The 57,671-nt window shown below is 35.9% G+C and carries 48 protein-coding genes (2 of these 48 only partly in view); 33 read left to right on the top strand and 15 right to left on the bottom strand.

The features are described 5' to 3' along the window. Positions 1-596, bottom strand: partial view of a magnesium transporter CorA family protein gene (locus ACS8MM_RS12530; RefSeq protein WP_379717432.1) — the 5' portion only. The gene continues 334 nt to the left of window position 1, outside the view; only the first 596 of its 930 coding nucleotides appear in the window; the start codon lies at positions 594-596; its stop codon lies off the left edge, out of view. Positions 597-904: 308 nt separating this feature from the next. Between ACS8MM_RS12530 and ACS8MM_RS12525 the strand changes: the two genes are divergently transcribed. From ACS8MM_RS12525 to ACS8MM_RS12490, 8 genes are all read left to right on the top strand, one after another. Continuing rightward, complete coding sequence (locus tag ACS8MM_RS12525; protein ID WP_379717430.1) at positions 905-1,090, top strand: hypothetical protein; 186 nt, start codon at positions 905-907, stop codon at positions 1,088-1,090. A 596-nt stretch (positions 1,091-1,686) separates the two neighbouring features. After that, positions 1,687-1,989, top strand: coding sequence for a hypothetical protein (locus ACS8MM_RS12520; RefSeq protein ID WP_379717428.1), 303 nt, complete (start codon positions 1,687-1,689; stop codon positions 1,987-1,989). Positions 1,990-2,089: 100 nt separating this feature from the next. After that, positions 2,090-2,764 carry a hypothetical protein gene (locus ACS8MM_RS12515; protein WP_379717426.1) on the top strand — a complete coding sequence of 225 codons (675 nt, stop codon included), beginning with the start codon at positions 2,090-2,092 and terminating at the stop codon, positions 2,762-2,764. 80 nt (positions 2,765-2,844) lie between these two features. Continuing rightward, positions 2,845-3,795, top strand: coding sequence for a 2-hydroxyacid dehydrogenase (locus ACS8MM_RS12510; protein ID WP_379717424.1), 951 nt, complete (start codon positions 2,845-2,847; stop codon positions 3,793-3,795). Between the two features lie 69 nt (positions 3,796-3,864). Then, the gene (locus ACS8MM_RS12505; RefSeq protein WP_379717422.1) at positions 3,865-4,287 is read left to right on the top strand and encodes a hypothetical protein; all 423 of its coding nucleotides are present in this window, start codon (positions 3,865-3,867) and stop codon (positions 4,285-4,287) included. 91 nt (positions 4,288-4,378) lie between these two features. Next, complete coding sequence (locus ACS8MM_RS12500) at positions 4,379-4,792, top strand: DUF805 domain-containing protein (RefSeq protein ID WP_379717420.1); 414 nt, start codon at positions 4,379-4,381, stop codon at positions 4,790-4,792. Between the two features lie 70 nt (positions 4,793-4,862). Further along, positions 4,863-5,252 (top strand): DUF805 domain-containing protein, encoded by a 390-nt coding sequence (locus tag ACS8MM_RS12495; protein WP_379717418.1) that lies wholly within the window; start codon positions 4,863-4,865, stop codon positions 5,250-5,252. A 32-nt stretch (positions 5,253-5,284) separates the two neighbouring features. After that, entirely contained in the window at positions 5,285-5,569 is a 285-nt protein-coding gene (locus ACS8MM_RS12490) for a TM2 domain-containing protein (RefSeq protein WP_379717416.1), read from the top strand. Positions 5,570-5,597: 28 nt separating this feature from the next. Here the strand turns inward: ACS8MM_RS12490 and ACS8MM_RS12485 are convergent, their stop codons facing one another. After that, a complete protein-coding gene (locus ACS8MM_RS12485) occupies positions 5,598-7,433 on the bottom strand; it encodes a GNAT family N-acyltransferase (protein ID WP_379717414.1) in 1,836 nt (611 codons plus the stop codon). A gap of 200 nt (positions 7,434-7,633) precedes the next feature. Here ACS8MM_RS12485 and ACS8MM_RS12480 point away from each other — a divergent pair, with 200 nt between their 5' ends. After that, positions 7,634-8,395 carry an exodeoxyribonuclease III gene (locus ACS8MM_RS12480; protein WP_379717412.1) on the top strand — a complete coding sequence of 254 codons (762 nt, stop codon included), beginning with the start codon at positions 7,634-7,636 and terminating at the stop codon, positions 8,393-8,395. Between the two features lie 16 nt (positions 8,396-8,411). Next, positions 8,412-9,377 (top strand): OmpA family protein, encoded by a 966-nt coding sequence (locus ACS8MM_RS12475; protein ID WP_379717410.1) that lies wholly within the window; start codon positions 8,412-8,414, stop codon positions 9,375-9,377. A gap of 57 nt (positions 9,378-9,434) precedes the next feature. Here ACS8MM_RS12475 and ACS8MM_RS12470 read toward each other — a convergent pair whose 3' ends face one another. Further along, on the bottom strand, positions 9,435-10,043 hold the full coding sequence (locus tag ACS8MM_RS12470) for an LURP-one-related/scramblase family protein (RefSeq protein ID WP_379717408.1): 609 nt from the start codon (positions 10,041-10,043) through the stop codon (positions 9,435-9,437). Positions 10,044-10,185: 142 nt separating this feature from the next. Here ACS8MM_RS12470 and ACS8MM_RS12465 point away from each other — a divergent pair, with 142 nt between their 5' ends. Beyond that, positions 10,186-11,220 (top strand): aldo/keto reductase, encoded by a 1,035-nt coding sequence (locus ACS8MM_RS12465; protein ID WP_379717406.1) that lies wholly within the window; start codon positions 10,186-10,188, stop codon positions 11,218-11,220. On the opposite strand, the gene ACS8MM_RS12460 is transcribed toward ACS8MM_RS12465, so the two are convergent. The 3 genes from ACS8MM_RS12460 to ACS8MM_RS12450 form a co-directional block, all read right to left on the bottom strand. After that, a complete protein-coding gene (locus ACS8MM_RS12460) occupies positions 11,221-12,600 on the bottom strand; it encodes a PQQ-dependent sugar dehydrogenase (protein WP_379717404.1) in 1,380 nt (459 codons plus the stop codon). A 64-nt stretch (positions 12,601-12,664) separates the two neighbouring features. Next, positions 12,665-14,287, bottom strand: a complete 1,623-nt coding sequence (locus ACS8MM_RS12455; RefSeq protein WP_379717402.1) for a DUF4139 domain-containing protein — start codon at positions 14,285-14,287, stop codon at positions 12,665-12,667. Between the two features lie 120 nt (positions 14,288-14,407). Continuing rightward, positions 14,408-15,565, bottom strand: coding sequence for a vWA domain-containing protein (locus ACS8MM_RS12450; protein WP_379717400.1), 1,158 nt, complete (start codon positions 15,563-15,565; stop codon positions 14,408-14,410). A gap of 149 nt (positions 15,566-15,714) precedes the next feature. Here ACS8MM_RS12450 and ACS8MM_RS12445 point away from each other — a divergent pair, with 149 nt between their 5' ends. Then, positions 15,715-17,541: a tetratricopeptide repeat-containing sensor histidine kinase gene (locus ACS8MM_RS12445; protein ID WP_379717398.1), complete on the top strand. Its 1,827-nt coding sequence runs from the start codon at positions 15,715-15,717 to the stop codon at positions 17,539-17,541. Positions 17,542-17,543: 2 nt separating this feature from the next. Further along, a complete protein-coding gene (locus ACS8MM_RS12440) occupies positions 17,544-18,293 on the top strand; it encodes a LytR/AlgR family response regulator transcription factor (protein ID WP_379717396.1) in 750 nt (249 codons plus the stop codon). On the opposite strand, the gene ACS8MM_RS12435 is transcribed toward ACS8MM_RS12440, so the two are convergent. Genes ACS8MM_RS12435 through panC form a run of 7 tightly spaced genes read right to left on the bottom strand, consistent with a single transcriptional unit; the run spans position 18,294 to position 25,685 of the window. Then, the gene (locus ACS8MM_RS12435; protein ID WP_379717394.1) at positions 18,294-20,261 is read right to left on the bottom strand and encodes a transglycosylase domain-containing protein; all 1,968 of its coding nucleotides are present in this window, start codon (positions 20,259-20,261) and stop codon (positions 18,294-18,296) included. A gap of 21 nt (positions 20,262-20,282) precedes the next feature. Continuing rightward, on the bottom strand, positions 20,283-20,795 hold the full coding sequence (locus ACS8MM_RS12430) for a hypothetical protein (RefSeq protein WP_379717392.1): 513 nt from the start codon (positions 20,793-20,795) through the stop codon (positions 20,283-20,285). A gap of 2 nt (positions 20,796-20,797) precedes the next feature. Beyond that, positions 20,798-22,159 carry a DNA repair protein RadA gene (radA, locus tag ACS8MM_RS12425; protein WP_379717390.1) on the bottom strand — a complete coding sequence of 454 codons (1,362 nt, stop codon included), beginning with the start codon at positions 22,157-22,159 and terminating at the stop codon, positions 20,798-20,800. Between the two features lie 20 nt (positions 22,160-22,179). Then, complete coding sequence (locus tag ACS8MM_RS12420; RefSeq protein ID WP_379717388.1) at positions 22,180-23,463, bottom strand: alpha/beta hydrolase; 1,284 nt, start codon at positions 23,461-23,463, stop codon at positions 22,180-22,182. A 43-nt stretch (positions 23,464-23,506) separates the two neighbouring features. Further along, positions 23,507-24,469, bottom strand: a complete 963-nt coding sequence (locus ACS8MM_RS12415) for a lysylphosphatidylglycerol synthase transmembrane domain-containing protein (RefSeq protein ID WP_379717386.1) — start codon at positions 24,467-24,469, stop codon at positions 23,507-23,509. Positions 24,470-24,471: 2 nt separating this feature from the next. Then, complete coding sequence (panD, locus tag ACS8MM_RS12410) at positions 24,472-24,822, bottom strand: aspartate 1-decarboxylase (RefSeq protein ID WP_379717384.1); 351 nt, start codon at positions 24,820-24,822, stop codon at positions 24,472-24,474. A gap of 14 nt (positions 24,823-24,836) precedes the next feature. After that, on the bottom strand, positions 24,837-25,685 hold the full coding sequence (panC, locus tag ACS8MM_RS12405) for a pantoate--beta-alanine ligase (RefSeq protein ID WP_379717382.1): 849 nt from the start codon (positions 25,683-25,685) through the stop codon (positions 24,837-24,839). A 108-nt stretch (positions 25,686-25,793) separates the two neighbouring features. Here panC and ACS8MM_RS12400 point away from each other — a divergent pair, with 108 nt between their 5' ends. From ACS8MM_RS12400 to ACS8MM_RS12340, 13 genes are all read left to right on the top strand, one after another. Further along, entirely contained in the window at positions 25,794-26,603 is an 810-nt protein-coding gene (locus ACS8MM_RS12400) for a glycogen/starch synthase (protein ID WP_379717380.1), read from the top strand. A gap of 4 nt (positions 26,604-26,607) precedes the next feature. Then, positions 26,608-28,278 carry a DUF4270 domain-containing protein gene (locus ACS8MM_RS12395; RefSeq protein ID WP_379717378.1) on the top strand — a complete coding sequence of 557 codons (1,671 nt, stop codon included), beginning with the start codon at positions 26,608-26,610 and terminating at the stop codon, positions 28,276-28,278. A 10-nt stretch (positions 28,279-28,288) separates the two neighbouring features. Beyond that, positions 28,289-30,136, top strand: a complete 1,848-nt coding sequence (glmS, locus tag ACS8MM_RS12390) for a glutamine--fructose-6-phosphate transaminase (isomerizing) (protein WP_379717376.1) — start codon at positions 28,289-28,291, stop codon at positions 30,134-30,136. A 285-nt stretch (positions 30,137-30,421) separates the two neighbouring features. Next, positions 30,422-33,217 carry a TonB-dependent receptor domain-containing protein gene (locus ACS8MM_RS12385; protein ID WP_379717374.1) on the top strand — a complete coding sequence of 932 codons (2,796 nt, stop codon included), beginning with the start codon at positions 30,422-30,424 and terminating at the stop codon, positions 33,215-33,217. A gap of 30 nt (positions 33,218-33,247) precedes the next feature. After that, a complete protein-coding gene (locus ACS8MM_RS12380; RefSeq protein ID WP_379717372.1) occupies positions 33,248-34,675 on the top strand; it encodes an SGNH/GDSL hydrolase family protein in 1,428 nt (475 codons plus the stop codon). Positions 34,676-34,867: 192 nt separating this feature from the next. Next, entirely contained in the window at positions 34,868-36,379 is a 1,512-nt protein-coding gene (gene atpD / locus ACS8MM_RS12375) for a F0F1 ATP synthase subunit beta (protein ID WP_379717370.1), read from the top strand. Positions 36,380-36,464: 85 nt separating this feature from the next. Beyond that, positions 36,465-36,746: a F0F1 ATP synthase subunit epsilon gene (locus ACS8MM_RS12370; RefSeq protein WP_379717368.1), complete on the top strand. Its 282-nt coding sequence runs from the start codon at positions 36,465-36,467 to the stop codon at positions 36,744-36,746. A gap of 108 nt (positions 36,747-36,854) precedes the next feature. Then, on the top strand, positions 36,855-37,328 hold the full coding sequence (locus ACS8MM_RS12365; RefSeq protein ID WP_379717366.1) for a hypothetical protein: 474 nt from the start codon (positions 36,855-36,857) through the stop codon (positions 37,326-37,328). After that, a complete protein-coding gene (locus ACS8MM_RS12360; protein ID WP_379717364.1) occupies positions 37,328-37,855 on the top strand; it encodes a hypothetical protein in 528 nt (175 codons plus the stop codon). Before ACS8MM_RS12365 ends, ACS8MM_RS12360 begins: the two co-directional genes overlap by 1 nt. Further along, positions 37,852-38,994: an aminotransferase class I/II-fold pyridoxal phosphate-dependent enzyme gene (locus ACS8MM_RS12355; protein WP_379717362.1), complete on the top strand. Its 1,143-nt coding sequence runs from the start codon at positions 37,852-37,854 to the stop codon at positions 38,992-38,994. The genes ACS8MM_RS12360 and ACS8MM_RS12355 overlap by 4 nt, the downstream gene beginning before the upstream one ends. A gap of 40 nt (positions 38,995-39,034) precedes the next feature. Next, a complete protein-coding gene (gene bioD / locus ACS8MM_RS12350; protein WP_379717360.1) occupies positions 39,035-39,652 on the top strand; it encodes a dethiobiotin synthase in 618 nt (205 codons plus the stop codon). A gap of 91 nt (positions 39,653-39,743) precedes the next feature. Then, positions 39,744-41,015: an adenosylmethionine--8-amino-7-oxononanoate transaminase gene (bioA, locus tag ACS8MM_RS12345; RefSeq protein WP_379717358.1), complete on the top strand. Its 1,272-nt coding sequence runs from the start codon at positions 39,744-39,746 to the stop codon at positions 41,013-41,015. A 94-nt stretch (positions 41,016-41,109) separates the two neighbouring features. After that, positions 41,110-42,255 (top strand): beta-ketoacyl synthase N-terminal-like domain-containing protein, encoded by a 1,146-nt coding sequence (locus ACS8MM_RS12340; protein WP_379717356.1) that lies wholly within the window; start codon positions 41,110-41,112, stop codon positions 42,253-42,255. Between the two features lie 7 nt (positions 42,256-42,262). Here the strand turns inward: ACS8MM_RS12340 and ACS8MM_RS12335 are convergent, their stop codons facing one another. After that, positions 42,263-42,727 carry a regulatory protein RecX gene (locus ACS8MM_RS12335; protein WP_379717354.1) on the bottom strand — a complete coding sequence of 155 codons (465 nt, stop codon included), beginning with the start codon at positions 42,725-42,727 and terminating at the stop codon, positions 42,263-42,265. Positions 42,728-42,953: 226 nt separating this feature from the next. On the opposite strand from ACS8MM_RS12335, the gene ACS8MM_RS12330 reads away from it, so the two are divergent. The 6 genes from ACS8MM_RS12330 to ACS8MM_RS12305 all read left to right on the top strand — a co-directional run bounded on the left by ACS8MM_RS12330 (position 42,954) and on the right by ACS8MM_RS12305 (position 55,813). Further along, positions 42,954-46,718: a hypothetical protein gene (locus tag ACS8MM_RS12330; RefSeq protein ID WP_379717352.1), complete on the top strand. Its 3,765-nt coding sequence runs from the start codon at positions 42,954-42,956 to the stop codon at positions 46,716-46,718. A 596-nt stretch (positions 46,719-47,314) separates the two neighbouring features. Next, complete coding sequence (locus tag ACS8MM_RS12325; RefSeq protein ID WP_379717350.1) at positions 47,315-51,646, top strand: choice-of-anchor D domain-containing protein; 4,332 nt, start codon at positions 47,315-47,317, stop codon at positions 51,644-51,646. A 141-nt stretch (positions 51,647-51,787) separates the two neighbouring features. After that, a complete protein-coding gene (gene recA, locus ACS8MM_RS12320) occupies positions 51,788-52,792 on the top strand; it encodes a recombinase RecA (protein ID WP_379717348.1) in 1,005 nt (334 codons plus the stop codon). A gap of 152 nt (positions 52,793-52,944) precedes the next feature. Continuing rightward, positions 52,945-53,361, top strand: a complete 417-nt coding sequence (locus tag ACS8MM_RS12315) for a hypothetical protein (protein WP_379717346.1) — start codon at positions 52,945-52,947, stop codon at positions 53,359-53,361. A gap of 14 nt (positions 53,362-53,375) precedes the next feature. Next, positions 53,376-53,915 (top strand): RNA polymerase sigma factor, encoded by a 540-nt coding sequence (locus tag ACS8MM_RS12310; RefSeq protein ID WP_379717344.1) that lies wholly within the window; start codon positions 53,376-53,378, stop codon positions 53,913-53,915. After that, on the top strand, positions 53,912-55,813 hold the full coding sequence (locus ACS8MM_RS12305; RefSeq protein WP_379717342.1) for an outer membrane beta-barrel protein: 1,902 nt from the start codon (positions 53,912-53,914) through the stop codon (positions 55,811-55,813). Before ACS8MM_RS12310 ends, ACS8MM_RS12305 begins: the two co-directional genes overlap by 4 nt. A 63-nt stretch (positions 55,814-55,876) precedes the next feature. Here the strand turns inward: ACS8MM_RS12305 and ACS8MM_RS12300 are convergent, their stop codons facing one another. Beyond that, positions 55,877-56,623, bottom strand: coding sequence for a lysophospholipid acyltransferase family protein (locus ACS8MM_RS12300; RefSeq protein WP_379717340.1), 747 nt, complete (start codon positions 56,621-56,623; stop codon positions 55,877-55,879). A 75-nt stretch (positions 56,624-56,698) separates the two neighbouring features. On the opposite strand from ACS8MM_RS12300, the gene trpS reads away from it, so the two are divergent. Next, positions 56,699-57,671 carry the 5' portion of a tryptophan--tRNA ligase gene (gene trpS / locus ACS8MM_RS12295; RefSeq protein ID WP_379717338.1) on the top strand. Its footprint extends 2 nt past the window's final position, so 973 of the gene's 975 nt are visible here — the first part of the coding sequence; its start codon is at positions 56,699-56,701; its stop codon straddles the right edge of the window (only 1 of its three bases is visible, at position 57,671).

Below are 57,671 nucleotides of genomic sequence, written 5' to 3'. Positions count from 1 at the left end.
TTGACGTTTTTGATCTTATGAAATAAAATGTCGTTGCCTTTGATTGAAGTGATAAAATACACCAAACATTTCTCCAACTCCAACAAGGCTTGTAGCTCCTCGTTTTTAATCGATTTCTCTAAGTTGTCTTCCGCTAATTTGATGCGCTGATTGATTTGCTTTAAGTATTTCAAATACCAAATACTCGATGATAACAATAGTTTCAATACCAAATCATAATGGTTGCGTACCACCAAATGTTTGCGTTGGGTATACACTACAAAATCATCCAAGACTTCGGTTTTGTAAAAACAAACCGACACAAAACAGTTGTCTTTGAAAATAAGTCCTAATGGAACGGTGGTAAAGGGTAATTTCGAATCGGTATTCTTATACGGAATGCGCATAATAATCAAATGCCATCCGTTTTCTTCTTCAATACGGGGTCTTTCATCAACGTCTTCAATATCATTGTAAAACGCTTCAGGAATTCCTAAAGTGTCCAATAAAAAGGCTTTGTCGTTCTCGGTAGGGTTTTCTACGGCAATCCAGCAGTTGTCGTTAAGGTTCTCAGTACTGTCTAATCCTGAAACACCATTGCGGTAAAAGTTTCTCATGCTTAGGGCTGTTGTTTGACGAACAAAGCACTGGCATGGCTTTGCTCTAAATTAATTGTATTTCCTCTGGGAGTCGTCCATTGTAAATTATGAATAGCAAAATTTGGCGCAAATGTAGGTTTTCTTAAACGGTGAAAACTTAAAATTGACTTAATTTTTTGTTTTGGAAGAAATAAATACAGATTGAGATAGAGTTATTAAAGGAGGATTTTATTTTTTTAAAATTTTAGGTTTGGACTCATCTTGTAAAATGTGTAACAGTTTAAATATTATTTCGTTTTATTAATAGAAACGCTAAATATATAATAATGGGAAAAATTAGAGCAATTAAAATTGAGACTGAGTTTGAGAAAGAATTAAATCGTCGAAGAAAAGAAAATTATGACTTTTTAGTTGCTCAAAGTACTTATGAAAAAAACAAGTTAGAAATGAAAACTATCAAATGGATTCTAATTTTATCAATGCTTTCTAATATAATTCAAATATTTAAGTAGAAAGTCGATTCATTAGTAAATGTTTCAGTAGATTCGATTCTTGTTTATGATTAAGAGGAGGTAGTTTCAAAAACTCCTCTTAATTCTTTTATTTATCTTAATAAGCTTTTTTATTATAGGATTATACATTTCACTTTGCAGCATTACAATACACTTAAAAACAAATAGCCTGTAAAGTTGGTTTTGGGAGTAGTACAAATTAATGCGTCATAGTAAAATAGGCCTTTCCCAAAGCATGTCCTAAATGGTATAATGAAAATAAAACGAATGTAACTGCAATAGCAATTTTAGCAAACTGTTTAGTTGTAATCATGAAATAACTGTATTTAAATGTTAAAATTACTTCGCTAATAGCCTTCCGTAATGTTCTCCTATCTCAAAAGAAACTATACAAAGTAGGAATAATACAGCCAAGGGATATAACACAAAACGAAACTTAGAAATTGGAGAATTGAAAATTGTCATCATCGTGGATAGTTCAAATTATAAAGTATAAAAATATTAAATTTTTGTAAGAAAAGTAGTAGTTATGAAATTTTTTTAGAAAGAAGTGCTACTACTTAGTGTATTGGCTACACTTTAGGAGTATTCAATTATTGCATTTTGCTTTAAAAGAAGCGAAAAATAGCTTAGGTCAACTGCAAAATGGCTTAGGTCAAGTGCAAAACGATTTAGGTCAAGTGCAAAATGGCTTAGGTCAAGTGAAAAATAGCTTAGGTCAAGTGCAAAATGGCTTAGGTCAAGTGAAAAATAGCTTAGGTCGAGTGCAAAATGGCTTAGGTCAAGTGCAAAATGCCTTAGGTCAAGTGAAGAATAGCTTAGGTCGAGTGCAAAATGGCTTGGGTCTAATAAAAGAATGTTTAGGTGAAGTGATACTTGTTTTAAAGTATTGTTTATGAGTTTTTTAGCATTGAAATTAATTTTTGGCACAAACATTGTGTAGGAAAATTCATCAATATTTAAAACAAAATAGACTATCAATCATTTAAACGAAAAGCTATGACTATTAAACAAGAAGAATTTGTACCAGTGGCCGATATGTTAATCGCCAGTTTTGAAAGAGATCAGATACAATTAGAAGCCGAAAACGAATTGTTTTCCCAAGTTTTTTTGAATGCTTTCAAAGCACAAACGGAAAAAGTAAGACAACTCGAAAGAGCGGATACCTTACTTATCCAACAAAAAACAATTACAAGAGAATTGTATCAACTGGCCGATGATTTAAGAAAACCACTCAAATTATTTGGGATTGTAATTGAAAAAGCGGGTTTACCTACCAATCTAGTTCAGGATACTCTTTCTAATTTGAGAGTCAGGAATATGGAGGGTGTATTGGTCAATCTAAAATCGATTAATCAAGTGGTAAACAGCAATCTAGATCTGTTAACCGGTAAAGCAATGAAATCCAATTTTCCCGATTTGCTGGAAACCAAATTCGAAGAAATTACCATTAAAAGTAATCTGCAAAGTAAAATTATGCAGCAACGACAGTTACTAACCCATAATAATCTAGAAATTTACAATACGCTGTACAACGATTATATTGTGGATGTATGTAAAATTGGAAAGGTAGTGTTCGATGGTCAGGCAAAAGTAAAAGAGTATACCATTAGCAATCTGGTAAAAAAACTTCGAGTTGCACCTGTCGCCAATAAAAGAAGTGCTATAGCCTAAAAGTAAACTCCCGAATTGTCGGGAGTTTTTTTATTACGCCATTCAAATTTGTAACTTTGGAAAGATCAAAATCAATCACTTTGAAACCACAAGACGTTACAATACTACACATCGACAGCAATCATCCTTTGCTTTGGAACCAATTACAGGAAGCCGGATTCAACAACGAAGAAGATTTTTCTTCTTCTAAAGAAGAGGTGGAAGCTAAAATAGCCCACTACCACGGTATCGTAATTCGAAGCCGCTTTAAAATAGACCAAACGTTTTTGGATAAAGCAACCAATCTGCAATTCATCGCAAGGGTAGGGGCCGGACTCGAAAGTATCGATTGCGACTACGCCGAAAGTAAAGGGATTCACCTGATCGCCGCGCCGGAAGGCAACCGAAACGCGGTGGGAGAACATGCTCTTGGAATGCTACTGTCCTTACTCAATAAACTTAATAAAGCGGATAAGGAAGTCCGCTCCGGACAATGGAACCGCGAAAGCAATCGCGGTCATGAACTCGACGGGAAAACGGTGGGTATCATCGGCTACGGGAACATGGGAAAATCTTTCGCCAAAAAACTACGCGGATTCGATGTCGATGTCTTGTGCTACGATATTCTAGACAATGTAGGCGATGAAAATGCCAAACAAGTCACTTTACAGGAATTCCAACAAAAAGTGGAAGTACTCAGCTTGCACACGCCTTGGACTCCCGAAACGGATAAAATGATCAATTCGACATTTATTGATGCGTTTGCCAAACCGTTCTGGTTCATCAATACGGCTCGAGGCAATAGCGTGGTTACTGCCGATTTGGTTCAAGCACTACAATCAGGAAAAATACTAGGCGCCGGACTCGATGTACTGGAATACGAAAAACTTTCTTTCGAAACCTTATTCGATGAAACAAAACCCGAAGCATTTGATTATTTACTAAAGGCAACCAATGTGCTGCTTACGCCTCATATCGCTGGTTGGACATTCGAAAGCAAGGAAAAACTCGCACAGACTATTGTTGATAAAATAGTTAAAATCTATTCCTGACGGAAGGGTTTGATATACAGTGTTGTAAGGAATATTTTACTACATTTAGCACTACTAAAAAACTAAACAATGAATAAAGCTTCGTATTATTTGGTGCTGGCCATAGGCGTATTGTCGGTACTGAGTTTCTTTCCACACGCTTTCATGGGGATGAAAGACGTGATGGAATACATTGAAAAAGGGGTAATACAGGAACCTGCTGCCAACGGCATGCGAATGATTTGGTTGTATTCGTCGATTATGATGCTACTCTCCGGATTGAATTTACTTATTCTCGCAAGTCATATTCTCATCGGAAGCCACAAAGCAAGAGTGCAAGTATTAATTTTAGGCATCGGATTGGTTATCTTCGGATTAGGTTGTACCTACATCTCCGGAAAAATAGACGCCATGTCGGTTTTTACCTTCGAAGGAATAGTATTAATAATGGCGACTACTATATTGTACAAAAAGGCACACCACCTTCATGATGTAGAACCTCACCAGGTGTAAAAATAAAAGTGAAAATTTTCGTATAAATTTTTATATTGCACACCCATAAAAAAGGAATAAAATTAAATCAAAAAAGGAAGTAGTTGTTGAAATGAATGTGTTCGATTGGTATAAGGAAGTAGTGTTTAATAACTATGTAAATTTTAATGGTAGAGCCAGAAGAAAAGAGTATTGGTACTTTACCTTGGTTCATGTTTCAATCATGATTCTAGTGGTTCTTATTGGTGGAGTTTTGTCTGGTGGAAAGGAACCTAATGGTTTTTTTGTCGCACTACTTGGTGTATATTTATTACTAACTTTTATACCTAGTGTAGCGGTGACTATCCGTCGCCTTCATGATGTAAACGTGAGTGGATGGTTTTATTTGATAAATATAATCCCATATGTAGGAGCCTTTATTCTGTTCGTCTTTGCCTGTACCAATGGTATAACTGGAACGAATAGGTATGGTCCTGATCCCAAAAAACCGATAGATGAAATCGACGAAATAGGACAAGAACAATAATACATAATGAATAATGGAGGTACCGAAAATCCAAAACAGAGTAGGAATTAACTAACTAAAACAAAATGTTATGATTCAATGGTTTAAAAAAGTAGTTTTTGAAAACTATGCTAATTTCAAAGGAAGAGCAAGAAGAAGTGAGTATTGGTATTTCTTTTTGACTCAATTTCTTATCACAATAGTATGTTATATTTTGTTCGGTGTATTTGCTGCAATGGATAACTTAGGAGTGGGAATGATTTTTTATGCAATTGCAATGTTATTCTCTTTGGCAACAATGATTCCTGGATTAGCTGTTGGTGTAAGAAGAATGCACGATGTAGGTAAAAGCGGTTGGTTCTTGTTAGTGCCAATTTACAGCTTGATTTTAGCGCTTACTGAAGGTGAAAAAGGAGCGAATGCTTGGGGAGAAGATCCAAAAGCGGTTCTAAATGAAGTAAACGAAATCGGAAACGAATAATCAAATAAATAATAAACAATAATTAATAACTAATGGAAACATCAAGACCAACAGAAGAGTGGAATAACCCAACGCCACAAGCACCACAAGAAAACAAAAAAGTATTAGCGGGTGTAATGGGGATTTTATTCGGAGGATTCGGAGTGCATAAATTTATTTTAGGATACACAAACGAAGGATTAATTCAAATCGGAATTACAGTTGTAACGTGTGGAGCAGGTAGTATTTTAGGATTCATCGAAGGAATCATCTACTTGACCAAATCAGACGATGAATTTTACCAAACGTACCAAGCCAACAAAAAAGCATGGTTCTAATAGAAAAGGTATTAAAAAAAGCCGGGGATTATTCCTCGGCTTTTTTAGTTGTATTTTGTTGTTCTTTTTGCTCTTCTAGTTTGCGTTCCAATTCAGCTTGAAACTCTTCCATAACCGGCTTCACTGTGCTTTCTGGTAAATCCGCAATTCGGATGTACATCAAACCGTCTACCGCATTATTAAACAAAGGATCCACATTGAAAGCTACCACTCGGGCATTCTGCTTGATGTATTTCTTAATCAATACCGGTAAACGTAAATTCCCCGGTTCCACTTCGTCAATAATCTTGTCGAACTTATTCAAATCGGCTTCCGTTTCATTAAAGATGAAATCTTTGTCCGCATCTTTTAACTTCACTCTGAACTCCTTCTTCGGATGCACGTACTGCGCAATATAAGGATCATAATAGTGTGACTTCATGAATTCAATCATCAACGACTTCGAAAAATCGGAAAACTGATTACTGATACTCACACCGCCAATTAAAAACTTATGTTCCGGATAACGTAAAGTAGTATGTACGATACCTTTCCATAATAGGAATAAAGGCATCGGTTTTTGCTGGTATTCCGAACGAATGAAAGCACGACCCATTTCTATGGATTTGCTCATCATGTCATACAATTCCGGTTCAAATCGGAACAAGTCCTGAAGATAAAATCCGTTGATACCATACTTTGCATAAATCTGACTACCCAATCCCATACGATACGCTCCAGCAATTTGTTTGCTTTCATCGTCCCATAAAAACATATGGTGGTAGTATTTGTCAAACTTGTCAATATCTATCGATTCATTGGTTCCTTCACCCACTTCTCGGAACGTGATCTCACGCAAACGACCGATTTCATGTAAGATGTTAGGGATTTCATCAGCAGAAGTCAAAAAGACTTCGTAATTCTTACTTTGTAACAAACGGGCATCCTGGTTGCGAAGTTTATCCACTTCGGCAATCATTTTTTCTTGATTGGCTCCGGTAACAATAGTTTTGGCAGGCTTGCTCGGTGCTTTTAAAATAGGAGTCTGCAATAGCTTGGATTCCTTTTCAAAAGCATTCGATAGCATATAGGTTTTTTTACGTAAAAACTCGGCGTATTCTTCAATCGTTTCGTATTCGTTTTGTTCCGCAACTGAAATCGGTTTACCAATACGAACTTTGATTACGCGGTCTTTCTGTGTTAACAACTCAGAAGGTAATTTCGCCGTACGAAGTGTATCGCTAATTTTAGATAAGAAGTAAAACAACTTACTGTTTTTAGCATGGAAATAAATGGGAACCACAGGAACCTGTGCCTTACGAATCACTTTGATAGCGCCTTCTTCCCATTGTTTGTCTACTACCAATTTGTCGTCTTTGTAAGTAGAAACTTCTCCGGCAGGGAACATCCCCAACGGTTTGCCATCACTTAAATGACGAAATGTTTCTTTCAATCCAATTACACTCGATTTGGCATCCTTATGATTTTCAAAAGGATTTACCGGCATAATATACGGCTTCAACGGTTCGATACGATGCAATAGGAAATTGGCAATGATCTTGAAGTTAGGTTCTCTTTCCAACATCAATTTCAGTAATAAAATACCGTCAATACCTCCCAGTGGATGGTTGGATATGGTAATATACGCTCCGTCTTTCGGTAAGCGTTTTAAATCTTCTTCCGGAATTTCAAACTTTATCTGGAATTCATCCAAAATAGCATTTAAAAACTCGACGTCTTTAAGATCCTTATTACGGTTGTATATTTTATTTAATGTGGATATTTGAAGTACTTTCATTAACAGCCAACCGGAAAAAGTACCTAAAATTCCGTACTTATCCGTATTAATTGCTTTGGCAACTTCTTTTGCGGTAACTAAACCCATTCAGTCAATCATTTTTAAGCGAATCACAAAGATAGAAAAACTTATGGTAAATTAGGAAAAAGATTTAACATTAGAACTTGTACAAAATAGCAGGTTTTAATTTAAATATTTGGTTTGTAATTAGTTAACATTTAATGGTGGTTTTGGTTTGTTGACGAATGTTTTTTCAATACTTTTGAAAAAATTGAATTGCCAAATTAATGAAAATCATTTCTTACAATGTAAACGGAATAAGAGCGGCCATTACCAAAGGTTTTTTAGATTGGTTGCAAGCTGCAAATCCGGATGTCATCTGCCTACAGGAAATCAAAGCAGTACATGACCAAATTCCCATGATGGATATCGAAATGGCAGGGTATCCTTATCAGTATTATTTTCCTGCCCAAAAAAAAGGATACAGTGGTGTTGCCATTTTGTCTAAAGTGGAACCGAAAAACGTAGTGTACGGAACCGGAATCGAACACATGGACCATGAAGGACGTAACTTGCGTGTGGATTTCGAAGATTTTTCGGTGATGAGTTTGTACCTGCCTTCGGGAACCAATATCGACCGCTTGGATCACAAATTCAAATACATGGATGACTTCCAAGAGTATATCAATACGTTGAAAAAAGAAGTTCCTAATCTTATCATTGGTGGTGATTACAACATTTGTCACGAAGCCATCGATATTCATGATCCGATCAGGAATGCAAAAGTTTCTGGGTTTTTACCAGAAGAACGGGCTTGGCTCGATGCTTTTATGCAATCCGGATTCATTGATAGTTTCCGTCATTTCAACAAAGAACCGCACAACTACAGTTGGTGGTCGTACCGCGCCAATGCCCGTGAAAATAATAAAGGTTGGAGAATCGATTACAATCTGGTTTCCCAACCCATGAAAGACAGAATGAAAAGAGCGTTGATCCTACCCGAAGCGAAACATTCTGACCATTGCCCCATCTTAGTAGAAATTGAATAAATAAATACCACATCATATGATAAAAAGAGTTTCCCTTGGACTATTGGTATTAGCATTAAGCACGTCTTGCGTGTCTAAAAAAATGTATACCGATTTAGAAAATAAGTTCGCCGAACTTAAGAAAGAACGCAACGCGCTTTCTGATGAAAACGAAGGATTGAAAACTTCCAAAACGCAATTGGAAAACGACAATGCAAACCTTAAAAGTGAATTGGAAAAGACAATCGCGGAGAGAAATAAATTGGCTTCTGATTATGCAGCGGCAAGCAATAGCTTAAAAGCATTGAAAGATTCGTACGATGCTTTGGAGAAAAACAGCAGTGAAGCATTAAAAACCAACATGGATAAAAACCGTGATCTTTTGGCTCAACTGGAAGCTAAAGAAAAAGCTTTGGCTGCAGAAAAAGCCCGTTTGGAGAAATTAAGTGCCGATTTGAAAGACCGTTCTGAGCGTGTGAATGAACTGGAAGGTTTGATTGCTGCGAAAGAAGCTTCTCTGAAAAAATTGAAAGAAACACTTTCGAAATCATTAAAAGCTTTTGAAGGTAAAGGATTAACCGTACAACAAAAAGACGGGAAAGTATATGTTTCTATGGAAAATAAATTGCTTTTCGAATCGGGTAGCTGGACTGTTGGTGCCGAAGGTAAAAAAGCGGTTGATTTAGTGGGGAAAGTTTTAGCTGACAATCCTGAAATTGCGGTTTTGATTGAAGGACATACCGACAACGATAAAATTACAGGAACGTTAACTGGTGGTGTTGAAAACAACTGGGATTTGTCTACCAAAAGAGCAACTGCCATTGTAAACATTTTATCAGCAAATGCTAAAGTGAAAAAAGAAAATCTGACAGCAGCAGGTCGTAGCGAATATTCTCCGATTGTGAGCAACGATACTAATGATGGTAAAGCGAAAAACCGTCGTATCGAAATCATTTTGACTCCGAAATTGGACGAATTATCAAAAGCATTAAACGAAATTTAATGACATTATAAATCCATAAAAAAAGGTTCAGTAAAGCTGAACCTTTTTTTTATTTTGTTATTTGAAGTTTTTCATCACCATGTCGATGGTAATCGCACAAGAAACAATAGCTATTTTATTGGTGTCTTCCGCATATTCCGGTACAATAGATGCATGGTATTTATCAGCACGCGTAAAAAACTCTTTCATTACACCACCCCATTTTTTGTTAATGGTTCCAATTTGCTGCTCTTCGGCATTCACAATTTTAAAATCCCACGCTTTCCAGTCGCCTGTAATTTTAGCAATATTCTCTTCCGCTGCATTAGCAATGGTAAAAGTAGGTTTGAATAATTTGAATTTTTGCTTGATAGTACCAATTACTTCATCTTTGGCGTCGGAAATCGTAATTTTACTCATCCAAAATGTCCAGCCTCTATGGATAGTAACCTGTAAGTCATTGTCCATGTTGTACACTTCCAAAGTAAAAGGGAATAAAGCTTTGTTTAAAAACAAGCGTAAAAATTTATGCCATCCTGAAACGTTCTGTTGGATAATACCCACTTGTTCTGCCTCTTTGTTGTATACTTTGTAGGTATTTCCAAATTTGAAATAGTTTACATTTTCATCAATGAAATAATCATTGCTTTCAAAAAATTTAGGGATCATTAAAGATTCTTGTGACATGCTATTTGTTTTTTTTTATTCGGATGCGATATTACAAATTTTTGAAGAAAACCGCTACACTATTTACAGAAATAAGTTGGTAAATCTAATGCCCAAGATTGTATCTTTGCTTTCTGAAATTTTACGACTTTAAATCATTACCATGCGACAAATTATTTTACCCAATACCAATTTAGAAGTTTCAGAAATTTGTTTGGGCACCATGACTTTCGGTAATCAGAATTCGGAGGTAGAAGCACATGCACAAATGGACTATGCTTTCGAAAGAGGTATCAATTTTTTTGATACCGCCGAAATGTATCCTATCGGAGGAAACGAACATATTTTTGGTAGTACAGAACGATACATTGGTTCTTGGTTTAAAAAATCAGGAAAGAGAGATCAAGTGGTTTTAGCTACTAAAATTGCCGGTCCTAATCGAGGTATGGGTTACATTCGTAAACCTTTGGACTTTTCTAAAAAAAGTATTCACGAAGCGGTCGATTTGAGTTTGAAAAATCTGCAAACCGAATATATTGATTTGTATCAGATGCACTGGCCGGAACGTGTGATGAATATGTTTGGAAAACGTGGTGTTTCCGAGTTGGACGAAAAATGGCAGGATAATGTATTGGAAGTCTTAACTGTTTTTGACGGATTAATCAAAGAAGGTAAAATAAAACATATCGGTGTTTCAAACGAAAACCCCTGGGGCGTAATGAAATTCCTAAATGAAAGTGAAAAGCATAATTTACCAAGAATTGCAACCATTCAAAATCCGTTTTCGTTATTAAATCGTTTATTTGAAGTCGGTTTATCTGAAATCTGTATGCGTGAAAATGTAGGATTATTGGCGTATTCACCTTTAGCCTTCGGGTTTTTAACCGGTAAATATTTGAAGGGAACACCTGAGAATTCACGTATGGGAACTTTCCCTCACTTTGTGCGTTATACCAATGAGAATTGCTACAAAGCAACTCAATTGTACCAAGAATTGGCACATGGTTTAGGATTGACATTAACCGAATTGTCTTTGGCTTTTGTGCGTCATCAAAAATTTGTGACTTCTACTATTATCGGTGCAACGAATTTAGATCAATTGGAAGAAAACATCAATGCTTTTGATGTGCGTTTGACCGATGATGTTTTACAACAAATTGAGAAAATTCAGGAAACAATTCCGAATCCGGCGCCATAATTATTCGATAGCCAATTTATGGGTAAGTGTTAATCCGGAATTGGTTTTAATTTTCATAAAATACAAACCTGTTGATAAACGTTCTGTATTCAGTGCGTTAATTGACAGGTTTTCTGTTTTCTGATGTAGAACCAATTTGCCATCTATATCAAATACATCCACAGTGGTTGGAAAACTGGTATCCGATTTCTTGATGAATACGGTTTCTTGAGCTGGATTCGGATAGATCGAAAAATGAGATTTGGTTTGTTCTTCTGTACTTAGTGAACTATCAATTATTTTGTAAATCGTGCCATTTCCAATGGAAGCAACATACAATTCACCGCTTACATCTTCTCCAAAAGTGACAAAATTATTGCCCGAAAAAGTGGAAGAAAAAGTAACAGTATTCAAATTGTCCACGATTCCAATTCTCGCCAGACAGTAATCGGAAAAAAAATACTTGCCTTGAAAATTAGGATATGTTGTGCCACGATACACATAGCCTCCGGTTATCGAACAAGCACCACTGGAATGATTAATAACGGCTACTGGCGACTTCATGGTGGCTTGGGCAGGACACCCCGATGTGTTATAAGCGGTATTGCCTTCATAACAACGCCAACCATAATTGAGTCCGGCTTCGGTTGATGCTGCTTTGTTGATTTCTTCGTAAACATTCTGACCGACATCGGCTATCCACAAATCTCCGGTTTGTTTGTCGAACGAAAACTTCCAAGGATTCCGAAGTCCAATTGCCCAAATTTCATCAGCGCCAGCTACTCCAACATAAGGATTATTGGAAGGAATTGAATAAGGACTTCCCGAATTAACATCAATTCGAAGCATTTTGCCTAATAATTCTGTGGTATTTTGTGCTCTGTTTCCAGGATCGCCTCCACTTCCTCCATCGCCCATACCAATATATAAAAAGCCGTCGGGACCAAACGCTAAAGTTCCGCCATTATGATTGCTAAAGGGTTGTGCTATGGTAAGTAGGATTGTGGCACTTGCAGGATTAGCACTGTTCGGGTTTCCTGAATCAACGGTATAACGTGCTACAACGGTAGCTCCATCACTAATTCGGGTGTAATTGACGTAGAAAAAACCATTGGAAGCATAATTGGGGTGGAATGCCATTCCTAAGAGTCCTTGTTCTCCATTGGCATTAGTCAAGGTAGTAATATTCAGAAAAGAAGTAGGATTCACTGTGCCATTACTGTTAACCACTTTAATGATGCCATCCTGCTCGGCTACAAACAGACGGGAATCTCCGCAATTTGCAATGGCGATGGGAGAAGAGAAACCAGTAGCAAATGAGGTCAGTTGCACAACGCCCGATTGCGAATGACAATTCAATTGAAGAACAAATAGCGCGATGAGTTGGAAGATAGTTTTCATTGTGTAGTAGTTTGATTATCATAAATTTATAAAAAAATCCCGACGTTTTTTGTCGGGATAGTATTTATAAGTTTTCAATGATTTTATCTTTAGGATATTTGACCACATAACTGATTCTTATTTTTTTGGTTTCATTAGGCTTGAGACTAATATCCCAAGTGAGTATTCCCGTTTCAAGATTGACCTTTGCTCCGTCTTTTTGTACTAATTCAATTTCAATCTCTTTGTCGGAACTCAAGGGGTATTGATCTTTTAATACCATTTCAATTGCCTCTTTTTTATTGTTTCTTAGGGTTATGTCATAGGTAAAGGTTTGTTCTTTTTTAGACGAAAAGAATTTAGTGCCTGATTTGTCTACTACTTTTTCGCGTTTGATTGCCACTTTTTTATCGCGTCCCATACTCAAATTCAAGGTGTCAGATGTTTGTCCTGGATTGATATACGTCTTGCCTACATACATGCCTTCAAAAATAATATTAGCATCGCCTCTTAATAAATTGTATTTACCATATTCGGATATTTCAGCTAGTAGAAATGCTTCTTTATCGACTTTTGGTGCTGCATAGTATTTATAAGTTGCGGGTATTTTCATTTCTTTCAATGCAACACTGTGTGCTTTACCATTGGATAAAATGTCATAGGGGATATCAATATCAAAAGAAATGTTGAGTTGGTTTTCCACAATGGTGGTATAATTTGAAATGGATTTATCTTCCATCATAGGAGCTGCATCTGCTTCTGCATTTTTAATTGCTACTCCAGCTACTTTTCCTCTCAATTGATTTACAACTTGATTGTTTTTATAACCATAGTCAGGATAACCATAACGCAAAAACCAAGAACTTAAAAGAGGTGCCTGATTATTCTGGTTCGGATTGCCGGAAGACAAAGTTAATTTTACTTTTTTCCAGTCGATTCCCGTATTTTGTACCACTTGGGCTTTGTACATCATGTTGATGGATTCTTTGACACTTTCGACACGTAAATCATAAAATGGAGCCCAACCTGCATTTTGTGTCAAATACGAAATTTCTAATGGGACTAATCCGGCAGAAGTATTCATAACCTGCAAGACCAATTTTCCCGAAGACAGTTTTTCTTCCTTATTGGTATCTACTTCCAGTTTATTGTTGAGTTGAGCCAGCAGTTCATTCAGTTTGATTTCTTTTTCTTCCAATGTATTGATGGTATTGCTGATTTCGGTCCTTTTGTATTTATAATAATCGACCATTTTGGTTAATTCAGTCACGCTTAAACCTGAATTCTGTCCAAATACCTGCTGATTTTTATCTAATAATTCGATAGTTTTCTGTTCTGCATTTTTGGTATTGACAATACGCTTGATTTCCTTTTGAATCAACACAATACTGTCTTTGACTTTTTTGATTGCCGGTGAATTTTCATCGATGTCGTATTCTGCAATGTAATCGTTGGTAAACTGTACTGAAAGCACTGTAATATTTGACGGAGCACCAATTTGAACCGAATTTTCATTCAATTGGTTGGCTACATTCTTTATGACAATTTCGCTGGTTCCTGCTGTAAGAGTAATATTCGCAGTTTGTGTGATTTCGGCAGCATTAAAATAGACAGTTGCCGCCTTAATTTTTGCTTGGGTGAAAAATGGTTTTTGAGCCATCATATAACCCGAAGTCAAAAGCAAGAAAAAAGTAAGTAGTTGTTTCATAATGATTTTTTTATACTGATAAGAGTTTCGTTTTGTTAAAAAGGTTGGGAAAAGTAACCGCAAACCTGTAATTTCCAGCCCTATTCAGAAATTAGCAGGTTCGCGGCAATCATCAACCCTTTATTTTTCTACAGTGTATCCTTTTGTTTTGGCAAAGCCTATGATCGAAGTATTAATGGCATTTCCTAAATCATCCTGCGATTTGGTTTTCTTCATTTCGGTATCAATATAAGCCTGGCGTTTTTTACCCAATTCATTGATTTCGTTTTGAAGTGCTTCACGTTCTTTCGATTTTTTATCCACATATACTTGAATTTCTTCTTTTGATTTGTTTTGTAATTCTTGAGGTAATTCTTCTTTTTTCAATTTGGCTACAACATCTTTGTCTTTTTTCGCTCTGTCTACCAAATCCCAACTTTCGTTTTTATAGGCTGCTTTAGATTTGCTTACCGCTCTTTCGGCATAATTTGCTGAAGAAACTCCTTTTGCATTAGCATCTTGGGTTACTTGATTCATCTTCTTTTCATAGCCCATGCTTCCGTAGCTAATGTATGTATCGTTTATACGAACATTGCATTCTGAAATTCTAACATCATACGGAGTAACAATGTATTGCACGGCCTGATTGGAATCGATATTGAAGTATTTGCCTTTTCCGGCATCAGCACCGTCTTTCCAAAGTGTTTGAATCCCTTCCATTTGATTTCCGCAGAAAATAGTATTCACATAAATGTCGCTGCGTAGAGCATCGCTAATAGCTTCTTTGTAGTTGATTCCGCCTTGATTGAAAGGTTCATTTCCTGCTATGTAGATCAATTTCATATTGTTGTTGTCTCTTCCCCAAGACAATTGTCGGGTAGCATCCGAAATTACTGCGCCACAATATTCTGATCCGCCATTGGTTCGTAGTGAAAATAATTTTTCGGAAATTAAATCCAAATCGGTTGTTAAAGGCGTCACTTGTCTAATGTAATTGGATTGAGCAGAAAGGCCATCATTTCCATATTCATACAAACCAATTTCTATATCGGGCGTTTTTCCATTGTATTTTAAAGTAGTTAAAGTGTTGACAATATTCCACAAGCGCGATTTGGCTTGCTCGATTAAACCATCCATACTATTGGAAGTGTCCAATAATAGAGCCACTTGAATTTTGGTGTTTTCATCGGCTACTTGTGTTGTATTACTATGTTTTGGCTTTGCAGTTGAGGTATTGCAAGCAGCAAATGATATTGATGTAGCTAATAATGCAGTAGTGAATAAGATTGACGTTTTCATGATAATTTTGTTTTAAGATTATGAGTCAAAATTATTTGAAGAAATTGCACGTTTTTTGCAGAATGGGTGAAAGCGGGAGTTGACTTGGTGAAATCGTTTTGATGTCATTTTTTAAAATAGTTTCTTTACATTGTCAAATATTTACAAAGATGAAACCGGTAATTTGGATATTTTGGGCTGTTGTTTTTGTGTTGGGATTTCAATCTGAAATGCTAGCTCAACAAGATAGTATTGTCCCTCAGCCCAGGAGTAAGAAAGCATCTTCTGCAAAAATTAGTAAAGCAGCAGCTGATTTGAAAGAATCTTTGGATTCTAACGATGAATTGAAGATTGCCAAGAATTATGAAGTTTTAGCGAAAGGTTTTACTGAAAAAGAAGATTTTGTACGTGCCGAAGAATACTTAAAAAAAGCTTTGACAAGTTATACTAAACTCAATAGAAGTACTGACAAAACTAGAGTTGCAAGAAATCTCGCTAAAGTACAGGAGTCACAAAACAAGTTAAATGCCGCGATTCAAAGTTACGAAATGGCGGGTTCTGCTGCCGAGCAAAAAAAAGACATGCAACTCAATTCAAACGATGCGGAACGTTTAAGGAACAGTTATAGTCCGGCAGTTCAGGCTACTTATGCCAAGAAAAATATTGCAATTCTTGAAAAAGAAAGCGATAAAAAAGAAGAAGTAGCTGATGCTTATAAACAACAAGCTACAGTAGATTTGAAACTGATGGATAAAGAATCGGCTATTGAAAACCTTGAAAAAGCGATTTCGTATTCGAAAGAGAAACCAGAAGAAGTTGTGAAACTACGGAATGAAATTGCCAAGGTTTATGCTGCCGATAATCAGTTCGATAAAGCCATTACAATCAACCAGAAATTGTTAGATGATGCTGTAAAGCAAAACGATTTTGAGACACAGATTAAACAACTACAATCTTTAAGTACGATTTATTTTAAAAATAAAGAACCGGAAAGAGCCGTAAATTCATTAAAGAAGGCGTATGGTTTGGCTTCACAATACGGGAAAACCGACGAAGTAAAAAGTAGTTTGAATCAATTACTTCAATACTATAAATCGAATGGAAAAGACAAAGAGAGCATGGCTTTGTATGAAGATTTTTTCAAGAATTTCGACCAGTTAATTCAAAAGGACAGTACGCTTATCGACGAGAAAACATTTCAGGTTACCGAAGAAAAAATCCGTCAGTTGGAGAAAGAAAAAGCATTGAAAGATGAATTGATTTCGAAGAAAAATACGTTCAACTATGTGTTGTTGGGATCGATTGCATTGCTTTTATTGTTTTTCGGATTTATTGTGAAAGCGTTATATTCGATTAAAACCAAAAATAAAGAAATTGCCTTGCAGTCGTTGCGAAGAGAAATGAATCCGCACTTTATTTTCAATAGTTTGAACAGTGTGAATCAGTTTATTTCCCAAAACAAAGAACTGGAAGCCAATAAGTATTTGTCGTCTTATTCGCATTTGATGCGGAATATGATGGAGAATTCCAACAAGGATTTTATAAGTTTAAGCAATGAAATCGAACAGTTGAAAAAGTACTTGGATTTAGAACATTTACGATTTCAGGACAAGTTTGAATATCAGATTATCATCGATGATGCTTTGGATGCCGAAACGGTTTTAGTGCCGAATATGTTGATTCAGCCACATCTGGAGAATGCCATTTGGCATGGTTTACGTTATCGTGAAACCAAAGGCTTGTTACTATTGCAATTTGAGTTGAATAGAGGGAAAGTAAATGTTATTATTGATGATAACGGAATTGGATTAACGCAAAGTGCCGCACTTAAAACGCGCAATCAAAAAGTACATCAATCAAGAGGTGTGACCAATACCAAAGAAAGGATCAATTTATTGAACGAGTTGTACAAATCGAACATTTCGTTTTCGATGTCTGAAAAAAATAACGGAAACACAGGAACTGTTGTAGAAATTACCTTTCCAAAGATTGAATAAATATGATGACATTCCAAAAAATACAAGCGGTTATTGTTGAAGATGAATTGGCGGCTAGGGAAGTGCTCAAGAATTATTTGAGTAAATATTGTCCGCAAGTAGATGTAATTGGCGAAGCGCAAAATATCAAAGAAGCAGTGCCATTGTTGCATGAAGTGAAACCACAATTGGTTTTTTTGGATGTTGAGATGCCTTTCGGAAATGCTTTTGATGTGTTGGAAGCCTGTAAAGATTTGCATTTTGAAACCATTTTTGTAACCGCCTTTTCAGAATATTCATTGAAAGCACTGAATCAAAGTGCTGCATATTATCTGCTTAAACCGATCAGTATCGAGGAATTGATAGTTGCCGTGAATAAAGTACAACAACACATTCTGAATCACGAATTATTCAATCGTAATAAAATTATAGTAGAAAATTTCCGAGAAACTCAACCCGAGAAAAAGCAAGTGATTTTGCCTACTTTGGAAGGTTTTGAAGTGGTAAAAATGGAAGACATTGTTCGACTTCGTGGAAATGGAAACTTTACCGATTTGCATTTGGCTGACGGTAGTAAAAAAATGGTATGCCGCTTTCTGAAACATTTTACCGAAATTTTGCCGTTTCCTTTTTTACGTGTTCACAAGTCACATATTATCAACATCAATTACGTGAAATCGTATAATAAAGGTGGCTATGTGGTACTCAATGATGCTGCTGAAATTGAAGTTTCTCCAACGTATAAAGAACAGTTTCTTAAAAATTTCAAATAGTTAAAAGTCAAATTCGTTTATCGAAGTTGCTGATGAATCAATGGTGATTGTATCTTGAACTTTCTTGATTTTCAAAAACGAACGTGCTCTTCCCGAAACATAAATGGGTATTGATTGTCCAATTGTATCATCACCAGTGATCAAAGCACGGCGTAGCATTAGATTTTTGATGAATTTTTGATTCTTTTCCGCGTATGATTTCTGATAACCTTCATCGTTAAATTGATACATGAATTTTTTAGGTTTTGGAACAATGGATGCAAGGAACAAACATTCGTTAAGCGTCAAATCAATTGGTTTTTTCTGGAAGTAAAATTCTGCAGCTTCACCAATACCATATACGTTTGGTCCCCACTCAATAACATTGAAATAGACTTCCAGCATGCGTTCTTTGGAAGAAATACGATTGTTTTCCAATATATACACTAAAAGTATTTCTTCGAGCTTTCTAGATAGCGTTTTTTCACGTGTTAAGAATACATTTTTAACCAATTGCATACTAATCGTACTCGCGCCTCTTGAGAATTTCTTAGTTCGAATGTTTTTTGCAATAGACTGTTTGAATGCCTCGGAAATAAAACCGCGATGACGCATGAACGAAGGATCCTCATTCGTTAATACCGCATGTGTTAAATAAGGTGAAATTAATTCCAATGGGGTAAAGTAAGGATTGGAAGCGCCTACAAAAACGGGTCTTTGTGGTACGCCGTTTTCCATTGCGCGATAGGTAAAATCGGTGTTGAGTTTTTCCAGATTGGCTTCTCCGTATTTTTTGATGCGGAGATTATTTTTATTGAATTTACTATCGAAGACCAATTTGTGCGGTTTGTTTTTGTTGAATTCAAAATTAAGGTTGTAATCGAATTCTCCTTCGGCTTCCATACCCACAAAATGTGAAAATAAACCATTGGGTAATGAAGTAATGAAATCTTGCGCTTTCATTTTTTCGATATTGATCTTCAGCTTATAAATGGTATCTTCTTCGGTATTGTATTCCAAAAATGGCTTCACTTTAATTTTGTTCAATTGTGCTGTAGATGTACTGTCGACTGCAATAAAATCACTTCCCAATAAAAAACGATAATCGAATTGTGCATTTTGAATCACCACATCTTTTTTAGCAATTTTTGGGTGATTGATGGTGAAATTTTCAATCGATGCGACACCATCTATATGTAAATTGCCAAAGCTCATATCAAGATTGTCCAATTTCAGTCTGATTTTGTCAAAGCTTGATTTCAAACCAAATTTTTCATCAATGTAAGGCACTTGAATTTTGGAGGTGTCTGCAGAAGCAAAAATCAAATCCGCTTTTTTATCCCTCGGATTAGCATAACCATTAATGGTCCAGTTTTGTGCAAAGGTATTGGTTGTTACTTTTATTTTTGTGTTCAGTTGATGATTGACCAACTGTAAATCGTTCATGTGGAAACTTACCTTTTTACCCATATCGTCAATACGTAAGGATAAATTTTCCAAATTCATTTCCGAGGGTACTAAATTCAATACTTTGGTCAAAATACGATTGGCTAATTTGGCATAATTGCGTTTTTCATCCGTCGATTTTTCGGTAGCATCTTTTTTTAGAAAAGCATCAAAATTACGTCCGTTTTTCGTTTTTACCAATTGGATAAAGCCATTTTGCATTTCTAGATGTTGCAGTTGAATTTCTCCGGTTAGTAATTGCATTAAACTGATTTTAGTTTTAATTTTATGCACAGACAACAGTGTGTCTGCGTTATGCGGTACCAAATGTATGTTGTCTAACTCTACACTTGTAGTTCCTACAAAAGCAGCTTTTCCAACCGAAAAATCAGCATTGTATTCGGTGTTGAATTTAGTTTTAGCTTTCTCCAATGCTTGTTGTAGAATGGTATCTCTGAAAAAATAAATAGCAGCTACGGCCAGTACGAAAAGTACTAGTATTATTTTAAGAATCAGAAAAAACCATTGCTTTTTGGTTCTCATTGTATATTAGATTTGGAGTTTTTAGGAAAGCGAAGCTACAAAATCTTCAACTTCTTTTTTTTGTTCGGCGTATTTTTCTTGTAATGGCGAATTTTCTCCCATTTTCCGATAGTAATCTAGTGCTTTGTTGGCAAAAAACAATTGTTGGTGTTTCGCTACATTAGGAATTTGTGGATACACTTTATGAAAAAGCATTTCGTAATAAGCCTGCCACTCTCTTTCGTTGCGATCTTCTACAAACTGACCCGGAACTTTTTGTCCGACATGAATCATTTCATGGGCCATTAAATTTAACATTAGGACAAATTCGAATTCGAAAGTATTTTCCGGAATTCGGATGATTTGTTCTTCTCCGAAAACGCCTTCGGTTGTCATTAAAATATAATCGGCTTTTGCTTTTTCGCGAAGTTCAAATCCTTTAAAATTGGAATGTTTGATTCCGTATTCTTCAATAACAAAGTTAGCTGCAGCAATTGTTTCACCTAATTCGTGATAGGTTTGAATCAATTGGACTATTTCAGCATACGGTTTCATGGTTATCCGAATAATTCACTTACAATTTCTTCAATTTTACTCACTAGTACAACTCTTATTCCTGGAAATTGGGTGGTAATTTTGTTGTATTTCGAAATATAAATTGTTCCAAATCCCAATTTTTCGGCTTCCTGAATGCGTTGTTCCACTCGGTTTACTGGTCGAATCTCGCCGGAAAGTCCAACTTCACCTGCGAAGCAAAAATCTTTACCTACAGCGATGTCTTCATTGGAAGACAAAATGGCTGCCACAACGGCTAAGTCAATAGCTGGATCGTCTACAGAAATTCCGCCGGTGACGTTGAGAAACACGTCTTTGGCGCCCAAATGAAAACCGGCACGTTTTTCCAAAACCGCCAAAATCATATTCAAACGTTTGGCATTGTATCCCGTCGTACTTCTTTGCGGTGTGCCATACACTGCTGTTGATACCAAGGCTTGAATCTCAATCATTAGTGGTCGCATTCCTTCTAATGTGGTTGCAATGGCAGTTCCTGATAATTCTTCTTCTTTATGCGAAATTAAGATTTCAGATGGATTGGCTACTTCTCGTAAACCCGATCCTTGCATTTCGTAAATTCCTAATTCGGCCGTAGAACCAAAACGATTTTTGAGCGATCGTAAGATACGGTATATGTGATTTCTGTCTCCTTCAAACTGAAGGACGGTATCAACCATATGCTCCAAAATTTTAGGACCGGCAATATTTCCGTCTTTTGTAATGTGACCAATTAAAATAACGGGTACATTGGTTTCTTTCGCAAATTTGATCAATTCGGCGGTGCATTCCCGGATTTGTGAAATACTTCCTGCGGATGATTCAATATAATCCGTATGTAAGGTTTGAATTGAGTCAATAATTACAATTTCTGGTTCGATTTCTTCGATTTGACGAAAGATATTTTGTGTTTTGGTTTCTGTTAGGATATAACAGTTGTCACCGTTTGGTGTAATACGTTCTGCACGCATTTTTATTTGCTTCTGACTTTCTTCACCAGAAACGTATAATGTTTTATACGGTAATTTTAATGAAATTTGCAATAATAACGTGCTTTTACCAATACCGGGTTCGCCACCTAGGAGTGTCAATGATCCTGGTACTAGTCCGCCACCCAAAACACGATTTAATTCGCCATCGGTTGTGTCCATGCGAATTTCTTCAGCCGAATCAATTTCGTGAATGCGTAAAGGTTTCGCTGCTTTTTTTACTGCAGAAGTTTCTGTTTTCCAGACTATTTTTTCCTCTTTCTGGATGATTTCTTCTACAATGGTGTTCCATTCTTTGCAGGCATTGCATTGTCCTTGCCATTTGGCAAATTGAGTGCCACAGCTTTGGCAAAAAAAGGACGTTTTTATTTTAGCCATTTAGCAGACTTTATTCGGTGTTATTCGCTTTTTTTCTCTTCTGTTGGAGTTTCTGTTGGTGCATCAGCTGGGGTTTCAGAAGGTGTTTCAGCTGGTACTTCTTCAATTACCTGCTCCGTTCCGTCTTTGGCTTTTCCACCTTTAAGTTTGTCTTTTTTAGGAAGTTTGCTTTTTAAATCTTCTGCCTTTATCATCATCATTTCTTTAGTCAAATCACCAATTGGTTCTTTGGCAAATGCATCCTGATAGAATTTGATGGCTTTTTTGAATTCGCTTCTTTTTTCCCAATAATTTCCCATATGGTAATCATATAGTAACGTTTTTTCGTATTGCTGACCTGATATTTGTGCAAGTTGCTCATATTCTTCGAATCGTTCTTTCTTATTGATGGCTGTTTCGATGGCTTTCATGTCGCGGTAACGAACTGTCATTTTAATTCCAAGATTTTTTTCAATGGCGTCGTATTTGTCGGTAAGATATTTGACATAATCCTGCTCTAACACCACGATTTTTTCCTGATATTCCTTAGGAGAAATAGGTTGGTAAATTTGGAAAATTTGATTCAAAGCCTGCGGAATTCCCAACATAGCAATTGTGTAATGATTCGAATTTTTAAAGTCATCGAATTTGTAATTCACTAAATCATTTTTTACAGCCTGCATATTTTGATCTAGTGTTTTGATCTGTTTTTGGAATTTTTTCAAATCACCGTCACTGGTTGCAGAATAGTAGTATATTGGTTGCTGAATTTGACTCAAGCGATTAGGTACTCTTTCTTCCATTCCTAATTGCAAATCAGGACTTAATGAAATGTACGCCGTGAATAATGGGATTTCTTTGTATAAAAATGCATTTAAAAGTCCTGCAGAAGAATCGATACCGGCTATGGCTTTAAAAGGACCAACTTGGTATTTCTTTTCAAGATGAGGAATAAGTTCTGTTCCTATGAATTCAAAAAAAGCACCACCTTTTCCAGCTGGAAGCCCAGTTCTTGGGTCAAACTCGCAATCTGCCTCTCTTTGGTTGTTTTTGTTTTGATTGATACCTACCAATATGGCTTCCGGAATATCATCCCAATAATTTCCAAACTGCAAGTTGCCCTCAAATACAGGGAACAAAAATTCGCTGTCCAAGACTAAAATCAAAGGATATTTTTTTTCGGGATTCGATTTGAAGGAAGCGGGTAGTTTTATTCTGATATCGCGGGTTTCGTTTAATTTAACCGATTTGATCTGTTCAACAAAAGATTGGGAAAATGCTGAAAATGAAAACAATAGTATTGCTATACGGATAATATTTTTCATAACTAATATAGTATTATGATTAATTAACGGACAAGATAATAATTTATTTCTTTCGGCTTATGATTGCCAGAACTAAAAAAGAGAAAAGTCCTAAAAAAACGGTAATGATAAGCTGTGAAGTCCAAATGATCCAGCCTAATGCAGTTCCGGCTTCATCCGGGACGTGGTATAGTACAAGTATTTTGGAGATAAGCGGAGGAAAAAACCCAAAGCCACCATTGGTAAAAGTCATTACCAATCCACCTATAACAAAAGCAACAATGGTAGTTCCTAATGTGATGTTTTTAGTTGCGTCTAAGGAATATACCGTAAGATAGAACATGGCAATGTATGAGGCCCAAATAAGAATGGTGTATATTAGAAAAGGCCATTTATTTGGCATATGCCACACGCTGAATATTCCTTCTTTCAAACCGTTAATTTTCGATTTTAATAAAAGGGTGTATTTCCATTGGGAATATTTATACAGATAAAGAAAGCATAGCATGCCTATTATTCCCGTGCCGACTAAAACTATTAGTAGCTTAACCGGAATATTGTTTAGTAAGAAAGTTTTTAATGTGGAAAATTCAAGAACTACCGAAGTAATAATCAGAAGTAAAAGTATGATAAAATCTACAATACGTTCTGCGATTATGGTGCCGAAAGCCTTGTCGAAAGGAACTTCTCTGTATTTTTTTAAAATTAATGCCCGGGAAACTTCACCTGAGCGCGGAATTCCTAAATTAACGAAATAGCCAATGCTTACAGCTAGAAAATTAATGATAAAGCCCGGATGACTCCCTATTTCGGCAAGTGTGTATTTCCAGCGGTAAGCTCTGAATACATAACCCAGAAATGCTATAAAAAGTGCTATGGATACATAGTTGTAATTAGCCGTTACAAAGTGTGATCTCACTATTTCAATCTCTTCCGGTGTGAACGAAAAATAGATGTATACCGTAAGTAGTGCTCCAAGCACAAGTGGAATAATTACGCCTAAATAGGAGCTTAATTTAGGTTTCACGATTATTGTAACGAATTGGTTTCTTCGTTAGGGAAAACGATTGCTGGTTTGAAGTTTTTTGCTTCTTCCATATCGATGCTTCCATACGCAATAATGATGATAATATCATCTTTATGTACTTTTCGAGCCGCGGGTCCGTTTAGGGTGATTTCACCGCTGTTTCTTGGTCCGGTAATGGCATAAGTTTCTAGTCGTTCACCATTGTTGATGTTAACAATTGAAACTTTTTCACCTTCAAAAATATTGGAAGCTTCCATTAAAGCTTCGTCAATGGTAATACTGCCGATGTAATTTAAATCGGCACCGGTTACTCTAACTCTGTGGATCTTAGATTTTACTACTTGAATACGCATGATGCAAAGTTAAATTATTTTAGTGAAATGTTATCAATGAGACGAATATTGTTTACAAAAACAGCGATAAAACCTCGGTATTTTTTGGTTTTACTTTTGCGTTTGCATTCCAAAAGGGTTTTTTCGTCGGCAATTTCAAAGTATTCCAATTGAAATAAATCCTGTTTTTTAAATTGGTTGGTAACCCAATTAGTGACTTCTTTTGCGCTTTTTGTGCCGAATAATTTTTTGGCTTCCTTTAATATTTTGTAGATGAAAGATGCTTTTTCGCGTTCTTCCTTGGCAAGTCTTTCGTTACGAGAGCTCATTGCTAAGCCGTTGCTTTCCCGGTGAATTGCGCATCCAATAATGTTTACAGGGATTTTGTATTTAGTTGTCAACTTTTTTACAATCTGTAACTGCTGAAAATCCTTTTCACCAAAATAGGCATTAGTTGGCTGAATTATTTCGAATAATTTTTTAACTATTGTTCCTACGCCATCAAAATGTCCAGGGCGGTGTTTGCCTTCCATTTGAAATTCCAGTCCGTCATATTGAAAATGCTGCGATTCTGTTTTTCCTTCATAAATATCGTCGACACTTGGAGCGTAAACAATGATATTAGGATTTAAGGATTCTATTTTTTGAACATCACTTTCTAGTGTTCTAGGGTATTTTTTTAAGTCGTCTGCATTATTGAACTGTGTTGGGTTGACAAAAATGCTGACCACGGTAACTGCATTGTTTTTTAGCGATTCAGACATTAAGGATAAGTGTCCTTCATGAAGGGCGCCCATCGTAGGTACGAATCCTAAAGTGTTTTTGTTGGAAATGTACTGCTTTAAATAGCGTTTTAAATCGTTTTGTTGGACAAAAACAGGCATGAGTGTTGGTTTAAATTCTATGCAAACTTACTATTTTAGTCAATATCTCGGTAAAATTTTGTAATTTTGCATGGATTTCTGTCCAATAAACAAAACTAATATAATAACATGGAGGATAAAAGGATTTTATATGTATCATCCGAAGTAGTGCCCTATCTGCCTGAAAATGAGGTTTCTTTAATGTCGTATGATGTGCCCAAAATGATTAATGATCAAGGTGGTCAAATACGTATTTTTATGCCTCGATACGGCAATGTGAATGAAAGAAGACACCAGTTACACGAAGTAATTCGTTTGTCGGGGATGAACTTGGTGGTTAATGATGTGGATATGCCGTTGATTATTAAAGTTGCGTCTATTCCAAAAGAGAGGATTCAGGTTTATTTTATAGATAACGATGAGTATTTCAAGCGCAAAGCAACATTTACAGATGAAGAGGGTGTGTTGTTTCCAGATAATGACGAGAGAGCTATTTTCTTTGCGAAAGGGGTAGTGGAAACGGTTAAAAAATTGAATTGGGTTCCTGATATCATCCATGTACAAGGATGGATGGCGGCAATGTTGCCTATTTATATGAAGCACTATTACAAGAATGACGCTTTATTTGCGGATACTAAAATAGTAACTTCTGTTTTCAATCACGCATTCGATGGTACTCTTGATGTCGATATGAGTAAAAAAGTACAGTTTGATGGTATTCCACATGAAGCAATCAAAGAGTTGGATAATCCTACTTTTGAAAATATCATGATGGCGTCAATTAATCATTCTGATGGTGTGGTAATTGCTTCAGAAGAGGTTTCAGCAACTTTAACAAAATTTATAGAAGCTTCCAAAAAACCTTTATTACCTTTCACCCCGAAAGAAGCATTTGCGGATGCTTATACTAATTTTTACAAAAATCAAATTTTAGGTTAACAGAATGAAGAATTCCATTTTTACAAAATACTTTGTAGTCGCTTTTTTTTCTCTTTTTTTACTGTCATGTGATAAAGATTTTAATACCATCGGTAGTGATATAATTGAGGGAGAAAACTATGATTTTTTTTCTGGACAAGATTATGGAGTGAAAGCTTATAATCAAAAAGTAACAGCGCTGCAAACTAATAATTTGCCAATCAATCAGCTGGGAATTACCAATAATGATCTTTTTGGTAAAACTGTAGCTAATTTTGCTACACAGTTGATTATGGTAACACCTGATCCAACCTTTGGAAACAATATTGAAATAGATAGTGTTGTTTTGAATGTACCCTATTTTAGTAAGGTTGTAAAAACTGAAACTTCAGGTATTGTAAAATACAAATTGGATTCAATTTATACTACAGATCCCACAAGTAGTTTGGATACAGTTTATAAACCAATGAATCTTAAGATTTTTAGAAATGGATACCAATTGAATGATTTCGATCCAGACAATATTGAAGTTGCTCAAAAGTATTATTCAGATCAAGACGCACTTTTTAGAAATAATATTGCAAGCATGCAGTTGAATAACAGTCTAAATGTTAAGGAGAATTCTGCATTTAAGCCTAATCCGCGTGAGAATGTTCGATATAAAGTGAAGAGTGAAAAAAACACTACCAATCCGAATTTTTATATCATGAAGCATACGAGAACAACTGATGTTGAGGCAAGAAGAGCTCCGTCAATGCGTATTCATTTGGATACTACTTATTTCAGAACACATATTATAAATGCCGCTAAGAGTAATTTAAAAAACAACAATATTTTTAAATCGTATTTCAGAGGCTTGTATTTTCAAATTGAAGATGCAAATGTTGGATCGATGATGAGTCTTGATTTTACTAAAGGTAGTATTACGATTTATTATAAAGAAGATTTAATTGTAACTAAAACGACTGATGGGGTTACGACAAATGTTGGAAATGACCGACCTTTAAAAGAATTTACATTGGCAATGTCTGGCACTTCGGTTAATTTATTAAACAAAACAGATGCAACAGGGTATACTACTGCGATAAATTTACCTAAAACTGAAGCTCATCCTAATTTATACTTAAAAGGAGGTGAGGGATCTACGGCAATTTTAGATATTTTTACAGATACAGCAGAGTTAAATGCATTAAAAGCGAAGAAAGTTCTAATTAATGATGCTAGTCTTTACTTTACAGTAAATCAAAGTTTGATGAATCAAAAGTATGAGCCTTTGCGTGTTTACCTTTTCGATATTGATAACAACAAAGTGCTTTATGATTATAATTTTGATAATTCAGTAAATGGGTCTAATCCAAAACGCAATAAGTTTGTCTTTGGTGGAATGTTGATGGATGCAAAAAATGAAAATGGAGATGATGTTAAGGTGTATAGAGTTCGAATTACTGAACATGTAAATAGAATTCTTAATGACGATCAGGAGAATGTTCGACTGGGGCTTGTTGTTACAGAAAACATTAATAACCCATCGTATGGTTTTTTGAGAACACCTATCTCCAGTACAGATGACAATTCAAAATTCTTAAAAACCTTGCCTTTGGGATCTATTAGTAGTCCATTAGGGACCGTTCTTTACGGAAGTAATGCAGGCGTTAACAGAGTTAGGTTTAAAATCACTTATACAGAACCAAAATAACTAGAAAAGTATGTGTGGAATTGTAGGATATATCGGAAATAGAGAAGCTTATCCGATAGTAATAAAAGGATTAAAGCGATTAGAATATAGAGGTTACGACAGTGCCGGTTTGGTTCTCTACGATGGAGAAAACATGAAATTGTCTAAAACCAAAGGAAAAGTTTCAGATTTAGAGGCTAAAGCTGAAAAAGAAATCACATTGAATGGATCAATTGGGATTGGCCATACACGTTGGGCAACGCATGGAGTACCCAATGATGTAAATTCTCATCCGCATGTATCCAATTCGGGTAATTTGGTTATAGTTCATAATGGAATTATTGAAAATTATGAGCCGTTAAAAAAAGAATTGATTAAAAGAGGTTATGTTTTTGCCTCAGATACAGATACCGAAGTTTTGGTTAATCTGATAGAAGATGTGCAAAAGAAAGATAATCTGAAATTAGGTAAAGCGGTACAAGTTGCGCTAAACCAAGTGGTTGGAGCTTATGCGATTTGTGTTTTCGATAAGCAAAAGCCAGATGAAATTGTTGTGGCGCGTTTGGGTAGTCCATTGGCAATTGGTGTTGGAGAAAATGAGTTTTTTATTGCTTCTGATGCATCGCCGTTTATCGAATATACTTCTAATGCAATTTATTTAGAAGACGAAGAAATGGCAATAGTACGTCAATACAAGCCTTTGAAAATCCGTAAAATTAAAGATGACTCATTGGTTGATCCTTATATTCAAGAGCTTCAAATGAACTTGGAACAAATTGAAAAAGGGGGCTATGATCATTTTATGTTGAAGGAAATTTATGAGCAACCTAATGTGATTAAGGATACCTATCGTGGACGTTTGCATGCCAATGAAGGAATTATTAAAATGGCAGGTGTTGAAGATAATTTAGAGAAATTCAACAATGCGCAAAGAATCCTAATCATTGCTTGTGGGACTTCATGGCATGCTGGTTTGGTAGCAGAATATATATTCGAAGAGTTTGCAAGAATTCCTGTTGAAGTAGAATATGCTTCTGAATTCCGATATAGAAACCCAATTATTAATGACAAAGATGTGGTGATTGCAATTTCACAGTCTGGTGAAACTGCAGATACTTTGGCAGCTATTAAGTTGGCGAAAGAGAAAGGTGCATTTGTTTTTGGGGTTTGTAATGTGGTTGGGTCGTCTATCTCAAGAGAATCGCATGCAGGTGCTTACACACATGCTGGACCTGAAATTGGAGTAGCTTCTACTAAAGCTTTTACAACTCAAATAACGGTTTTGACCATGATTGCTTTGCGTTTGGCTAAAATAAAAGGGACTTTATCGCATTCAGAATACCATAGATATTTATTGGAATTGGAAACAATTCCTGAAAAAGTAGAAGAGGCCTTACAAACCAATGAAGTTTCAAAACAAATAGCCGCTGTGTACAAAGATGCAACCAATTGTTTGTATTTAGGAAGAGGTTATAATTTCCCAGTTGCGCTTGAAGGAGCTTTGAAATTAAAAGAAATATCCTATATCCATGCTGAAGGATATCCGGCAGCGGAAATGAAGCATGGGCCAATTGCTTTGATTGATGAACAGATGCCGGTTGTTGTTATCGCACCTAAACAAGGACATTATGATAAGGTAGTGAGTAATATTCAGGAAATTAAATCACGTAGCGGAAAAATTATCGCAGTGGTGACTAAAGGAGATGAACAGGTGAGAGCTTTAGCTGATCATGTAATTGAAATACCTGAGACATCGGATGCATTATCGCCATTGTTGACCACAATTCCGTTGCAATTACTTTCTTATCATATTGCTGTAATGAGAGGTTGTAATGTAGACCAGCCAAGAAATCTTGCGAAGTCTGTTACTGTTGAATAATGTAAAATTTTAGTAAAATAATTGTAAAAAGCGTGGTTTTTCCACGCTTTTTTTGTTAAAACAATATTTTTATTTTTCTTTCTTTTTTTCATTTACTATGTACGCATAATATTTATTTTTATGATTTAGTGTTAATTTTTTATTAAATACATAAAAAAAGAGTTGTTTTTACGGTTGTGGACTCTGTTAAAATGCTTAAAAAGTTGGAAAGTTTTATCGTACTTTTTTATATTTTACAATTATTGTTGTAATTTGGCTTCATAAACCAACAAAATTCAAAGAAGAATGAGAATCTATTTTACTATTTTGTCATTGTTTTTTAGCGTGTTAACTTTTGCGCAAACAACAATTTCAGGAACAGTTACAGATGATAAAAATTATCCTGTACCTGGGGCAAACGTTAAAGTAGCAGGGGCCAATTCGGGAACCTCGGCTGGATTTGACGGAAAATTTACTCTAAAAACCCAAAATGCTTTTCCGCTGACTATCGAGGTAAGTATGATGGGATTTAGCACACAGACAATTCAGGTGAACTCCAAAGAACAAGAAATTGTTGTGGTATTGTCTGAAGAATCTACAAAATTAAATGAAATCGTAATTTCTGCTTCAAGAGCTCCGGAAAGAGTTTTAGAGTCTCCGGTGACAATCGAAAGAATGGGAATTAAAGATATCAAGAATACTACAGCCGCTACTTTTTACGACGGTTTGGAGAATATGAAAGATATCCATTTCAATACGAGTAGTTTCGGATTTAAGTCGGTTAATGCGAGAGGTTTTGCTACGGTAGCTAATACTCGTTTTATGCAGTTAGTTGACGGTATGGATAACTCTTCGCCGGCTTTGAACTTTATCTTAGGAAACTTGTTAGGTTTGAATGATGTCGATGCAGGTAGCGTTGAGATTTTGCCAGGAGCTTCTTCTGCTTTATATGGTGCAAATGCGTTCAATGGAATTATCTTTATGAATAGTAGAAGTCCATTTACGAAAGAAGGAATTTCTACTTATTTTAAATATGGAAGAACTGTGCAAGAAACAGCTGGGGATAATCCAGTATATGATTTCGGTATTAGAGCTGCTAAAAAATTCAGCGATCATTTTGCTGCAAAAGCAAATTTCTCTGTTTTATCTGCCACCGAATGGATTGCGAATGACAGAAGAGATCTAGCTCAAAATTTCACAGGATTAGATTTTAATCCAAATTATGATGGTTTGAATACTTATGGAGACGAAGTTTCTACTAATATCAAAGGTGTTGGTCAGACTTTGGCAGGTTTAGGGCTTATTCCTGCTGCAGCGGTAAACTTACTTCCAAACTACAATGTGGCAAGAACAGGTTATGCTGAAAAAGATTTAAATAACAATAATGTAACAAGTATTAAGTTTGATGCTTCATTGCATTTCCGTCCTTGGGCAACTTCGTCAAGTACTTTTGCAAAAGATATTGAAATTATCGCACAACATAAATTAGGTTTTGGTAATACAATCTACCAAGGTGCGAACAGATATTCGTTAAAAGATTTCTACATGGATCAAACCAAGTTAGAAATTAAAGGTAGAAATTTCTTTGCAAGAGGATATATGACAACTGAAGATGCGGGTAACTCATACGATATGCGTTTTGCTGCTTGGAATGTGAACCGCGCTTGGAAATCTGATTCTACGTGGTTTGGGCAATATGCGGGTGCTTATATTCAAGCTACTTTGGCGGGTCAAACACCAGAAAATGCTCATATTATTGCAAGACAAACTGCTGATACAGGTAGATTTGAACCAGGGTCTCCTCAATACAATGCTGCTTTGGCATCTGTAACTAAAGATCCGAATTTAACAACTGGTGCTAAATTCAAAGACCAATCGAAATTGTATCATACGGATTTGAATTATAACTTTAGAGATTTAATCAAATTTGCTGAAATTCAAATTGGAGGTTCGGCAAGAGAGTATGTAATGAATTCTGACGGTACAATCTTTACAGATTTTGATGGTCCTTTGAAATATAGTGAGTATGGAATGTATACTCAGGTGCAAAAGAAATTTATGGATGAAAGAGCTAAATTTACTGGGTCTCTTCGTTATGATAAATCTCAAAACTTCGATGGAAATATTTCTCCAAGAATCTCTTTGACTTATGCAGCTGGAGCTGATAAACAACATAACTTCCGTGCTTCTTACCAAACAGGTTTTCGTAACCCTACTACACAAGATCAATATATTGGTTTAGATTTAGGTCCTTTCGCGTTGATTGGTTCAGCACCAGAAAACTTAGTGCGTTTTCAAGAAACAGTGAATGTGAGTCCTAATGGACAAGCATTAGGTAATCCAGCAACTGTAGATTTGAATGGTGAAAATGCGTATTATAATTCATTTACAGTAGCATCTGTTCAGGCGTTCTCAGCAACAGGAAATCCTGCAGTGTTAGAAAAATCTACTTATGGATTAGTGAAGCCTGAAAAAGTTCAAGCTTTTGAATTAGGGTATAGAACGAATGTTCAAAAGACAGGGGTTGATATTAATGGATACTATAATATGTATAATGATTTTATCAATACTGCGAATGTTATAGCGCCATATTATGGAACGGTAGGTTCTCCACAGGCGGTAGCCGCTTTGGCAAATGGTGATAGAAGGGTGTATCAAGTATATACCAACTCTAAAGCGGATATTACTTCATTAGGGTTTGGTGTTGGTGTAAACAGAAAAATTGGTGTATTTGATTTGGGAGCAAGTTATAACTTTACAGATTTCAAATTTGATCAAGCATCGGATCCTAGTTTTGAAGCAGGATTTAATACGCCGAAACACAGAGTAAAAGGTACTTTTGGTAGTGAGAAGTTGTTTAAAAACTTTGGTTTTAATACAAACGTAAGATGGAATTCAGAATATTTATGGCAGTCTTCTTTTGTTGATGCGATGGTTCCTGAAAATGTGGTATTTGATGCGCAAATTAATTACACGATTCCATTTTTGAAATCAGTAATTAAAGTGGGTGGAGCAAACATCGGAGGTAAAGATTATATTCAAGTTCCTGGTGCTGGTAATATTGGTCAACAGTACTATGCTTCTTGGACTATTAATCCGTAATCAAGTTAAACTTATTAAAAGTAAAAGTATATGATTAAAAATTTCAAATGGCTATTTTTGGTTTCATTAACCTTTATGGCATGTAATGATGATGATACAGCGGTTGAAGAGCCTGTATCACCAGGAACAGCGGATTTTTCAAAATATGTAGCATTAGGTGATTCTTTTGCTGCTGGTTTTAGTGATAATGCATTATTTAAATTAGGACAAGAAACATCGTATCCGTCTATTTTAGCAGGACAATTGTCTGCAGCTGGAGGTGGTGAGATGACAATTCCTTATATGAATGATAATTTAGGTGGACTTTTGTTGGGAGGTAATCCAATTCAAGGAACGCGTCTTTATTTCAATGGAACGGCTCCTGTTAATGTTGCCGGAACACCTACTACTGAAGTTACAGCTCACTTGTCGGGTTCTTTTACTAATCTTGGTGTGCCTGGAGCGAAAAGTTTTCATTTAGTAGCTGCGGGGTATGGAAATGTGTCTGGTTTAGGTGCGGTTCCTCCAACAGCAAACCCATATTTTGTACGATTTGCTTCGTCTCCTAGTACTACAGTTTTAGCGGATGCTTTGACACAACAGCCTACTTTCTTCTCGTTATGGATTGGTGGTAATGATGTTTTAGGGTATGCATTGTCTGGAGGTGATGGGACAAATCCAATTACTCCAACTGCTACTTTTGATGCGGCTTATGGTGCTTTGACTTCTCAGTTGGCAAATGGTGGCAGAAAAGGAATTGTAGCGAATTTACCTTACGTAACTAGTTTGCCTCATTTTACAACGGTGCCTTATAATCCAGTGGTTCTTAACTCTACTCAAGTTACACAATTGAATAGTGGTTATGCTACATATAATGGAGGTTTAGCTGTTGCTGTAGCTAATAACTGGATTACTCAAGCTGAAGCGGATAGAAGAAGAGTAGTTTTTCAGGTAGGTGCAAATCCAGTTGTTATTGTGGATAGTTACTTGACAGATCTTTCTGCTTATGGTATACCTTCATATAGACCGGCGACTGCACAAGATTACCCGGTATTGCCTTCAAGAACATTTATTGGTACTTTGGTAGGTGGTAATCCTGCAGCTATTAATGGAGTATCTGTTCCTTTGGCTGATAAATGGATTGTAAGTAAAAATGAAGTAGATGAAATTATTGCTGCTACAGATGCTTATAATGTTACAATTGAGGCTGCTGCAAATGCAAATGGTTTGGCTTTTGTTGATGCAAAATCGATTATGAGCCAGTTAACAAGTGCAAGCGGTGTAGTTGCTAATGGATATACTTTAAAAGAAGATTTTGTAACTGGTGGTGCTTTCTCTTTGGATGGAGTTCATCCTTCACCAAGAGGATACGCATTAATTGCTAATAAATTTATTGAAGCAATTAATGCCAAATATGGCTCTACGGTTAAAACAGTTAATGTTGGAACCTACAGAGTCTTATTCCCTTCAGTATTATAATAGTAATAATAGATAATGAAATAAAAACCATCGGAATTTCCGATGGTTTTTGCTTTTTATGCTACTCAATTTTCATGGAGCTAAAAAAACCAAAATTTTGTATTGTAAATCACAATTATAAAATTATCTTTGCACTCTGAAAAAACACTTTGTTTTTGATAACTAAATAGCTATTTAATAAATACATACAGCATGTCTAAAGTAATAGGAAAAGTTGCTCAAATTATTGGTCCAGTGGTAGATGTTGTGTTTAACACAGCGGATGCTGAATTGCCAAAAATTTACGATTCATTAGAAATCACTAAAAAAGACGGTACTAAATTAGTATTGGAGGTTCAATCTCATATTGGAGAAAATACGGTACGTACAATCTCTATGGACTCAACAGATGGTTTGAGCAGAGGAGCTGATGTTACAGCTACAGGAGCTCCAATCCAAATGCCAATCGGTGGAGATATCTACGGGCGTTTATTTAACGTTGTTGGTGATGCTATCGATGGTCTAGGTGATTTACCAAAAGAAGGTGCAAATGGATTGCCAATCCACAGACAAGCTCCTAAATTCGAAGATTTATCAACTTCATCAGAAGTTTTATTTACAGGTATTAAAGTAATCGATTTGATCGAACCTTATGCAAAAGGAGGGAAAATTGGATTGTTCGGTGGTGCTGGTGTAGGTAAAACAGTATTGATTCAAGAGTTGATTAACAATATCGCAAAAGGTCACGGTGGTCTTTCTGTATTCGCAGGAGTAGGGGAAAGAACGCGTGAAGGAAATGACTTACTTCGTGAGATGTTAGAGTCAGGAATTATTAAATATGGTGACGATTTCATGCACTCTATGGAAAATGGAGGATGGGATTTAACTAAAGTTGATAAAGTGGGAATGAGAGATTCTAAAGCAACTTTCGTTTTCGGTCAGATGAATGAGCCACCTGGAGCACGTGCTCGTGTAGCTTTGTCTGGTTTGTCAATTGCAGAATATTTCCGTGATGGTGCTGGAACAGACCAAGGGAAAGACGTACTTTTCTTCGTAGATAATATCTTCCGTTTTACACAAGCGGGTTCTGAAGTATCTGCGTTATTAGGTCGTATGCCATCTGCGGTAGGTTACCAACCAACATTGGCAACTGAGATGGGTGCAATGCAAGAGCGTATTACATCAACTAAAAAAGGATCAATTACTTCAGTACAGGCAGTATATGTACCTGCGGATGACTTAACTGACCCGGCGCCGGCTACAACTTTCGCGCACTTAGATGCTACAACAGTATTGTCTCGTAAAATTGCTGAGTTAGGTATTTACCCAGCGGTAGATCCATTGGATTCTACTTCTCGTATCTTGACTCCAGAAATTTTAGGTAGCGAGCATTATGACTGTGCTCAAAGAGTTAAAGAGATCTTACAAAAATACAAGCAATTACAAGATATCATCGCTATCTTAGGTATGGAAGAATTATCAGAAGATGATAAATTGGCTGTATCAAGAGCGCGTCGTGTTCAACGTTTCTTGTCTCAACCTTTCCACGTGGCGGAACAATTTACAGGTATCCCAGGTGTATTAGTTGATATCAAAGATACGATCAAAGGATTTAACATGATCATTGATGGTGAGTTAGACCACTTACCTGAAGCAGCTTTCAACTTGAAAGGTACCATCGAGGATGTTATCGAAGCTGGTCAGAAAATGTTAGCTGAAGCATAATTTTAATTATGAATTATGAATTATAAATTATGAGTTTCATCTCATCGAATTATAACTCATAACTCATAACTCATAACTTAAAAAGATGATTGTAGAAATTGTATCACCAGAAGCCACTTTATTTACAGGAGAAGTAACTTCGGTTGCGGTTCCAGGAATAAATGGTGAGTTCCAAATGTTAAATAACCACGCGCCAATCGTGTCGTTATTAGGTAAAGGAAATGTAAAAATTGTTGGTTCTAATATTAAAATTGCAAAAGAATTTGCTGCAAAGTTTAATAAAGTAAACGAGCAAACATTTTGGTTGCCTATCAATTCTGGAACTATCGAAATGAACGATAATAAAATAATTGTATTAGCCGACTAATACAATTGGATACGAGCGTAATAAACTGTACGCAGTAAAATAAATTAAAAAGCTCAACAGTAATGTTGGGCTTTTTTTATACTTTTAATACTCTTAATCTACCTTATTATGAAAGTCAAAATTACATTGTTATTACTGTTTTTAAGTAGTTTTTGTCTAAATGTTATGGCACAGCAAAACAAACCGGTTTTATTATTAACCAATGCGAAAACCGGTAAAAGCATCAAAGTTTGTGAACCAATTAATCCAGATAAAGTGGAAGCAATATTGGGTAAAGCAATTACTTTAGAGAAAGAAGTTCCAGACGATGGTGATCCACCCTATTTTGTTTTTAAATATGATGGATTGTTAATAGAATTACAAGACGATAAAATTAAAAAAGTAGACATTACCAATAAGAAATGGAAATTGAATTCATTTACTACCGGAAATTTATTGGAAGATATTGCAGCGAAGCACGAAAAACACGATGCAAAATTCGTATACGACAAACGTTTTAAAGTTAAAGATTCAAAAGCAGTAATTTTTGTAGAAATTGATAATTTGCAAAGAGTTACTAAATTGGGTGTCGTTTTTCAATAATGGAAAATAACAATATAATTACCGTTTTTGAGGATACGATGTCAAATGTACATATGGTTATGGCAGCAATTATGTACACTTTTGCTGTGTCACCTTTTTTAGCATATATCTATTTCATTGTCGAATACGATTTGAATGCCGTTATTGTAATTAAATTTTTGGCTTATGCAATCAGTCTCTCGGCTCCGTTTATTGGTCCAGCAATTAACATTTCTGAAGAAAATACTGTGAAAGTTGATGCCAAAAATAAAACATTGATTACCGAGCAAAAGATTGTTTTTTATCAAAAAACCAAAATTACAGAAGTAACCGATTTTGATTACGTTGCTATTAATAGTTTTGGTTTTGGATATACAGTTACACTTTGGTATCAGAATAATGGATACAGACATATACCTTTAGTTAGCTTTTACAAAAAGAATAAAGCATTTCTTTATGCCAAATCTTTATGTAAAGTGATTGATGTGGATTTGTTGGATAAAATTGACACTAATAATCCTGTTTGGATTTACCGTTCAGAATTATGAAGCTGCCAGTATCTCTTTCTTCAAAACTAGAGCATCGTAAGCAAAACAATGCTTTACGTAGTTTGCCAAAAACAAATAATTTAATTGATTTTGCATCCAACGATTATCTTGGCTTTGCCCGTTCTGAAGCGATATTCGAGGCAACTCATGAGTTTCTTATGCAAAAAGGTATCAAAAGTAATGGAGCAACCGGGTCCCGATTGATTTCCGGTAATCATTCGCTATACGAGGAAACAGAAAACTATATTGCCGACTTTCATAAAAGTGAATCTGCTTTAATTTTTAATTCGGGTTACGATGCTAATGTTGGTTTTTTTAGTGCTGTGCCACAACGTAACGATGTAATATTGTATGATGAATTGTGCCATGCTTCAATACGTGATGGGATTCAGTTGTCGCAGGCAAAATCATTCAAATTTCAACATAATGATTTTGAAGATTTGGAGCAAAAACTACGCAAATTTCAATCTCCTGACTCCTCGGTTTTTATAGTTGTGGAATCAGTGTATTCAATGGATGGCGATGCACCAAATCTGGAAGAATTAGTATCGGTTTCAGAAAAGTACAATGGATTTCTGATAGTAGACGAAGCACACGCTTTGGGTTTATTTGGTGATGTAGGAGAAGGTTTGGTCCAAAGTTTACATCTTCAAGATAAATTTTTTGCCCGAATTATGACTTTTGGAAAAGGTCTCGGTTGTCATGGTGCTGCCATTTTAGGAAGTCGAGATTTAAAAGAGTATCTAGTTAATTTTGCTAGAAGTTTTATCTATACTACTGGACTTTCTCCACATTCAGTAGCTACCATTTTTATGGCATACCAACAGTTGATTAGTGGAAAGAATTCTATTGAAAAACTAAGAGATAATTGTATTCATTTCAATCAAACAAAAAACCTTTTGGGATTAAAACCAATGTTTGTCCGAAGTAAATCAGCAATACAATCTGCGATTATTCCGGGAAATGACAAAGTCAAAGCGGTAGCATTACAATTGCAATCCAAAGGATTTGATGTCAAAGCCATTTTATCACCCACCGTGCCGGAAGGACAAGAAAGGCTTCGATTCTGTTTGCATAGCTATAATTCGACAGAAGAAATAACAGAAGTTTTGCAATTTTTAAGTCAATTAATTTTTTAAAGTTTCCGAGCTTTGTGAACCGTAAAATAAAAGATTAATTATGAAAGTATTTATTACTGGTATTGGCACCGATATTGGAAAGACTATTGCCTCAGCGGTTGTGGTTGAAGCTTTGGAGGCTGACTATTGGAAGCCGGTTCAGGCTGGAGATTTAGACTATTCTGACACCCATAAAATCAAAAAATATGTTGCTAACGACAAATCGTATTTCCACAAAAACAGCTACGAATTGAATACACCTGCAAGTCCGCATTTGGCTGCGAAGCTTGACAATATTGAAATTGAACTCAATAAGATAAAAGAACCTATAACCGAAAATCATTTGGTTATTGAAGGTGCTGGAGGTGTTCTTGTGCCTTTGAATGAAACGGATTGTGTAATTGATTTAATTCAACCGGATTATAAAGTGATCGTTGTGTCCAGACATTATTTGGGAAGTATTAATCATACCTTGTTGACAATCGAAGCGTTAAAAAGTAGAAAAATTGAAGTGGGAGGAATTATTTTTAATGGTGACAAAAATGCTTCAACGGAATCAATTATCGTAAGCAAAACTGGGATAAAAATGATTGGGCGCATCGAAAACGAGCCGTATTTTGATACTAATGTAATTGCGTATTATGCCGATTTATTTCGTGACAACTTGTTAACATTGTGAAAAGAATGAAGTAATCGATAGCATACTTCGTATCTTTGTGCTTTAATTTTTAGAGAAAGTTCCATTACTTTACTCTGTTTATTCTTCAAAAATGAATTTCTCTCAAAAAGATAAATTATACAATTGGCATCCGTATACCCAACATCATACAGTAAAAGATTTTCCGGCTATTGTAAAAGGAAAAGAAGCTTTGTTGTGGGATGAAAACGGTAAAGAGTATATTGACGCAATTGCTTCTTGGTGGGTAAATCCCTTCGGACATTCCAATACATTTGTTGCTGATGCCATTTATCAACAATTAACTACTTTAGAACATGTTTTGTTTGGTGGATTTACACACAATAAGGTAGTAGAATTAGCAGAAAAACTTATTGAAATACTGCCATCAAATCAGCAGAAATTTTTCTATTCAGATAATGGGTCTACGGCAGTAGAGGTGGCTATTAAGGCTTCATTTCAGTACTTTTTTAATAAAGGAATTCAGAAAAATACGATTATTGCTTTTGAAGATGCGTTTCACGGTGATACTTTTGGAGCAATGGCTGTTAGTGGTATTTCTTTATTTACCGAAGCATTTCAAGGATCTTTACTGAAAGTTATTCGGATTCCTATTCCTGTAAAAGGAAAAGAAAACGAAACGAGGGAAGCGTTGCAAAACACTTTAGAAAACCATGAAGTAGCGGCCTTTATTTTTGAGCCTTTGGTGCTAGGCGCAGCGGGAATGGTCATGTATGAACCTGAAATTTTAGATGAACTCATTGAAATTTGCAAAAAAAAGAACGTGTTTACTATTGCAGATGAAGTGATGACTGGTTTTGGAAAGACAGGAAAACTTTTTGCTAGTGATTATCTGCAACAACAACCGGACATGATGTGTCTTTCAAAAGCACTGACCGCTGGGACGATTCCAATGGCCATTACCACATTTACGAACGAAATTTTTAATGGTTTCAAAAGTGAATCGGTAAGTCATGCATTGTTTCATGGGCATACGTTTACGGCCAATCCAACCGGATGTGCAGCAGCATTAGCCAGTATTGCCTTGTTGCAAAAGGAAACAACCCAACAAAATATAGAGAGGATTTTTCAAAGTCATTTGAATTTTAAGGAGCGTATCCAAAATCATCCGAAGGTGAGTGCAACAAGAGTGCTGGGCGTTATCTTTGCTTTGGAAGTAAAGACTGATGGTGAAACCGACTATTATGGTAATTTGCGTAACACACTCTATGATTTCTTTATCGATAATGGAATTATTCTCCGTCCAGTTGGTAATATTATATATATTTTACCACCCTACATTATAACCAACGACCAATTGGAAAAAGTCTACCAAACGATAGAAAAAGCATTAGAAATAGTTTAATTTTGTAGCTATTCCCGTCATTCGCTCTATCTTTTATTGCCATTTGTCAAAGCAATAAAAGGATGCCGCTACTACCGGGGCTAAAATATTCCCATTGAAACAAAAAATTGCCATAACCGCTCTTTCTTCTGTATCGGCTTTAGGTCATCAACCTGAAACCATATGGAATAATTATTCATTAGATTCATCTTGCATTAGTCTGCAAAAAATAGGAGATCAGGAAATCGCTGTCGCACAATTACCTTCAGAAACTAAAAAAGAAATTGAAGCGTTACGACTGTCTGAAGCAAAATACAAGAATTTAGATCCTTCTGTTTTATTTGCGATTTACACTGCTCGTGAAGCAATAAAGCAAGCCGGTTGGAAACAGAATGACCATTTTGGGATTAATATAGGTTCTTCTCGTGGCGCCACTGAATTGTTTGAAAAATACCACCAGGAATTCATCGAAACAGGCCTTTCTTCTACTTTAGCCTCGCCCACTACCACTTTAGGTAATATTTCTTCATGGGTAGCACACGATCTTAAAAGTAAAGGGCCAGAAGTGTCACACTCTATAACTTGTTCTACAGCATTACACGCTTTGTTAAATGGCGTGGTGTGGCTTAAAGCCGGCATGGCAGATAAATTTTTAGTAGGAGGGAGTGAAGCACCTCTTACGCCTTTTACCATTGCTCAAATGCAGGCGTTAAAAATTTACTCATCATCGGCAGAATGTTTGTCTTTCGATTTGGAGAAAAGTAAAAACACCATGGTACTTGGTGAAGGCGCCGCTATGATTTGTTTGGAAAGCGGAGAAAAAGAAAACGCCTTGGCTTATGTCGAAGGTGTTGGTTATGCAACGGATATTTTAGAACATAGTATTTCTATTTCCTCGGAAGCACAATGTTTTCAGGACTCGATGAAGATGGCTTTAGGTGAGATGAATCTTTGTGAGATAGATGTTGTAGTAATGCACGCACCGGGAACAGTAAAGGGCGATTTGTCAGAATACAAAGCACTTCAAAAAGTATTTGGAAATGATTTACCCATGTTAACCACCAACAAATGGAAAATCGGACATACTTTTGGTGCCTCTGGGATGTTGAGTGTTGAGTTAGCCATGATGATGCTTCAACACGATACATTTATTAAAGTGCCTTTTGCAACAGAACAAAACCTTAAAAAACCGATACGAAAAGTATTGATTAATGCTGTTGGTTTTGGTGGAAATGCCGTATCAATTGTTATCGGAAAATAACAGGATACTATTTGTCTTTTGATTCCAACTCATTCAATTTGTCGAAAACCAATTGGCTTTCCCAGCCTTTTCGAAGTAGAAAATCACAAAATTTACGTTTCTTTTTTTGAATGTTTGTTTCTCTGATTGTTTCCCATTCTTTTTCGGCCAATGCAGTAAATGTAGCAAAATAGCTTTCCGAAGAAATCTCTTTTAAAGCAATGTCAATATTGTATTTGGAAATGTTTTTGAATTTGAGTTCATTAATCAATCTGATTTTCCCCCACTTTTTTATGTTGTGCTTTCCTCTTACAAATGAGCAGGCAAATCGTTCCTCATTAAGATAATTGTTTTCGATTAGATGGACCAAGTATTCGTCGATTTCGTCTGTAGTTAATTGGAAAGATTTTAGTTTAGAAATGACTTCTTCATGGCAGCGCTCTTGGTAGGCGCAATAGTATTCTATTTTATTTTGGATTGAAGGTACAAGCATAATTTGTGACTCAAAGATATAATAAAAAGCCTAAAAAATTAATTTGTAAGATAAAGACTATGGTTTTAAAAACGCTTGAGGTCACTAATAATGAGCACTCGCTGAAAAATAACGATAAGTTTAACGTCTAAAAATTGCAAGCTTTAAAAACTTTTCTATTTTTAATGGCTTTATTTTAATTTTTAACAATTAATTCACGATAAAGCATTGAAATAAATAGGTTGTTATGAAGATTAAATTAATTGCTTTTTCTTTTCTTTTTCTTTTTTTATTGACGTCTGATTGTATCCATGCTCAGTTATTACAATGGAATACCTTTGGGAATACTGGTACAGAAACTACAGAGCCGAGCGTTTCAAATAATGCTAATATTTTACCCTCGAATCTTATCATTGGAGGGGGTGTTTCGCCAGCAGCTAATGGAAATCGCTTTGGTGGAAATAATTGGTTTGATACTGGAAATACTGTAACGGGAAGTTCTTTAACCGAAGCGATGGCTGGTAATAATTATATCGAATTTACCGTCACGCCAAATTCAGGTTTTTCATTTACACCTACCTCTTTTTCTTTTAGTTGGGACAAGTCTGGAACTGGTCCTCAAAATGTAGCATTACGATCTTCAATTGATGGATATTCTTCAAACATTGGAGTAATTGCGCCAACAGCTCCTATTGGGACTTTTAATGTTATAACCATCACAGGATTACTGAATATAACATCAGTCACTACATTTAGAATTTATGGTTATGGAGCAACAGGTACTGGTGGAACAGGAGGTTTTGATATCGCATCGAATATAAACAATATTATACTTAATGGAACTACTGCTTCTTCGGTATTGCCTAATATAAGCGTTTCGGCTTCTTCTTTGTCAAATTTTACTTATGTAGTTGGTTTAGGTCCATCGGCTGAACAAAATTTTGAGGTTAGTGGTTCTAATCTAACTGCTAATCTAACTTTGAATGCTCCAACAGACTACGAAATATCGACAACTTCAGGGGTCGGCTTTAGCAGTTCAGTTAGCCTCACGTCTACATCTGGAACCGTTGCCTCAACATCGATATTCGTAAGATTAAAATCAGGACTTGCATTAGGGAATTATAATTCAGAAAGTATTATTTGTAGTTCAACGGGAGCAACAAATCAAAGCGTAATCTGTAGTGGCAGTGTGACTAATCCATCTACAGTTTTTTCTAAAGGTGATTTTGCCGTTATTGGAATCAATTCAAATATTTCTTGCTATGCAGGAGGTTATGCAGCTGGTGATGACGAAATTAGCTTTATTACGTTTAAAGCAATTCAAAATGGAGATTCTTTTTATATCACCGATAATGGCTATGAACGGACCAGTTTAGGAGCTTGGGGCGATACAGAAGGTGTTTATCAGTTGACAAGGACCGGAAGCATAATTCCGGCAGGTACGGTTGTTACTATTCGATTGAAAACGGCTGCTCCAAATGTTGAATTTGTTTCTCCTGATGCCAATTGGGCTTATTCGAAACCTACAGGTTTTACAGGGAGTGTTGTGTTGAATTCTGGTGGAGACCAAATTTTTTTCATGCAAGGAGGAAGTTGGAATAATCCCGCAGGAGCAAATGATGCGATTTATACACCTGGAAATTATTTATATGCCTTTAATACGGCTACTACCTGGGAATCTCTTGGTGCAAGTACTCAAAAGTCAGGATTGCCAATAGATTTGCAATGTTTTAGTTTGGCTCCTGGTTCTGCTACTGATTTTTTAGAGTATACAGGACCTACAACTGCTGCCGATAAATTAGAGTGGATCGCGAGATTGAATAATTCTTCTAATTGGACCAATAGAATTTCTTGTGCAGGTTATCTTAGAACACATGTGGGACAATTGTATGTTGTGACAAATACCGGAATTTATAGTAATGGAATTTGGACAGGGACAAAAAATACAGATTGGTTCGACTGTTCCAATTGGCAAACGCTTAATGTTCCTGATAATACCATCGATGTTGAATTGAATGGAACATATGCTGTCAGAGATGCAATAATTGATATTTCTTCTACTAATGCTTCTATTTATGGAGGGATTGCAAAATCTAAGAATTTAACGATTTCAACTCATAAAGTTCAGTTGGAAAGCGACGTCAATAATAAATTGGAAGTTTATGGTGATTTTTCTATTATCGGGACTGGCTCTTTGGATATGGATGATGCCAACAATAGTACTGCTGATGGACAACTATACTTACATGGTAACTGGACAAATAATGTAGGTAATGTAGCTTTTTATGAAGGAAATGGAACTGTTCTGTTTTCAGGAACAACTCCTCAAATAATCAATACTGTAACACCCGAAGGGACTGAAACATTTTATAATGTAGTGTTGAATAACCATTTTACAACGAGTGTTTCAAATGATCTATTAGCAAATGGAGATTTGACAATCAATGCTTCAAAAACAGTAACTATTTCTTCAAATGATTATATTCAGGTAGGAAAAAATGTAGTAAACAATGGCACTTTAACGATTCAGGATGATGGCTCGTTACTACAGGTGGACGATGCAGGAACCTATTCTGGAAGTGGCTCTAATTCGTTAACTAGAGTTGCGGAAAACTTGAAGTTGTTCGATTATGTCTATTGGTCCTCTCCGCAAAATAATTCGCTATTTGCAACAATTCCGAATAGTAGGTATTATGAATGGGTGCCTGATTATGCTAATCCAATAGGTTATGGTTATGGAAACTGGTTTACTCCTTCAGGTAGTACGATGACCAATGGGAAAGGTTATATTTTTAGAGTGCCAAATGGTAATCCAACACAAACGGTTACTTTTACAGGAAGCCTATTCAATACTGGAGTTATCACTTCACAACTAAAAAAAGGGCCATATACTTCAGCAACCGTTATTCCTCCAGGAGTGAATGGTCCGATAACAAGTACTGATGATAATTGGAATTTACTAGGGAATCCGTACCCATCTGCGATAGATGCAATTGAATTCGCCAGCGATAATAGCGGTGTTCTGGAAAATGGAGAGGTTTCCTTGTGGAGACATTTGACAGGGATTAGCGATACAATATTGAGTCCGTATTATCAGTCTTTTGTTTATAATTACACATCGAATGATTATGTGACTTATAATGCTTCGGGATCGGTTCCAGCCGGTGCTTTTGACGGGAAAATAGCTTCTGGTCAGGCATTTTTTGTGCGAATGAAAGATGATGTGGCTGTTCCAAATACATCGAATGCAGTGTTCAACAATTCGCAAAGAAGTAGAATCCATAATAACAGTCAGTTTTTCAGAACTACAAACACAACGGCTGAAGTAGCAACAGAAAAACACAGGATTTGGTTGGATTTAGTTAACCCCAATAATAGAGCAACTAGCCAGATGATAGGTTATGTTGAAGGCGCTACTAACGCTGATGATTTCTTGTATGAAGCAAAATCAAGTTTGAAATCGGGTTTCCAGTTCTATTCATTAATTGCTGATAAAATATATAAAATTCAGGGAAGACAATTGCCTTTTGACCAGAATGATACAGTGCCTCTTGGTGTAATTGTTCCCACGGATGGTAATTATACTATTGCTATTAATTCGGTGGATGGTCGATTTGCAGAAGGGAATCTTAAAATTTATCTGGAAGATAAATGGACAGGTGTTATTCATGATTTAAAAGCATCGCCGTACCAATTCAATGTGGCAAAAGGGAATTATACTAACCGTTTTCTTCTTCGTTACCAAGAACAAAGACTTTCAGATGAAGATTATGTGGTAAATGATACTACAGTTCGTGTTTTTGTTACCGATGAAGTAATTAAGATTACCTCCGATAAACAATCTATTCATACATATGAAGTGTACAATCTTCTCGGTCAGTTATTAAAAATAAAAACAGATTGTAATGCTTTAGAGGTGAATGTGTCTGATTTTGGTAATAAAAACCAAGCATTAATTGTCAAGGTTCTTTTGGATAACGGAACTTTGATCAGTAAAAAAATCATTTTTTAAAATATCTAAAAACAACTACGATAAAACCCTCAAAAGAATATCTTTTTTTGAGGGTTTTTTAGCTAAAAATTAATAGTTTGAAATTGTATTTTCTTTTAACGAATTGATTATGAGTAATATTGTAAATATTTCGTAATTTTAATCCAGTTTCTTTACAAAGTTTATCCCGCTTTTTAGTGTAGTGTTTTCTTCCTTTCAACTTTGGACGTTTATTTCTTACTGTCCAAATTAGCGTATGCGATAGATTATAAGTTGATTGAAAATCATCGTAGGTATTTGTACATGGAAAAATAGCCATGCTAACAATGTTATTGAAGCTGTCGTTATTTCCTTTCTTCCGGCTTTATTTTGGGAGTATTTGCTTTTAAACCAGAGCTTTGAAATTGACAAATAGGACCAAAAATTCATAAATACGAGAAAATACATATTCTAAAAAATATCTAAAAAAGTCAAATTTCATCGACCATCGGCAAAAAACATCGATAAATTTAACTTTTTTGTTATTATGTAAAGGAATAGTAATATATTTGACGGCTCTATTTTGAACTAAGTGGTTGGTTTTCAGTAGAGAATTTTACACAATTAAAACATATACAATGAGAATTAAATTACTTATTTTTTCTTTGCTGTTTTCGGTAATTGGATGGAGTCAGGTTTCTTACTTGGGTCTAGATGGTGGATTTGAAGGATCTGCTTCGATCGATAATGCTACAGCTTATGCAGTTCCACAAGCTGGGAAATGGGCTAAAGCAAATGCTACACAAACAATCTCTAACGAGACTTCTGTTGTAAGGTCTGGCGCTAACTCTTTAAGAGTTAATAATTCAAGCACAACAGCTAGGAGAGTTTGGTCGCCAAATATTACAGTTGCCTCAACAACTTCTCAAGTTACTGTTCAATACTACAGAAGGGTTGGTAGCCTTACAAATACTCAAGAATCTCAAGCTGGTATAATTAATAATTCGGAACTTTTAGCTGGGGCTTATAACGTTCCGTCTGCTATAAATACTTGGGAAAAAGTTACTCTTTCGAAACCTTCTTCAACTTGGACAACAATTTCTGGTTTGTTTTTACACAGACAATTGGGTACCGGAGGTGATATGTTTGTCGACGATATGTGTGTTTATACAGGAGCAGTGGATATAACCGCTCCCAATGCACCAACTGCAGGAATTGTAAGTAATCCAAGTACAAATACTCTTGATGTTAGTTGGACAGCAGCTTCTGGTGGAGTTGATGGTGGAGGTTACCTTGTAGTTAGAGGGACCGTTGATCCAACAACAGCTCCTAATGGTAATGGAATTTATGCTGTAGGAAATAGTATTGCAGCAGGTATGACTGTAGTGTATCAAGGTACAGGAAACTCTTTTACAGATACAGGTTTACTTTCAGGCACCCAATATTTTTATAGAATATATACATATGATAAAGCCTATAATTATTCAGGTTCTTCAAACTGTAATGGAACAACGACAGTTGCTCCTTCTGTAATTGTGTCTACGGGTACCCTTTCAGGGTTTAATTATTTTTTTGGTTCTGGGCCTTCTTCGGAGCAGACATTTTCTGTAAGTGGTACTAACTTAACTGGAAATATCACCATTGCACCTTCAGCAAATTATGAAGTATCAACTACTTCTGGGAGTGGTTATGGGGCTTCAATAGTATTAACTCCTTCAGCAGGAGTTCTTGCTCTTACAACAATATATGTGAGATTAAAAGCTGGGCTTTCAATTGGAAATTATAATGCTGAGAATATCGTCGTATCTTCTTCTGGCGTTGCAAATCAGAATGTTGTTTGTAGTGGGAGTGTTTCTGCTACAGGACCGGAAATAAATATACAAGGGAATTCAGTTACAATTACAAATGGAGATGCTTCACCAAGTCTAGCTGATCATACCGATTTTGGAACGGTGAATACAACATCGGGAACAATGGTGAGGACATTCACTGTTCAAAATATTGGAACGTCGGATTTGAATATTAGTAATGTTTCCATTTCTGGAGCAGACGCTGCGGATTATTCGATTACGGCATCTCCTTCAGCAACGGTTGCTGCAGGTGGATCGACAACTTTTGATTTGACTTTTAATCCTTCAGCTGATGGATTGAAATCGGCTACAATTACGGTTTCAAATGACGATTCTGATGAACCTGCTTATAATTTTGCAATTCAAGGAACAGGTTTAAGTGCTCCGGCAATAACAAGCAGTTTAACAGCAACAGGAACACAAAATATCACTTTTTCGTACTCAATTGTAGCAACAAATACCCCTACTTCTTATGGGGCGACAGGATTACCGTCCGGTTTGGCTATCAACACGGGTACAGGAGCAATCACTGGAACTCCAACGGTTTCCGGTACTTATAATATTAGTATTTCGGCAACCAATGCGGTTGGAACGGATACACAGACTTTAGTGTTGACATTGGCGGTAGGGCCTTGTTTAATTGATAGTTTTACATCAGTTACATTCCCGCCAGCAGGATGGGTTGCCACAAATGTTACAAGAAGTACAAATGCTGTAGATTATAATACCGGACCTGCAGCTGCAACTTTTGCACAAAATACAGGAACATTAGCAATGACAGCTGTGGCCTATCCAACTCAATTGAAATTTTATTTAGGTAGATCAGGAAATACAACAGCAAAAACATTAACAGTTGAAGTTTCTACAGTGTCGCAAGTAGCTGGATTTACAACAATAGCAACTTACGATCATAGTAACGTTCCAGTGTCAAGTTATAATCAGTATACCGTTGATTTGTCTTCTTACACAAATGCACCGAATGTTTGGATTCGTTTTGTAAAAACCTCTACTACTACTGCGCCTTGGCGTTTTGATGATGTAGAGGTGTATTGTGGTACTCCGACTTTCCCAGAAATCGATATTAAAGGAAATACCATTTCAATCGCAGATGGGGATCTTACACCTACATTAGCCGATAATACTGATTTTGGTTCGGCTCTTTTAAATAGTCCTTTAGCCAAGACATTTACAATCGAAAATACAGGTGTTGATCCGTTAAAACTTTTTGGTTCAAGTCCATATATTACAATTTCAGGAGCAAATGCTGCAGATTTCAGTGTATCAATTGCACCCGCTTCATCAGTTGCTGCTGCGGGTTCGACCACTTTCGAAATTACATTCCAAACATCTGTCGTAGGTTTAAGAACGGCAACTGTTACCATTGTTAATGATGATGCAGATGAAAACCCCTATAATTTCACTATTCAGGGAACTGGAGTTCTTTGTGCAGATACAACAACATGGAATGGAACTGCATGGAGTAATGGAATACCTAATTTGACTAAAGAGGCAGTTCTTACTGGCAATTATACAACTTCAGTTACAACTCCTAGTTTTGTTTGCTGTAGTTTAGTGGTGAATGTTGGTGCTACATTGACTATTGCTTCAAATGATTACATAGAGATAAATAATAATGTAACGAATAATGGAGCAATAACAATTCAAGATGACGGTTCATTAATTCAAATGAGTAATACCGGAACGTATTCCGGAACAGGAACGAATTCGATGGTAAGAGTTGCCTCCAACTTAAAATTGTTCGACTATGTGTATTGGTCTTCTCCATTGACAAGCGCACCTTTTACCTCAATTCCTAATAGTCGTTACTACGAATGGGATGCTGATGTTGTAAATCCTGCAGGTTATGGTCAAGGTAATTGGGTCGCAACAGCAGATGCGAATATGGTTCCTGGAAAAGGATACATTTTTAGAGTACCTGATGCAAATACAACTCAAACGGTTACTTTCTCAGGAAGCTTATTCAATAATGGTGTCGTAAACAAAACTGTAAATAAAGGTACGATTACTGCTCCTTTTGCAGGAACGAATACTACGATTACAGAGTTTGATGACAACTGGAATCTTGTAGGTAATCCATACCCTTCAGCAATTGATACACAAACTTTTGTTGTAGATAATAATGCAGTACTTGAAGATGCAACGGTTTATTTGTGGAGACATTTGAATGCGCCCGTTCAATCAACTAGTCCTTATTACTCGACATACACCTACAATTATACTACGACAGATTATGTGAAACATAATGGAACAGCTTCAATTCCAGGGGGTGCTTTTGACGGAAAAATTGCATCGGGTCAAGCTTTCTTTGTGAAAATGAAGGAAAGTTTAGGATCGAACTCAGCTAACCTTGAATTTAAGAACGGACAAAGATCAAGTGCTCACAATAACAGCCAGTTCTTCAGAAGTGGTGCTGGACAAACAGAAAAGCACAGAATTTGGTTGGATTTGATTAGTCCTGATCAATCCGTGAAAACTCAAGTTGTGGCTTATGTGGAAGGCGCAACGAATGAAGATGATTTTTATTTTGACTCTAAATCGAGTTATAAATCAGGATTTGGTTTCCATTCTGTGAACAACAATGTGATTTTTGATATTCAAGCGAGAGCATTGCCTTTTGCAGATAATGATTTGGTGCCGCTTGGAGTGCAATTGCCTACAGCCGGAACGTATACCATAGCTATCGGTCAAACGGATGGTGTTTTTGCTAATAGATCAAATAAAATTTATCTAGAAGATAGAACAAATAATACAATTCATGATTTAACAATGTCACCTTATCAGTTTACAGCTGCACAGGGTATCATTAGCGACAGATTTGTGTTGAGATATACGGATAACAGACTGAATAATGATGATTTTGAATCGTTAAAGAATTCAGTGAAAGTTTTTGGCAGAAACAATGCAATTGCAATTTCGTCAGGAATCGAAAGCATAGCTTCTTATGAAGTGTATAATGTACTTGGTCAATCGGTAGCATCTAAAAACAAAATTGATAGACAAGAGATAGAAGTAACTTCGGTTAAAAGAAATAATCAGACATTAATTGTAAAAGTGAATCTTAAAAACGGTCATACAGTAACTAAGAAAATTCTTTTTTAGAAGATTAATTCAACTGTTTTATTACAAGTCTCTCTTTCAAATTTTGGAAGAGAGACTTTTTTTTGTTGAAAACTTATTCGTTTAGAGTGATAAAAAAAATCTATTTTTACTAAAAATAAATCGCAATAAAATTTAAGGATAATGAGTTCAGAAAAAGAAGCTAAACTAAAAGCACTACAGCTTACTTTAGATAAATTAGATAAGGCTTACGGTAAAGGAACCGTAATGAAAATGGGGGATAAAGCTATCGAAGAAGTAGAAGTAATCGCTTCTGGTTCGCTAGGTTTAGACTTGGCTTTAGGTGTAAATGGTTATCCTAAAGGAAGAATCATTGAAATTTTTGGCCCTGAATCCTCTGGTAAAACAACATTGACTTTGCACGCCATTGCCGAAGCTCAAAAGGCAGGAGGAATTGCGGCTTTCATTGATGCTGAACACGCATTTGACCGTTTCTATGCTCAGAAATTAGGCGTGGATATCGACAACTTAATCATCTCTCAGCCAGACAATGGAGAGCAAGCATTAGAGATTGCTGAAAACTTAATCCGTTCTGGAGCTATAGATATTGTGGTTATTGACTCAGTTGCTGCATTAACGCCTAAGAGTGAAATCGAAGGAGAAATGGGAGATTCTAAAATGGGACTTCATGCTCGTTTAATGTCTCAAGCATTACGTAAATTAACAGCTACAATCAGTAAAACACATTGTACGGTTTTCTTCATTAACCAGTTACGTGAAAAAATTGGTGTAATGTTCGGAAACCCTGAAACAACAACCGGAGGTAATGCATTGAAATTCTACGCATCGGTTCGTTTGGATATTCGTCGTTCTTCACAAATTAAAGATGGTGAAGCGGTTTTAGGTAACCGTACTAAAGTGAAAGTAGTTAAAAATAAAGTAGCACCACCGTTTAGAACGGCAGAGTTTGATATCATGTATGGAGAAGGAGTTTCTAAAACTGGAGAAATTTTAGATCTTGCTGTAGAATTCGAAGTGATTAAAAAATCCGGATCTTGGTTCAGTTATGGTGATACTAAATTGGGGCAAGGCCGTGATGCTGTAAAATCCTTAATTAAGGATAACCCTGAATTAGCCGATGAATTGGAAGCTAAAATCAAGGAGCTGATTAAGCAAAACGATAATTAAAATAAAAAGCCATTCGGAAGAGTGGCTTTTTTCTTTTTTATGACGCAACCCTTTTAGCAGTTTTGTATCTTTAGTTTATAAAGAACCATTTTAAGATGGTAGAAATTGAATCTAGCTGAAATTTTGATTTTGATGAATAAATTAACACATATATGAGAAAAGTATTTTTATTGTTAGTTGCTGTGATTTTATTAGGAAGTTGTAGTTTAGGTGATGATAATGGAACAAAATTCCACACCGAATTATTGCCTATTGAAAGTGCCGATTTGCCCGATGAATTCAAAAATGACAGTATCTATGAGTTGCCTTTTACTTATGTTAGACCTTCCACTTGTCATTTGTTTGAAGGGTTTTATTATGCAAAAGACGCCAATATAAGAACCATTGCAATTCATACCAGTGTTATTGAACAAGGAGGTTGTACTACACCTACAGTGAATCCTATAACAGAAAAGTTACAGTTTAGGCCCTCATCAAGTTACACTAGTTACATTTTTAAACTTTGGAAGGGTGAAGATAGCAATGGAGTTGATGTTTTTGAAGAAGTTGAAATTCCAGTAGTACCTTAAAAAAATAGAGTAAATTGAGTTTACCAATACTCATACAAGGATGTGTAGAGAAAAATACCAAATCCCAGGAACAACTATACCAGCTGTATGCAGGAAAGTTGTTTGCTGTCTGTTTGAAGTATTCGAAGAGTTATGCAGAAGCTCAAGATAACCTTCAGGAAGGATTTCTTCTTATTTTTGACAAAATTGGTCAGTATAATTTTAAAGGTTCATTTGACGGTTGGGCTAAGCGGGTTATGATTAACCATGTGCTTCAACAATATAGGAAGACGACTTTCTTGGAATTGGTGAATGATGTGGCTGATGAGAAAGAGGTTGAAATTGATGATGATAACATTAGCCTTGAATTTTTGCTCAAAATCGTTCAAGAGTTGCCCGATAGATATAGGTTGGTGTTCAATTTATATGTATTAGATGATTACTCTCACAAGGAAATCGCCGATATGTTAGATATTTCAATTGGCACAAGTAAATCGAATTTGGCAAGAGCAAAAATGATTTTGAAAGATAAAATTGAAAAAAACAATCAAAATAATTTACCCTCGGTAAAATGAATGATAAAAAAAATATAGAACGTTTGTTTCAGGAAAAATTCAAAGATTTTGAAGTGAATCCTTCTCCAGAACTATGGGGAAATATCGCTTCTCAATTGGAGAAAAAAAAGGAAAAAAGACGAATTTTCCCATTTTGGTTTAATGCTAAAGCAGCCGGTATTGCCGCTGCTTTAGTGTTAGGCTTTTTTACATTGAATACAAATTCCGATTGGTTGAATAGGACTAGTTTAACTGATTCGGCTGTTGAGAGTCAAACGAATTCAACAATTGTTGAAAAAAGTAATGTAACGTCAAATGAGATCTTGAAAAAGTCGCCGAATTCGACTTCTTCGTTATCCAGCGAAAACCAAGAATCGGGAGTCATTTCAAGTAATGAAAATGGAATAGAAAAGCGAAACAAAACTTCTCAAAACGTAATAGTTTCCTCTGCGTTAGAAAACAAGCTTCCGTCCAATCAAAATCCTGTAGCATCCAATGTGATTAAACCTACAACTACTAAATCCAAGAATACCACTTCGTATTCTAAAAGCACCAATTTGGGTACTGAAGGAACTTTGGTTCAAAACAATTCAAAATCCCCTAGAGAACAAGGTGAAAAGACAAGTTTAGTATTTTTAGATAACCCGGAAAACGCAAAAAAAATCGCTAAAGATGTTGATGAATCGTCTTTTGATAAGCCAACTTTTATTGTTGACAAGAATAAATCGACTCCAATCCAATCCAATACAGCGCTTGCGAATTCTACACAAATTTCAGATCTTTTAAATACAGAAGATCCAATAGCTAAAGATTTTGATGCCGATAACAAAACAGTTACTTCAGATAATAAACAATTAATTGTTAAACCTAATGATAAGAATCAAAAATGGGTAAGTCTGAGTAGTGTGGTGTCCGATGAAACGGAAAAAGATTCGAACGGTAGCTTATTGCAGGTGAATGAAAAAAACAAAGATAAACTTGTAGTTAATCCTGTAAAATCGGATAAAGCTCTTAATGGGAAGCTTTCAGAAGAAAAGGGTATCAGTACCACTTCGGATTATAGACCGAATTTAGAGAGTCAGTTTAAGGTAATACAAAATGATTCTATCATGGCGGCATTGGCAGCAAATAATCCATTGGAAAGGATTTTAAGAGAAAAAGAGATAGAAAAAAGTACTTCCGAGCAACAGGAGAAAGTTGAACCAACGACTTCAAAATGGGGAATTCGACCAGCCGTAGCAGTGCTTTTTTCAGGCGCATCTCAAGGTTCTCCTATAAGCGAAGAATTTGCTGATAATGAAAAGTCTTTTGAGTCAAAGTTCGGTTTGGGTATTGGAGTTGATTATGCTATGAATAAGAAATTGACCATTAGAACGGGTATCAGTAGAGTAGATATGGCCTATAATACGAATGACATTTCGTTTCATTCCAATCTTTCAGGAAGGGAAACGCAAGAGCGTACTATGAAAAACATCAATAAAAATCCAGCTTCTTCGAATGTAGTTATTGAGGATAAACCCAATACCAATTCAATTGAAGCTTCATCTATAGTTGAAGAAACAGGTGTTTTAAAACAGGAATTGGGTTATATTGAAATCCCTATGGAGATTTCCTATAAACTCATAGATAAAAAATTAGGGCTTAACTTTGTTACAGGAATAAGTACTTTGTTTTTAAGTGGTAATAAAATTTCAATAACTAGTAACGGGATGACCACTGAAATAGGGGAAGCAAACAACCTGAACAAGGTACATTTTAGTACGAATATTGGTGTGGGTATGAAATACAATATCTCCAAATCGTTTGATGTGTCAGTTGAGCCAATGCTTAAATATCAAATCAAAACATTCAGCAACGATTCTGGTAATTTTAAACCCTATGTAATGGGGGTATATTCTGGATTTCGTTACAAATTTTAATATTTAGTTAAGTGTGTTGCTCTTTTGGGCAACCGTGGAAAGTGCCCTACGCCGGGGCACTTTTTATTTTTGATTTTCGAATTGTAGTAATTCGTTATAAATAAGTTCGCGAGCTTCATCACGAATCGCTTTTCTGTCGTGGTGTACTTTGTTTGAAGTGTCCAAAAAAGGAAGGATTTTAACCCTAAGTTTTCCGGGACTACCACTAAAAAAAGTATACGAAAATCGTTTTTTATTATCTGGAAAAATCATAGGTACAATCGGTAAATGATGATCAACAGCCAAGTTGAAGGCACCGGTTTTAAATTCATCTAAAAGAATGCTCTCATCATCAGGGACTTTTCCTTCCGGGAAAATACAAATACTTAAATCTTGATTGATTTTCTTTTGAGCACGTTCGTATACTTGTTGACGGCTTTTCGGGCTGTCTCTGTCTACCATGATTACAGCTCTTTTGTAAAAGAAACCAAACAATGGGATTTTAACCAATTCTTTTTTTCCAACAAAAACAAATGGATTTTTAACGGTTACCAACATTAGCATGATGTCGACCATCGAAGTATGATTGGCAATAAACATATAACTTTTGTGGGGTATTATGGCTTCTTTCGCTTCTACTTTTGGATAGAAACCCATGCCATATAAAATAACTTTGGCCCAAATTCTGGCCATTTTAAAAAAATACGGATACCAGCTTTCTTTCAGAAAAGAAGCGAATAAAAAAGGGAACATTACTACAATTGGTAAAAGTACCAAAATGTAAAACCAAACACGCCAAAGTAGCCAAAGTGGAATTTTAAATAGTTTCATAACGTCAAAAATACGGAATCACTTTAAAAATCTGATAAAAGAATTAACTTTGCTAAAAATAGATTAAAATTTACCATGGCAAAAATACTTACCGGAATACAAAGTACAGGTACGCCGCATTTAGGCAATTTATTAGGAGCGATTTTACCCGCTATTGAAATGGCTAAAAATCCTGATAACGAATCGTTTCTTTTTATCGCCGATTTGCATTCTATTACGCAAATCAAACACGGCGAAACCCTACGAAACAATACAACTAGTACTGCTGCGGTATGGCTTGCTTGTGGTTTAGATCCGTCAAAGGTGATTTTTTACCGTCAGAGTGATGTGCCTCAAACTACGGAATTGTCTTGGTATTTGAGTTGTTTCTTCCCGTTCCAAAGACTAACACTGGCGCATTCTTTTAAGGATAAAGCAGATCGATTGGAAGATGTGAACGCTGGTTTGTTTACTTATCCAATGTTGATGGCTGCCGATATTTTGTTATACGATGCAGAAGTGGTTCCGGTAGGAAAAGATCAGTTACAGCATCTGGAAATCACACGTGATGTAGCGTCTCGTTTCAATCATCAAATGGGGGAGACTTTTGTTTTACCAGAAGCATTGACAGCAGAAGATACTAAGTTGGTTCCGGGAACAGATGGCGAGAAAATGAGTAAGTCAAGAAATAATATCATCAATATTTTCCTTGAAGACAAACCTTTGCGCAAACAGATTATGGGAATTGAAACCGATAGTACGCCATTGGAAGAGCCTAAAAATCCTGAAACTTGTAAAATTTTTGCAATATATAAGTTGTTGGCTTCAGATGTGCAAATTGCGGAAATGACTGAAAAGTATAAGAACATCAACCGTGATTTTGGTTATGGTCACGCGAAACAAGCATTGTTTGAATTGATTATTGAGAAGTTTGCCGCCGAAAGAGAACGTTACAATTATTATATGAACCATCTGGAGGAATTGGAAGGATTGTTATTGGAAGGCGCTAAAAAAGCCTCAACGATAGCTGATGGTGTTTTGAAAAGAGTACGAACTAAATTAGGCTATT

The sequence above is a fragment of the Flavobacterium sp. MAHUQ-57 genome (assembly GCF_051908335.1).
Lineage (GTDB): Bacteria > Bacteroidota > Bacteroidia > Flavobacteriales > Flavobacteriaceae > Flavobacterium.
The sequence above is the reverse complement of the archived record's forward strand: the minus strand, read 5'-3'. Positions and strand labels throughout refer to the sequence as shown.

Coding starts and splice junctions, on each gene's coding strand:
- ACS8MM_RS12525 (WP_379717430.1), top strand. CDS start 905: ATGGGAAAAATTAGAGCAATTAAAATTGAGACTGAGTTTGAGAAAGAA.
- ACS8MM_RS12515 (WP_379717426.1), top strand. CDS start 2,090: ATGACTATTAAACAAGAAGAATTTGTACCAGTGGCCGATATGTTAATC.
- ACS8MM_RS12505 (WP_379717422.1), top strand. CDS start 3,865: ATGAATAAAGCTTCGTATTATTTGGTGCTGGCCATAGGCGTATTGTCG.
- ACS8MM_RS12500 (WP_379717420.1), top strand. CDS start 4,379: ATGAATGTGTTCGATTGGTATAAGGAAGTAGTGTTTAATAACTATGTA.
- ACS8MM_RS12495 (WP_379717418.1), top strand. CDS start 4,863: ATGATTCAATGGTTTAAAAAAGTAGTTTTTGAAAACTATGCTAATTTC.
- ACS8MM_RS12490 (WP_379717416.1), top strand. CDS start 5,285: ATGGAAACATCAAGACCAACAGAAGAGTGGAATAACCCAACGCCACAA.
- ACS8MM_RS12485 (WP_379717414.1), bottom strand. CDS start 7,433: ATGGGTTTAGTTACCGCAAAAGAAGTTGCCAAAGCAATTAATACGGAT.
- ACS8MM_RS12480 (WP_379717412.1), top strand. CDS start 7,634: ATGAAAATCATTTCTTACAATGTAAACGGAATAAGAGCGGCCATTACC.
- ACS8MM_RS12475 (WP_379717410.1), top strand. CDS start 8,412: ATGATAAAAAGAGTTTCCCTTGGACTATTGGTATTAGCATTAAGCACG.
- ACS8MM_RS12470 (WP_379717408.1), bottom strand. CDS start 10,043: ATGTCACAAGAATCTTTAATGATCCCTAAATTTTTTGAAAGCAATGAT.
- ACS8MM_RS12465 (WP_379717406.1), top strand. CDS start 10,186: ATGCGACAAATTATTTTACCCAATACCAATTTAGAAGTTTCAGAAATT.
- ACS8MM_RS12460 (WP_379717404.1), bottom strand. CDS start 12,600: ATGAAAACTATCTTCCAACTCATCGCGCTATTTGTTCTTCAATTGAAT.
- ACS8MM_RS12455 (WP_379717402.1), bottom strand. CDS start 14,287: ATGAAACAACTACTTACTTTTTTCTTGCTTTTGACTTCGGGTTATATG.
- ACS8MM_RS12450 (WP_379717400.1), bottom strand. CDS start 15,565: ATGAAAACGTCAATCTTATTCACTACTGCATTATTAGCTACATCAATA.
- ACS8MM_RS12445 (WP_379717398.1), top strand. CDS start 15,715: ATGAAACCGGTAATTTGGATATTTTGGGCTGTTGTTTTTGTGTTGGGA.
- ACS8MM_RS12440 (WP_379717396.1), top strand. CDS start 17,544: ATGATGACATTCCAAAAAATACAAGCGGTTATTGTTGAAGATGAATTG.
- ACS8MM_RS12435 (WP_379717394.1), bottom strand. CDS start 20,261: ATGAGAACCAAAAAGCAATGGTTTTTTCTGATTCTTAAAATAATACTA.
- ACS8MM_RS12430 (WP_379717392.1), bottom strand. CDS start 20,795: ATGAAACCGTATGCTGAAATAGTCCAATTGATTCAAACCTATCACGAA.
- radA (WP_379717390.1), bottom strand. CDS start 22,159: ATGGCTAAAATAAAAACGTCCTTTTTTTGCCAAAGCTGTGGCACTCAA.
- ACS8MM_RS12420 (WP_379717388.1), bottom strand. CDS start 23,463: ATGAAAAATATTATCCGTATAGCAATACTATTGTTTTCATTTTCAGCA.
- panD (WP_379717384.1), bottom strand. CDS start 24,822: ATGCGTATTCAAGTAGTAAAATCTAAGATCCACAGAGTTAGAGTAACC.
- panC (WP_379717382.1), bottom strand. CDS start 25,685: ATGCCTGTTTTTGTCCAACAAAACGATTTAAAACGCTATTTAAAGCAG.
- ACS8MM_RS12400 (WP_379717380.1), top strand. CDS start 25,794: ATGGAGGATAAAAGGATTTTATATGTATCATCCGAAGTAGTGCCCTAT.
- ACS8MM_RS12395 (WP_379717378.1), top strand. CDS start 26,608: ATGAAGAATTCCATTTTTACAAAATACTTTGTAGTCGCTTTTTTTTCT.
- glmS (WP_379717376.1), top strand. CDS start 28,289: ATGTGTGGAATTGTAGGATATATCGGAAATAGAGAAGCTTATCCGATA.
- ACS8MM_RS12385 (WP_379717374.1), top strand. CDS start 30,422: ATGAGAATCTATTTTACTATTTTGTCATTGTTTTTTAGCGTGTTAACT.
- ACS8MM_RS12380 (WP_379717372.1), top strand. CDS start 33,248: ATGATTAAAAATTTCAAATGGCTATTTTTGGTTTCATTAACCTTTATG.
- atpD (WP_379717370.1), top strand. CDS start 34,868: ATGTCTAAAGTAATAGGAAAAGTTGCTCAAATTATTGGTCCAGTGGTA.
- ACS8MM_RS12370 (WP_379717368.1), top strand. CDS start 36,465: ATGATTGTAGAAATTGTATCACCAGAAGCCACTTTATTTACAGGAGAA.
- ACS8MM_RS12365 (WP_379717366.1), top strand. CDS start 36,855: ATGAAAGTCAAAATTACATTGTTATTACTGTTTTTAAGTAGTTTTTGT.
- ACS8MM_RS12360 (WP_379717364.1), top strand. CDS start 37,328: ATGGAAAATAACAATATAATTACCGTTTTTGAGGATACGATGTCAAAT.
- ACS8MM_RS12355 (WP_379717362.1), top strand. CDS start 37,852: ATGAAGCTGCCAGTATCTCTTTCTTCAAAACTAGAGCATCGTAAGCAA.
- bioD (WP_379717360.1), top strand. CDS start 39,035: ATGAAAGTATTTATTACTGGTATTGGCACCGATATTGGAAAGACTATT.
- bioA (WP_379717358.1), top strand. CDS start 39,744: ATGAATTTCTCTCAAAAAGATAAATTATACAATTGGCATCCGTATACC.
- ACS8MM_RS12335 (WP_379717354.1), bottom strand. CDS start 42,727: ATGCTTGTACCTTCAATCCAAAATAAAATAGAATACTATTGCGCCTAC.
- ACS8MM_RS12330 (WP_379717352.1), top strand. CDS start 42,954: ATGAAGATTAAATTAATTGCTTTTTCTTTTCTTTTTCTTTTTTTATTG.
- ACS8MM_RS12325 (WP_379717350.1), top strand. CDS start 47,315: ATGAGAATTAAATTACTTATTTTTTCTTTGCTGTTTTCGGTAATTGGA.
- recA (WP_379717348.1), top strand. CDS start 51,788: ATGAGTTCAGAAAAAGAAGCTAAACTAAAAGCACTACAGCTTACTTTA.
- ACS8MM_RS12315 (WP_379717346.1), top strand. CDS start 52,945: ATGAGAAAAGTATTTTTATTGTTAGTTGCTGTGATTTTATTAGGAAGT.
- ACS8MM_RS12305 (WP_379717342.1), top strand. CDS start 53,912: ATGAATGATAAAAAAAATATAGAACGTTTGTTTCAGGAAAAATTCAAA.
- ACS8MM_RS12300 (WP_379717340.1), bottom strand. CDS start 56,623: ATGAAACTATTTAAAATTCCACTTTGGCTACTTTGGCGTGTTTGGTTT.